Source organism: Crocinitomix catalasitica ATCC 23190, assembly GCF_000621625.1.
Lineage (GTDB): Bacteria > Bacteroidota > Bacteroidia > Flavobacteriales_D > Crocinitomicaceae > Crocinitomix > Crocinitomix catalasitica.
The window spans coordinates 230,686-288,356 of record NZ_JHXV01000005.1 but is presented as its reverse complement, the minus strand read 5'-3'; the positions used below and the strand labels follow the sequence as shown (position 1 = coordinate 288,356).

The 57,671-nt window shown below is 32.2% G+C and carries 57 protein-coding genes, 1 other RNA gene and 1 pseudogene (2 of these 59 only partly in view); 33 read left to right on the top strand and 26 right to left on the bottom strand.

The features are described from left to right. A protein-coding gene (locus T367_RS0103655; protein WP_084274295.1) for a transglutaminase domain-containing protein crosses the window boundary here: on the top strand, window positions 1–221 show its 3' portion. The gene continues 1,777 nt to the left of window position 1, outside the view; 221 of the gene's 1,998 nt are visible here — the last part of the coding sequence; its start codon lies off the left edge, out of view; its stop codon occupies window positions 219–221. 46 nt (window positions 222–267) lie between these two features. On the opposite strand, the gene T367_RS0103650 is transcribed toward T367_RS0103655, so the two are convergent. The 4 genes from T367_RS0103650 to T367_RS0103635 all read right to left on the bottom strand — a co-directional run bounded on the left by T367_RS0103650 (window position 268) and on the right by T367_RS0103635 (window position 5,242). Continuing rightward, a complete protein-coding gene (locus T367_RS0103650; protein WP_027418633.1) occupies window positions 268–1,170 on the bottom strand; it encodes a DUF4249 family protein in 903 nt (300 codons plus the stop codon). Window positions 1,171–1,173: 3 nt separating this feature from the next. Next, window positions 1,174–3,573 carry a TonB-dependent receptor gene (locus tag T367_RS0103645; RefSeq protein ID WP_035842285.1) on the bottom strand — a complete coding sequence of 800 codons (2,400 nt, stop codon included), beginning with the start codon at window positions 3,571–3,573 and terminating at the stop codon, window positions 1,174–1,176. 364 nt (window positions 3,574–3,937) lie between these two features. Beyond that, window positions 3,938–4,600, bottom strand: coding sequence for a DUF4386 domain-containing protein (locus T367_RS0103640; RefSeq protein ID WP_027418631.1), 663 nt, complete (start codon window positions 4,598–4,600; stop codon window positions 3,938–3,940). A 57-nt stretch (window positions 4,601–4,657) separates the two neighbouring features. Beyond that, entirely contained in the window at window positions 4,658–5,242 is a 585-nt protein-coding gene (locus T367_RS0103635; protein ID WP_027418630.1) for a Crp/Fnr family transcriptional regulator, read from the bottom strand. Window positions 5,243–5,537: 295 nt separating this feature from the next. Between T367_RS0103635 and T367_RS0103630 the strand changes: the two genes are divergently transcribed. Then, complete coding sequence (locus tag T367_RS0103630) at window positions 5,538–6,239, top strand: alpha/beta hydrolase (RefSeq protein WP_084274294.1); 702 nt, start codon at window positions 5,538–5,540, stop codon at window positions 6,237–6,239. Between the two features lie 4 nt (window positions 6,240–6,243). Continuing rightward, window positions 6,244–6,777, top strand: coding sequence for a hypothetical protein (locus tag T367_RS0103625; RefSeq protein WP_027418628.1), 534 nt, complete (start codon window positions 6,244–6,246; stop codon window positions 6,775–6,777). A 191-nt stretch (window positions 6,778–6,968) separates the two neighbouring features. Here the strand turns inward: T367_RS0103625 and T367_RS0103620 are convergent, their stop codons facing one another. The 9 genes from T367_RS0103620 to T367_RS21240 all read right to left on the bottom strand — a co-directional run bounded on the left by T367_RS0103620 (window position 6,969) and on the right by T367_RS21240 (window position 17,075). Next, complete coding sequence (locus T367_RS0103620) at window positions 6,969–7,670, bottom strand: DsbA family oxidoreductase (protein ID WP_027418627.1); 702 nt, start codon at window positions 7,668–7,670, stop codon at window positions 6,969–6,971. Window positions 7,671–7,738: 68 nt separating this feature from the next. After that, window positions 7,739–8,152, bottom strand: coding sequence for an OsmC family protein (locus T367_RS0103615; RefSeq protein ID WP_027418626.1), 414 nt, complete (start codon window positions 8,150–8,152; stop codon window positions 7,739–7,741). A gap of 32 nt (window positions 8,153–8,184) precedes the next feature. After that, on the bottom strand, window positions 8,185–8,721 hold the full coding sequence (locus T367_RS0103610) for an OsmC family protein (protein ID WP_035842281.1): 537 nt from the start codon (window positions 8,719–8,721) through the stop codon (window positions 8,185–8,187). 83 nt (window positions 8,722–8,804) lie between these two features. Continuing rightward, window positions 8,805–9,680: a helix-turn-helix domain-containing protein gene (locus T367_RS0103605; RefSeq protein WP_027418624.1), complete on the bottom strand. Its 876-nt coding sequence runs from the start codon at window positions 9,678–9,680 to the stop codon at window positions 8,805–8,807. 1,229 nt (window positions 9,681–10,909) lie between these two features. Beyond that, the gene (locus tag T367_RS21250; RefSeq protein ID WP_316930846.1) at window positions 10,910–11,668 is read right to left on the bottom strand and encodes a DNA alkylation repair protein; all 759 of its coding nucleotides are present in this window, start codon (window positions 11,666–11,668) and stop codon (window positions 10,910–10,912) included. Window positions 11,669–12,078: 410 nt separating this feature from the next. Beyond that, window positions 12,079–13,965 (bottom strand): CPBP family intramembrane glutamic endopeptidase, encoded by a 1,887-nt coding sequence (locus T367_RS24465; RefSeq protein ID WP_072032152.1) that lies wholly within the window; start codon window positions 13,963–13,965, stop codon window positions 12,079–12,081. A 50-nt stretch (window positions 13,966–14,015) separates the two neighbouring features. After that, complete coding sequence (locus T367_RS0103585; RefSeq protein WP_027418622.1) at window positions 14,016–14,930, bottom strand: CPBP family intramembrane glutamic endopeptidase; 915 nt, start codon at window positions 14,928–14,930, stop codon at window positions 14,016–14,018. A gap of 55 nt (window positions 14,931–14,985) precedes the next feature. Then, entirely contained in the window at window positions 14,986–16,074 is a 1,089-nt protein-coding gene (locus T367_RS0103580; protein WP_084274293.1) for a helix-turn-helix domain-containing protein, read from the bottom strand. A gap of 530 nt (window positions 16,075–16,604) precedes the next feature. Beyond that, entirely contained in the window at window positions 16,605–17,075 is a 471-nt protein-coding gene (locus T367_RS21240) for an Lrp/AsnC family transcriptional regulator (protein ID WP_051568325.1), read from the bottom strand. 145 nt (window positions 17,076–17,220) lie between these two features. On the opposite strand from T367_RS21240, the gene T367_RS21235 reads away from it, so the two are divergent. The 3 genes from T367_RS21235 (at window position 17,221) to T367_RS0103550 (ending at window position 19,239) form a co-directional block, all read left to right on the top strand. Next, complete coding sequence (locus tag T367_RS21235) at window positions 17,221–17,766, top strand: OsmC family protein (protein WP_035842279.1); 546 nt, start codon at window positions 17,221–17,223, stop codon at window positions 17,764–17,766. Between the two features lie 29 nt (window positions 17,767–17,795). After that, window positions 17,796–18,425: a DsbA family oxidoreductase gene (locus tag T367_RS0103555; RefSeq protein WP_027418619.1), complete on the top strand. Its 630-nt coding sequence runs from the start codon at window positions 17,796–17,798 to the stop codon at window positions 18,423–18,425. Between the two features lie 178 nt (window positions 18,426–18,603). After that, entirely contained in the window at window positions 18,604–19,239 is a 636-nt protein-coding gene (locus tag T367_RS0103550; protein WP_027418618.1) for a MarC family protein, read from the top strand. 24 nt (window positions 19,240–19,263) lie between these two features. Here the strand turns inward: T367_RS0103550 and T367_RS24630 are convergent, their stop codons facing one another. Next, window positions 19,264–20,394 carry a helix-turn-helix domain-containing protein gene (locus tag T367_RS24630; RefSeq protein WP_084274291.1) on the bottom strand — a complete coding sequence of 377 codons (1,131 nt, stop codon included), beginning with the start codon at window positions 20,392–20,394 and terminating at the stop codon, window positions 19,264–19,266. A gap of 261 nt (window positions 20,395–20,655) precedes the next feature. On the opposite strand from T367_RS24630, the gene T367_RS21230 reads away from it, so the two are divergent. The 5 genes and pseudogenes from T367_RS21230 to T367_RS21220 all read left to right on the top strand — a co-directional run. Continuing rightward, window positions 20,656–21,735: a serine hydrolase domain-containing protein gene (locus T367_RS21230; RefSeq protein ID WP_051568324.1), complete on the top strand. Its 1,080-nt coding sequence runs from the start codon at window positions 20,656–20,658 to the stop codon at window positions 21,733–21,735. A 2-nt stretch (window positions 21,736–21,737) separates the two neighbouring features. Then, a complete protein-coding gene (locus tag T367_RS0103535) occupies window positions 21,738–22,217 on the top strand; it encodes a hypothetical protein (RefSeq protein ID WP_027418616.1) in 480 nt (159 codons plus the stop codon). A 136-nt stretch (window positions 22,218–22,353) separates the two neighbouring features. Further along, entirely contained in the window at window positions 22,354–23,097 is a 744-nt protein-coding gene (locus T367_RS0103530) for a DUF1207 domain-containing protein (protein WP_027418615.1), read from the top strand. A gap of 111 nt (window positions 23,098–23,208) precedes the next feature. After that, a complete protein-coding gene (locus tag T367_RS0103525) occupies window positions 23,209–23,409 on the top strand; it encodes a hypothetical protein (protein WP_027418614.1) in 201 nt (66 codons plus the stop codon). A 269-nt stretch (window positions 23,410–23,678) separates the two neighbouring features. After that, window positions 23,679–25,155, top strand: a pseudogene (locus T367_RS21220) (IS1182 family transposase); the annotation flags it as partial. A 184-nt stretch (window positions 25,156–25,339) separates the two neighbouring features. Here T367_RS21220 and T367_RS0103515 read toward each other — a convergent pair. From T367_RS0103515 to T367_RS0103505, 3 genes are all read right to left on the bottom strand, one after another. After that, the gene (locus T367_RS0103515) at window positions 25,340–26,791 is read right to left on the bottom strand and encodes a glyceraldehyde-3-phosphate dehydrogenase (RefSeq protein WP_027418613.1); all 1,452 of its coding nucleotides are present in this window, start codon (window positions 26,789–26,791) and stop codon (window positions 25,340–25,342) included. Window positions 26,792–26,917: 126 nt separating this feature from the next. Next, on the bottom strand, window positions 26,918–27,784 hold the full coding sequence (locus tag T367_RS0103510; protein WP_027418612.1) for a sigma-70 family RNA polymerase sigma factor: 867 nt from the start codon (window positions 27,782–27,784) through the stop codon (window positions 26,918–26,920). 224 nt (window positions 27,785–28,008) lie between these two features. Continuing rightward, entirely contained in the window at window positions 28,009–29,229 is a 1,221-nt protein-coding gene (locus T367_RS0103505; protein ID WP_316930845.1) for an NAD(P)-dependent oxidoreductase, read from the bottom strand. A 264-nt stretch (window positions 29,230–29,493) separates the two neighbouring features. Here T367_RS0103505 and ssrA point away from each other — a divergent pair. The 5 genes from ssrA (at window position 29,494) to T367_RS0103485 (ending at window position 32,377) form a co-directional block, all read left to right on the top strand. Then, window positions 29,494–29,897: a transfer-messenger RNA gene (gene ssrA / locus T367_RS24460) on the top strand. A 105-nt stretch (window positions 29,898–30,002) separates the two neighbouring features. Next, window positions 30,003–30,347 (top strand): four helix bundle protein, encoded by a 345-nt coding sequence (locus T367_RS0103500; protein ID WP_027418610.1) that lies wholly within the window; start codon window positions 30,003–30,005, stop codon window positions 30,345–30,347. Window positions 30,348–30,478: 131 nt separating this feature from the next. Further along, on the top strand, window positions 30,479–30,664 hold the full coding sequence (locus T367_RS0103495; protein WP_027418609.1) for a four helix bundle protein: 186 nt from the start codon (window positions 30,479–30,481) through the stop codon (window positions 30,662–30,664). 121 nt (window positions 30,665–30,785) lie between these two features. Continuing rightward, complete coding sequence (locus T367_RS0103490) at window positions 30,786–31,583, top strand: hypothetical protein (protein ID WP_027418608.1); 798 nt, start codon at window positions 30,786–30,788, stop codon at window positions 31,581–31,583. 5 nt (window positions 31,584–31,588) lie between these two features. Further along, on the top strand, window positions 31,589–32,377 hold the full coding sequence (locus T367_RS0103485) for a hypothetical protein (protein ID WP_027418607.1): 789 nt from the start codon (window positions 31,589–31,591) through the stop codon (window positions 32,375–32,377). 45 nt (window positions 32,378–32,422) lie between these two features. Here T367_RS0103485 and T367_RS0103480 read toward each other — a convergent pair whose 3' ends face one another. After that, window positions 32,423–33,127, bottom strand: coding sequence for a Crp/Fnr family transcriptional regulator (locus tag T367_RS0103480; RefSeq protein WP_051568323.1), 705 nt, complete (start codon window positions 33,125–33,127; stop codon window positions 32,423–32,425). A 131-nt stretch (window positions 33,128–33,258) separates the two neighbouring features. Here T367_RS0103480 and pckA point away from each other — a divergent pair, with 131 nt between their 5' ends. The 5 genes from pckA (at window position 33,259) to T367_RS0103455 (ending at window position 37,667) form a co-directional block, all read left to right on the top strand. Continuing rightward, the gene (pckA, locus tag T367_RS0103475; protein ID WP_027418605.1) at window positions 33,259–34,863 is read left to right on the top strand and encodes a phosphoenolpyruvate carboxykinase (ATP); all 1,605 of its coding nucleotides are present in this window, start codon (window positions 33,259–33,261) and stop codon (window positions 34,861–34,863) included. Window position 34,864: 1 nt separating this feature from the next. Beyond that, the gene (gene gcvH / locus T367_RS0103470) at window positions 34,865–35,248 is read left to right on the top strand and encodes a glycine cleavage system protein GcvH (RefSeq protein WP_027418604.1); all 384 of its coding nucleotides are present in this window, start codon (window positions 34,865–34,867) and stop codon (window positions 35,246–35,248) included. Between the two features lie 133 nt (window positions 35,249–35,381). Beyond that, a complete protein-coding gene (locus T367_RS21215) occupies window positions 35,382–35,840 on the top strand; it encodes a class I SAM-dependent methyltransferase (RefSeq protein WP_051568322.1) in 459 nt (152 codons plus the stop codon). A 189-nt stretch (window positions 35,841–36,029) separates the two neighbouring features. After that, window positions 36,030–37,292 (top strand): NADP-dependent isocitrate dehydrogenase, encoded by a 1,263-nt coding sequence (gene icd / locus T367_RS21210; protein WP_051568321.1) that lies wholly within the window; start codon window positions 36,030–36,032, stop codon window positions 37,290–37,292. A gap of 9 nt (window positions 37,293–37,301) precedes the next feature. Continuing rightward, on the top strand, window positions 37,302–37,667 hold the full coding sequence (locus T367_RS0103455; RefSeq protein WP_027418603.1) for a DUF983 domain-containing protein: 366 nt from the start codon (window positions 37,302–37,304) through the stop codon (window positions 37,665–37,667). A gap of 22 nt (window positions 37,668–37,689) precedes the next feature. Here T367_RS0103455 and T367_RS0103450 read toward each other — a convergent pair whose 3' ends face one another. The 3 genes from T367_RS0103450 to T367_RS0103440 all read right to left on the bottom strand — a co-directional run bounded on the left by T367_RS0103450 (window position 37,690) and on the right by T367_RS0103440 (window position 39,541). Beyond that, the gene (locus tag T367_RS0103450; RefSeq protein ID WP_027418602.1) at window positions 37,690–38,343 is read right to left on the bottom strand and encodes a hypothetical protein; all 654 of its coding nucleotides are present in this window, start codon (window positions 38,341–38,343) and stop codon (window positions 37,690–37,692) included. Window positions 38,344–38,410: 67 nt separating this feature from the next. Next, window positions 38,411–38,647, bottom strand: a complete 237-nt coding sequence (locus T367_RS0103445) for a hypothetical protein (protein WP_027418601.1) — start codon at window positions 38,645–38,647, stop codon at window positions 38,411–38,413. Window positions 38,648–38,650: 3 nt separating this feature from the next. Next, on the bottom strand, window positions 38,651–39,541 hold the full coding sequence (locus T367_RS0103440) for a PKD domain-containing protein (RefSeq protein WP_027418600.1): 891 nt from the start codon (window positions 39,539–39,541) through the stop codon (window positions 38,651–38,653). A gap of 247 nt (window positions 39,542–39,788) precedes the next feature. Between T367_RS0103440 and T367_RS0103435 the strand changes: the two genes are divergently transcribed. The 3 genes from T367_RS0103435 to T367_RS0103425 are packed head-to-tail and all read left to right on the top strand — an operon-like array spanning window position 39,789 to window position 43,160. Further along, the gene (locus tag T367_RS0103435; protein ID WP_027418599.1) at window positions 39,789–40,637 is read left to right on the top strand and encodes an alpha/beta fold hydrolase; all 849 of its coding nucleotides are present in this window, start codon (window positions 39,789–39,791) and stop codon (window positions 40,635–40,637) included. Between the two features lie 4 nt (window positions 40,638–40,641). After that, window positions 40,642–42,075, top strand: coding sequence for a hypothetical protein (locus T367_RS0103430; RefSeq protein WP_027418598.1), 1,434 nt, complete (start codon window positions 40,642–40,644; stop codon window positions 42,073–42,075). A gap of 2 nt (window positions 42,076–42,077) precedes the next feature. Continuing rightward, on the top strand, window positions 42,078–43,160 hold the full coding sequence (locus T367_RS0103425) for a sulfotransferase family protein (RefSeq protein ID WP_027418597.1): 1,083 nt from the start codon (window positions 42,078–42,080) through the stop codon (window positions 43,158–43,160). Here T367_RS0103425 and T367_RS0103420 read toward each other — a convergent pair. After that, entirely contained in the window at window positions 43,157–44,860 is a 1,704-nt protein-coding gene (locus tag T367_RS0103420; protein ID WP_027418596.1) for an HAD-IIIC family phosphatase, read from the bottom strand. The genes T367_RS0103425 and T367_RS0103420 overlap by 4 nt on opposite strands. 143 nt (window positions 44,861–45,003) lie before the next feature. Here T367_RS0103420 and T367_RS0103415 point away from each other — a divergent pair, with 143 nt between their 5' ends. From T367_RS0103415 to T367_RS0103390, 6 genes are all read left to right on the top strand, one after another. After that, window positions 45,004–45,993 (top strand): NAD-dependent epimerase/dehydratase family protein, encoded by a 990-nt coding sequence (locus T367_RS0103415; protein WP_035842270.1) that lies wholly within the window; start codon window positions 45,004–45,006, stop codon window positions 45,991–45,993. Beyond that, window positions 45,980–46,828, top strand: coding sequence for an MBL fold metallo-hydrolase (locus T367_RS21205; protein ID WP_051568319.1), 849 nt, complete (start codon window positions 45,980–45,982; stop codon window positions 46,826–46,828). The genes T367_RS0103415 and T367_RS21205 overlap by 14 nt, the downstream gene beginning before the upstream one ends. Further along, a complete protein-coding gene (locus tag T367_RS0103405) occupies window positions 46,818–48,107 on the top strand; it encodes a F390 synthetase-related protein (protein WP_027418594.1) in 1,290 nt (429 codons plus the stop codon). Before T367_RS21205 ends, T367_RS0103405 begins: the two co-directional genes overlap by 11 nt. Further along, a complete protein-coding gene (locus T367_RS0103400) occupies window positions 48,085–49,080 on the top strand; it encodes a 3-oxoacyl-ACP synthase (RefSeq protein WP_027418593.1) in 996 nt (331 codons plus the stop codon). Before T367_RS0103405 ends, T367_RS0103400 begins: the two co-directional genes overlap by 23 nt. Window positions 49,081–49,094: 14 nt before the next feature. Then, window positions 49,095–50,102, top strand: a complete 1,008-nt coding sequence (locus tag T367_RS0103395; RefSeq protein ID WP_027418592.1) for a fatty acid desaturase — start codon at window positions 49,095–49,097, stop codon at window positions 50,100–50,102. Window positions 50,103–50,305: 203 nt separating this feature from the next. Beyond that, window positions 50,306–51,772: a porin family protein gene (locus T367_RS0103390; RefSeq protein WP_027418591.1), complete on the top strand. Its 1,467-nt coding sequence runs from the start codon at window positions 50,306–50,308 to the stop codon at window positions 51,770–51,772. A 130-nt stretch (window positions 51,773–51,902) separates the two neighbouring features. Here the strand turns inward: T367_RS0103390 and T367_RS0103385 are convergent, their stop codons facing one another. Further along, window positions 51,903–52,793, bottom strand: a complete 891-nt coding sequence (locus T367_RS0103385; protein ID WP_027418590.1) for a SprB repeat-containing protein — start codon at window positions 52,791–52,793, stop codon at window positions 51,903–51,905. A 417-nt stretch (window positions 52,794–53,210) separates the two neighbouring features. On the opposite strand from T367_RS0103385, the gene T367_RS0103380 reads away from it, so the two are divergent. Next, window positions 53,211–53,993 carry an arylamine N-acetyltransferase family protein gene (locus T367_RS0103380; protein ID WP_072032156.1) on the top strand — a complete coding sequence of 261 codons (783 nt, stop codon included), beginning with the start codon at window positions 53,211–53,213 and terminating at the stop codon, window positions 53,991–53,993. A gap of 11 nt (window positions 53,994–54,004) precedes the next feature. Here T367_RS0103380 and T367_RS0103375 read toward each other — a convergent pair whose 3' ends face one another. Beyond that, a complete protein-coding gene (locus tag T367_RS0103375) occupies window positions 54,005–54,253 on the bottom strand; it encodes a hypothetical protein (protein WP_027418588.1) in 249 nt (82 codons plus the stop codon). A gap of 259 nt (window positions 54,254–54,512) precedes the next feature. Between T367_RS0103375 and T367_RS0103370 the strand changes: the two genes are divergently transcribed. Then, window positions 54,513–55,205: a hypothetical protein gene (locus T367_RS0103370; RefSeq protein WP_157454112.1), complete on the top strand. Its 693-nt coding sequence runs from the start codon at window positions 54,513–54,515 to the stop codon at window positions 55,203–55,205. On the opposite strand, the gene T367_RS0103365 is transcribed toward T367_RS0103370, so the two are convergent. Beyond that, a complete protein-coding gene (locus T367_RS0103365) occupies window positions 55,189–56,538 on the bottom strand; it encodes a 1-acyl-sn-glycerol-3-phosphate acyltransferase (protein ID WP_157454111.1) in 1,350 nt (449 codons plus the stop codon). The genes T367_RS0103370 and T367_RS0103365 overlap by 17 nt on opposite strands. A 101-nt stretch (window positions 56,539–56,639) precedes the next feature. Between T367_RS0103365 and T367_RS0103360 the strand changes: the two genes are divergently transcribed. Further along, window positions 56,640–57,518 carry a cation diffusion facilitator family transporter gene (locus T367_RS0103360; protein ID WP_051568330.1) on the top strand — a complete coding sequence of 293 codons (879 nt, stop codon included), beginning with the start codon at window positions 56,640–56,642 and terminating at the stop codon, window positions 57,516–57,518. Here T367_RS0103360 and T367_RS0103355 read toward each other — a convergent pair. Beyond that, window positions 57,515–57,671: the end of a universal stress protein gene (locus T367_RS0103355; RefSeq protein ID WP_027418584.1), read on the bottom strand. It continues 683 nt past the right edge of the window; only the last 157 of its 840 coding nucleotides appear in the window; the start codon falls outside the window, past its right edge; it ends in the stop codon at window positions 57,515–57,517. The genes T367_RS0103360 and T367_RS0103355 overlap by 4 nt on opposite strands.

Here is a 57,671-nt window from a genome sequence, read left to right as displayed (position 1 = left end):
GTGGATTTTTTAATGAAGAAGTAGATGGTATTTTAAAAAATCATTCTGTACTGAATAGTTTTGAAAAACAAATGGAGGATCAAACTAAATTAAAAGAAGATAAAAATGCATATGTCATTGAGCGAACAGAGACGGAGCACAGGAGGAGTGAAAAATTGATTGAGCGCATTCAAACCGACGCGGGTAAATGGAAAGAAACTTATAAAAAACCGAAGGGTTAATATTAAAGTAAATCGATCTACTAAAGCGTTCAAATGTAATTTAATTTCATTCTGGGACTGGAATTGCAATATTATAATTTGCATAACCTGCAAAAATACCCAAACCATTTTTTATATTCGAATGAACTAAAACAGGCTCTGCGAAATAATTCCCTTTAGTTAGCTCATATTTTAAAACTGATAATTTATATTTCATCATATCTTCGCTAAAAGATTTAAAATTAATGAATAAGGTGTCAGAAAAACTTTCATTAAGATTTGATTTCAACTGAATATCTATCCGCCTCCCATCTTTATTTTTATCATTAAAAAGTAGTTCTGGGTCACAGTAGTTTCCATCAGAATTTATTGTGTTTAAGAAAAAGGATTCGTTGCTACAAAAAAGGTTTTTGTTCAAGCTGGTTAGAATTGTAGTGTCAGCTGTCAGAGGATCTATGAAAATGTTTTTAACAATTGAGTAAGCTCCTAATCCATAAAAGTTTGCTTCATCTGAATTATCAGTGAAAGACATGTTTGCTACATATCGCTCACCAGTTTTAAGGAGATTAATATCAACGGGGTTTAAAATTGAAGGCATGATAAAACTACCTTCGACGGTTTCGTATTTTGGATGTGAGACAATTATTTTATAAGTTCTCCTAGCTTTTACAACTAATCCAGTTATATAATAAGTTCCAGGTTTATAAATGGAGTTTAAATATTCAAAATTCCCTATTTCTACATCGTTCTCAAATAGTGTTATTGTGGCGTCATTGACATAAGGTTCATTGAAGTTACCATCTAATACACTTAAACTGCTACTAATAATGCAATAATTGGTGTCTTTAGTTGTAATTTCAGACTGAACAACCAATCTGTATTTTTCTTGATCTTCGTTAAAAGGTAATTCTTTTTCACAAGATTGTAAGACTATAATCGCGATAAATAGATTGAAAATAATTCGTAACATAAATTAAAATTTGAATGAATAACTGATGGAAGGTAGAATAGGGAATAGACTATATTGAATTAATGCCTTTTTTGTAAACCCAAAACCTTCATTGTTTTTTTTATAACCGATATCTAAATAGAATGGATTTTTACGGTTGTATGCATTGTACAAACCAAAACTCCATTTTGCTTGACCCCATTTTTTTTCTTTAACGATATTTAGACTTAAATCTAATCGATGATAAGCCCTCATCCTATAATTATTCTTCTTTTCGTAGTGGTTTATTGTCTGTGAATCGTAATCTAGATTATCTTCTCCGTCTTGAAATTTTTGATACTTTTGAAAAGCCATAGTAACGGCATTTCCAGTGCCATAAACCCAAACTGCCCCTATGCTAATTTTTTCATTGAACTTATGTGTTAGCACAAAACTAATATCATGTCTTCTATCGTATCGATAAGGAAATTCTTTACCGTCATTAATGTTTTCAAAAAATCTATTCGCCCAAGATAATGTATAACCTATCCATCCCGTTGTTTTACCGAATCTTTTTTCAAAAAGTAGTTCAACCCCATAACTATCTCCTTTTCCAATTTCGACTTTATTTTCCCAGTTCTGATTGGCGTTAAAAAAACTGGCACCCTCTTTATATTCAATCAAATTAGACATTTTCTTATAGTATCCTTCAATGTTAAATCGGTATGATCTATTCAATTGATGAGCATATCCTAAAGCAAATTGATGACCGATTTGGGGAGGTATTTTGTCAGTAACTGGTACCCATAAATCAGTTGGTAACCCGATTGTCGTATTCGTTAGAAGATGTAAAAATTGTGATGTCTTAGCATAAGAGAGTTTTATCGATGATTTTTCTTGTAACCTTATATTTAAATTAATTCGTGGTTCAAGAATACCATAATGATTATTTCTTACAAAAAAGTTGGCATAATTTAAACCTAGATTAGCTTGAAATCTTCTCCCTATTTTGAAATCATTTTGAATGAAGGCATTCAACTCATGCGCATAAACATTTTTTGTACTATACATTGTGTCAATTTTGCTGATAGAATTAAAAGAATATATTTCATTGATGCCTGGATTAAAAGTGTGATATGTTTCTCCCAACCCAAACTTTATTTCATTTCGAGGATTTAAGAAATATGTAAAGTTTAATTTTCCTCCAAAATCTGTAATACCAGAATTATATTGAAAAGAGACTTCTTCAATTTTTTTATCGGGTTTAGATTGATGGTATGAATTATTTCCAAATCTAGTTTCGAATTTATAACTGCTATAGTTTAATACACTATTCATAAATAGTTTTGGATTAAATTGATGATTCCAATTCAATGCAATAATTTTATTCCCCCAATCCATTCCAGAACTCGATTCTTTAGTGCTTTGAATACTGTCTGTATCCGTATAATTAGCTGAATTATTTAATTTAAATCGATCATTGCCTAAATAAAAACTTAGGTATATTCTGTTCTTGGTGTTGATAATATGATTGATTTTAGCATTAATATCATAGAAATAATACCCTAAATTCGTCTTTTGTTCATCAGTCTTATTTTTATTTATACTTTTCAAGATAGGTTTTGATAAAATATCTAAATAAGTTCTTCTTGCCGAAATCATGAAGGAGGTTTTGTCTTTCACGATTGGTCCATTTAACATGAGTTTAGAAGATATAATACCAACTGAACCTTCACCGTGAATTTTCTTCATGTCACCGTCATTCATTCTAATATCAACAACAGATGATATTCTTCCGCTATACTCGGCAGGGAATCCTCCTTTAATTATTTTTACTTGTTTGATAGCGTCCGCGTTGAAAACTGAAAAGAAACCAAATAGGTGATTAGCATTGTAGATAGGTACACCATCCAAAAGAATTAAGTTTTGATCGGGTCCACCTCCTCTAACGTATACTCCACTTGAACCTTCACTTCCCGATTGAATGCCAGGTAATAATTGAGCGGTTTTAATGATGTCTTGTTCTCCTAAAAGTACGGGAAGTGTTTTGACTTTTTCCATGGACAATTCAACAGTCCCCATCTCCGTACTTTCGAACTGTTCTTTTTCATGAGACACTAAAACTGTCTTTAAATGACCTACTGGTTTAAGGTGCATATCAAAGTTTTTGTCCTCGTCTAATTTAATCAGTGATTTTATGGGCGTTTTTCCTACGAAACTGAATGTAACCGTATGAATTCCTTTTTCAAGTGTTAAGCTGTAAAAACCAAATGAATTGCTAACTGTTCCTACCTTTAATGAATCTATATAAACACGAGCATTTATCAAAGTTTCACCATTTTCTGCATCTTTGATAAACCCACTTAAGGTATACCTCTGTGCATAACTTCCAAAAGAAAATGTGAAGAGCCCAATACAGATTAATCCTAATATTTTTTTTAACATTGGTTAAATTTTGACATTTATATGGTAAAATTGTTATTAATAATTTAATTTTAGATAGACTAAAAACTTAAATTATCCTAATTTTAATAAAACTAAATCGATAGTAACATATCGTTTTTAACGGGTAAATGTATGTGTGTTTAAACCCAGGGTTACAAACAACATGTAGATGGATATTTGAGTTAATAAAAAATAGTTGCCATTAGATAATATCCATATTTTTTTTTGAATTATAATTAAAAGAGCAAAACGCTATTGTTTACGCTATTAATTGTTTTTTCTTTTGATTAAAAGAAATTTAAATATGTTTTAACAACAGCAAAAAGTTCGATTTAGTTTTATTATGATTTGTTTGTTCCTAAGGTTAACCTTTTTTTCTGAGTAACCAAACTGCAAGAATTATTTCCTGTAAAACAAGTGGGCTTGACAGCAAACCATATTCAATAGAAACTACCTCTAATAATTCAAAAAGTAAAAAAAAGCTAGCTATCATTAATAAACCATTTCCAACAAAACCCCATATTGAAAGCCATTTTGGAATTAGTCTTGCTTTAAATAAAATAGAATAGAAAAGAACATTTCCCAAACCTGTCGCCAGAATAACTCCCAAATGATTTGTTAAGTCGCGGACCAAACATAATGATTCACCTATAAATTCATAGAATCCTAAATCCAAAGGATTAGCCGTTACATATCTTTGACTTAAAAGGATGAAAAGAGGTAGTATCATTATACCAAAAAGCTGGAAAGTACCCGCCATGATCCGAAAGCCAACAAATCCAATTGACAAGGACTTGTTATATTGTTTTAATAAAGGATATAGTACCAATGAAAAACCGATATAAACGGGTACAAGAAAAAATTGAAGTGTTGCTCCAAATAATACTTGATTTTTATTTCTACTAACTTCAGTAATGAAATTGTGGTCCTCTAACGAGGGAATTATACTTAAAACACCTATTATAATTCCCATAAGGATTAAGATTCCTGATGCCTTATACTTCCGTGAAATTATAGTATTATTCATTTTTGTACTTTTTTGTACAAAAATAGAACAGGGTTATTTCTTTTTCATTGACTTTAGTTAAGATAAATCATTTTTTTTAAGTATCCTCTTGCGAATTCGACTAAGTGACTCTGGTTTCACACCTAGGTAACTAGCTAATTGGTAATGTGCTACTCTGTTTATTAAGTCTGGTCTTGTTTTTAGCATATTCATATATCTTTCCTCTGGATTGGATGATTTAAATTCTGCAAAAGTTTCTTGATGCTTTGCAATCATTGCTTCAGCAATAACTCTCGATAATGATTCAAGCTCAGGGTATTTTTGAAATGTTTCCTTTTCTAGAACTGGATTACCTATACTTGCTATTACTTCTTCCGTACATTCTAAGTAAAAAGTGGAAGGGGTTCCTTTCCCGTAATTTGTAGGTGCAACTACTTGCTCTTCAGTATAAAATTCATTCGTAATTTCTTCACCATCTTTATAAAAGTAACTTCGAATGCAACCATTTAAAATAAAGTAACATTCATTCGAATGATCACCTTCCTTAAGTAAAACAGTTCCTTTTTCAAACACTTTAAAAAAAGTGTTTTCCCTGATTGCTTTCTCTAAATGTTTAGAAAATACAGTATATTTTGAAAGAAATTTTATAATTCTAGTCTCCAATTACTTCGTATTAAATTGCTACTTATTTTCAATAAACGCACAATTATAAAGATAATTGCATGTGAGAAATATACAAAAGAATCAACTCTAAATTCATCGTAATATTTCCTTATTCAAAAAGAAAATTTCATTAATTCAACTTAAATATGTTTTTGTTTACCTTTAAATTGTTGTGATTTGTACTCAAATTAAATAATCGAAATAAACATGAAATTAATCACAATCTTTTTGTTAATTTTCTTTTTCATAAGCTGTAAAAAGGAGAAAGTTACCTAAAAAAAAAAACAATTTTAATATTTTATCCGTTCATACTGGATTTGATTATGATATTACGGTTTTATATCCTGAAAATTTTGATGATACTAAGAAATATCAAACTGTATATTTCTTAGATGGAAAAAATTATCAAAATGAATTTTTTTCCATCATCAATTCTAAATATCGTAAGAACGTTGTGTTAGTGAGTGTATCGTACAAAAATCGAGATGAAAGAGATACAGACTTTACTTTTCCAGAACATAAGAAAGACTTTCCTATGGGAGGTTCTGTTGGCTATGGTGGAGCTAATAAATTCATTCTTTTTTTTAAAGATGAACTTGTGCCTCATATAGAGGTTGATTTGAAAATAAAACCCATAGAACGTTCTATTTATGGACATTCTTTAGGCGGATACTTTTGTTTATACGCAATGCTTCAAGACCAAATAGAATCTCCTTTCGACAACTATATAGCTGTTAGTACATCCCTTTTTTATGGAGATAGTTACTTGTTTGATTTAGAGCAAGAGTATTTTTTAAAGAATGATTCTTTATCTACTAAACTTTATTTTGGAACTGGAGACCTTGAGGCTACCGCACAGTTTATAGCATTTAGGGATATTTTGGAAAATAGGGGATATGGTGATTTTAAAATAAAAACTGAATTAATAAATAAAAGTGGACATAATAATACACAATCTACTGGTTTCATCAATGGTTTAAATTTCATCTTAAAATAATATCATGAAAAAATTTATATTATTTACATTTTGTCTAATAGAACAATTTTCATTTGGACAACAAATTAATAAAACGTCGTTTATATCAAAAACTAAATTTGAATTTACCACACAATCTCTCCTCTTTTTTAAACCAACTGGGTTTATGATCAGAGCAAAAAAGGAAATATTTAAAACGAATCACTTCGAAGCTCATGCTGGAATTGGTTTACGAACTTTTAATCTGAAGTTTAAAAAAGATGCGACATCCCTAGGTGACGAACAGCTTTATCGTTCGAGTGGATTCTCTATATTGACAGACTTTCAGTATTACCCCTTTAAATCAAAAGGTTTTTTTATTGGGATTGAACCATTTATTGGTGTCTCACGTTTAAAAACTAAGAGTAGTTTCAAAAAAACAGGATTAAATGTTGATGTAAAGCATGAATTTAGCACTAGTTTTTTTGATTATGGAACAAATCATTCTTTTGGCTATTCACTTAATAAATGGAGTTTAAGTGCAAACATAATGTTATCACACAGGGGACTGTATGTCTAGGTAATGGACAGAAAGCTCGTTTTTAATGTAGATTAGTAAAAAAAGCTAAAAATACTCCGTATAATAAACCTGTACAGAACTCAAAAAATCTTATCAAACTTTTGAACTTATCAGGTGAAATATAAAAAAGCTGTCTGAAATTACTTTCTGGACAGCCTCTTTTTTTTATTGGTAAATATAGAAGTTTAATTCTACAGTAAACACTCATCAGTTGTACAAGAACCATTATTTTCACCAGAGTTTTCTAAAGGCTTCTTAGTTTCACGGTAATTCTGTGTTAAAGCGGAGAAAAACGCTTCAACAGGTTGAGCACCTGATATAGCGTATTTATTATCTAAAACAAAATATGGGACTCCTGATATCCCAATATTTTTTGCTTCCTCAAAATCTTGCTTTACGGCATAGTCTAACTTATTTGAAAGAAGAACTTCTTGCGCTTCATCTTTGTCTATACAAAGTTGCTCTGCAAAAGATATTAAGAGCTGGTTATCAGCAATGTTTTTCCCTGTTTCAAATAAGGCCTGAAACAATAATTCTTCCATTTTATTATCCATTCCATATTTTTTTGCAAGATGCAATAGTTTATGGGCTTGAAAGGTATTAGCAACAAATGTTTTATCAAAATCAAAATTCACACCTGAATTTCTTCCCATATCTGTTAATTGTTGAAGAAATTCATCTTTTTTTTGGACTGAAAAACCCTTACTATGCATTAAATACTGTCCAAAAGTCATATTTTCAGAAGTATCTTTTAGTTCTGGATCCAACTGAAAACTTTTCCATTCGACCTCAACTTCTTTGGCAAAAGGTAGCTGCAATAATGCCTTTTCAAAATTATTCTTTGCTATATAGCAAAAGGGACACATAACGTCCGACCATATTTGTACTTTCATTGTCAATTTATTTTATTGTTACTTTACATTAAGGTTTTTCTTCCCTATACTTAATTTTGCATCATATTTTATTTGTGGAAGCAAGCCTTAGACATAGTCTTATAAAAAAAACGAAAAGACTTTTTTATATCAGAAGAGAGGTTTTTCCCAACTGGACATTTTGTTTTGGATGCTGTTTCTAAAATATTTTCCTTTTTTACATCAAAATCTTCTTCAAAAAATAAGAAGATTGAACAAGAATTTATTCTAGAATCATCATCACTCATTTCATAAGAAATTTCGCATTTTGTCACTGTGCTTTCAAAACCTTGCTTTCTTGCTTCGCAATCCACTGTCTCCATTAAACTTGAAGCATAAGAACTGATTAATAAATCTATAGGTGAATGGTCTATATTATATATTTTAAGAGTAGCTTCGTTTAAAGAGGTGTGTATTGAGGAAGAGTCTTTCCCAACATATTTTACATTTATTGTTTTACCCATTACTTTAGTTATTATGTTCTTTTAAGTAAATACTAAACCTCTTTATTTGTTAAAATTTTTACAGGATTTAGTATAGTTTGATAGCCTGGAGAGAATTTTCTGACATGTTCTATAATTTCATCATACTGGTCTTGTGTTCCGCTTCCTTCAACTTTAAAGTTGAATTGTAACTTTTCAAAACCAACGTTTACATCAGGGTCTAGATTTAAAAATCCTCTAAGATCTAATTCCCCAATAATATCTAATTGTACATTTCTTAATTCTATACCTTTTCCTGATGCTCCAGCTACAAATCCAACCATCATACAGCCAGCCATGCCGCCAAGAATATAATCCTGAGGATTAGGATTCTTGTCATTGCCAAGTAATTCTAAAGGTTCATCTATCAAATACTTAAATTGTGTAATTATTTTTTTTGACCCAACCTTTTTACTATGGGGTGTTATTTCGGTAGCAACACCATCTTGCCAATTGGCAGTAACGCCAAAAGTAGCTACTGCCTCAGAACTATTGCTTTTTACAAGGTCAATATAGTCTTGTAATGCTTTTAAATTTAGATTGTTTATCATAACTGTTAACTTTAATTTTATACTGGCAAAGTTAACTCGTATTAAAAAATAAATAAATGGACAAAACTGAAAATAGACTGTACTTATCGAATAGATTTTCGGAAATTGATAGGTGAAATTTCAGCGTGCTTTTTGAAATATCGGAAAAAATATGCGGGGTCTTTAAAGCCTATTCTATACGCTATCTCTTTAACAGATATATCCGAGTGGATAAGCAATCTTTTTGATTCTAAAATTTTACGTTCTTGTAAAATTTGTTTGGGCCGTTTTTGTAAGAGCTGTAATGTTAAGTTAGAAAGCGTTCGGGTTGAAACATTTAGTAAGGCTGAATATTGGCTGACTGTGAGGTTTTTATTAAAATTATCCTCTACTGCATTTATAAACTTTATTAACAAATTTCTCTTTTCATTATCAGGAAAAGGATTTCGACCGCTATCTAACTTTTCAAGCTGGTGTTTTCTTCGCTGTACCTGAATAAGAAATGCTTTTAAATATAACCGAAGTAATTCTTCTCTTCCGTAAGATTTTTTTTCAGCAAGTTCTAATCTCATTTGAGAAATATACTCGTCTAGCTTGTATTCCCAACCACTACCAATACAACAAGATGGAGTTTGATAAGGATTGTTGAATAAATTACATTTTAAGAAAAAATCGACATCATTATCTTTTTGGACTAAAAATGACTCTTCGAAATTAATAACAATACCATCACATTTGTTTAAAGATTTAAAAGAATGAACTTGATTTTTTGCAATAAAGAATAAAGCATTTTCAAAGACTTTGTATTCATTAAAATCTACCGTATATAAACCCATACCAGACTTAAACCAAATTATTTGATAAAAGTTCTGCGTATGTGAAACCCTTATGTCTTCTCCTCGTTGTTCAATGTAATCTGGCAAAGTATATATCTCAAACGGGAAGTTTTCCTGTATAATACTTAATTGATATTGTTGCATTTTTAATTGCTCCTTTAAAAAATTACATTAGTAAAAAAATGAATAATCATTGACTTGCAAAGGTGAAAAGAATTTAATAAAAAATCCAAATCATAAGAGTTGGAGGACTCAGTTTAAAGCTTTAAACTTTGGTTTAAGTACCAAATCCCATATCAATTATAGCCATTGTTGAACAAATCCCCTCTTACGTACAGAGACATTCCATGCTAAAATAATACAATTCTTACTTTTAATAGAACTAAAAATTAAGATAATGTATAAAAAAAAGTAAAACCAAACTTGAAGTTGCTTTAAGGGAGGCGCAAGGATTTGATAGTGTTTTAAAAACTGAGTAAACAGCGATCAACAATGTTGTGAAACTTTACAATTAACGACTAACTTTTTCATTGTCAACATTTACATAAAACTCCTTCTGTGAGGTTTTTTAAGCATATCATTTTTGGACTTCGCGAACTTTATAAAGTTTTAAACATGGCTGGTCACAAAGTGATGCTACCATAGATAAAATGAGATACAAAATTACCTATCATTCTCAGTAAATTGAAGGTAAAAGCTTACAGCTATATGCCCCAACATATTTAAACACTGCTTAACACTTTCAACGTAACACTGCGATAAAACAGTAGGTTAAGAAATACTTGACATACGTTTATGTGAAGCTAACTTTGATCGGAAAACAGTACTCATTCGACAGAAAAAAGGATTGAGTGATCGATATGTGCCCATTAGCGATCACTTGGCAAGAGGATTATAAAAGTACATTGAAAGTGAGCATCCACAAATGCATGTTTTTAACAGTTAACTCCAATAAAGGGGCTTTTAGACCACTTACTACATGAGCTATTAAGTGGTTAATAAAGGAATGTAAAAGTAAATACGAATGAACCAATGATTATTAAACACTTAAAAATCTTCCAAATGCGAGCTGGAAAAACAATTGCCGAAAAATTAGTAAAATCTCAATAAATCAACAGTTTTGAACCGAAATTGAATTAAAGCCAAAGAAAAACGTGTTAAATAGTCAAAATATCGAACCGTTTTCAATACATCAATCAAACCCAAATAAGCACTAAAGTTCTCGTTTTATCCATAGTGACTAAAAATGACTCTACCTATTCTAAGTTGCACTGAGGTATTCGAAGTCGAAGCAAACGGATCCGTCAACACAACATTCAGCGGTCTCCATTGATTACCGGCCTATCGGCGCGTCGAATCTTAGTTATTCGCAGTTATTTTTTATCGATTGTTCTTCTCGCTCTTTTTATTATTTTTTCAGTTTCTTTTGTTGTTGATTCCTTTTTCCAATTTTCACATAATTCAATCACAGAACTTGGTTCAGATTTACTCGCATCATTCAACCAATTTCCAACGCTATCTTGAACATATTTTGATTTATCAGACTTTAAATTTTCCAAAATAGGTAATGCGATTTTTGGATTTTCCTTTAATTGTTCAATGTGTTTATACCAAACACCTCTCGGTCTTGTACTTTCAGTTGTAAAGCGTCTTATATTTTCATTTTCGCTTTTTGTCCAACTACTTAAAATTTCGATAGATTTTTCTAAATATTCACCAATTTTCGGTCGTAAAGCCATCCACAGCACCTCTCGAACTCCAAAATGGTTATCTGCAATAAGCTTTTCAGATTGATTTAGCTTTTCAGATATATTTAAATTTTGATTTAAAGATTTAAGATACGGTGCGTAACAGCGAATAGAGTCAGACAAGTGAGAACTCAATTTGTCAAATATTGAATCAAATAATTTATCATCAGAATATAATTCGTAAAGCACTGAGCCAACTAATTTGATTGTATTCAATGTCGAAGGCTTTTTTTGATATTTTACTTTTTCTGAAATGAGTTTTATATTTTCTTGCGAAATTCCAATTTCTGTAAAATTTGCTTCAATAAGTTTTAAATGGTCTATCGCCAACCATTCCGTTAAATTAACCGTCTCAATTTTTCCGATATTAAGCAACTCTAACACTTCTAGTGGAATATCTTGGGCTTTTCTTGCTCCTTATCGATTAATTATTTCTTTATCCATTCTTTTTGGGTCAATTCTGAGTAACGTTTCCACAAATCACTTTTTTTAAACACTTTTAGATTAGTTTTATTTTACTCATTCTAGCATTTAAATTAGCGATTTGTTTTTGAAGCCCACTAATGTTTCGTTTTCTTTTTTGATTTAGGTATTCGTAAATAGTTAGAGGATTACAATGTTGATTTTTGAAAAGCATACTCCAAAGTATTGTTACAACTTTTTTGGTAGTAGCAAATAACGTAACAGATAGCCCTTTCATGTAAGCAATTCGATTAAAGAAGTTTGATAGATGTGTGTTTTTCTTTTCCGAATTTCAATTTATTAATATTTCTGAAATTTTCGATTCATTTTCTTTAATTAATGCCAAAGTTGCAGTGTGAAGTATTTTCTTTTTTTCTGTACAAAATACTAAAAAGAATAATCGTTAAAATATAAATTATACTAAAAACCATAGCATGAGTAAATTCATCATAGACATCTGTAACATATAAGAATGTGCCTCCAAAATGATTATTACTTGTATGCAGTATTAAACCTATAAAAATTGATTTACTGTTTAACCCATAGTAACCAATCATTAGTGCAAGAGCAATACACATTAGTGGAGTTGTAACAAAGGCTTCAAGAATAGGACTATCGGGTAGATTATAACCTTGCAAAGAAAGCGGGAGGTGCCAAATTCCCCATATCAAGCCAAGAAATATCAAGCCTTTCAATCCTCCAAACGTTTTAATTAATTTTTTTTGCAAATACCCCCTCCAGGCAATTTCTTCTCCCATTATGAGAAAAAGCATAAGTGGATACCCTAGAATAAGACCTAAAACCATTTCATTAACAGAACCTAATTTACCCCAATTTGGAACACTCCTGATTTCAAGCGCATATTGGATAGATAGAACAATTCCGAAATAGATGAATGGCGTTATAAATGCCCCTATAGAAGGCTTCAATTTTGGTTTAACAAATTGTAATTCTTTCCAACGACCACTTTCTAATTTGTTCAAAATTATGACAATAATAGCAGGTAGCATTGAAAAAATAAGTGTTGATATACCAAAAGCGAGTTCATTATCACTATTGAATAAAGAAAAAGCAGTGAATCCGAATAGCCATGATACCCCTAAAATCCAACCAGTAGCCCTGATGGCTTTTTGCCTGTCCGAAAGTAAGCCACCCAAGGGCTTGGAGATTTCATCGACCTCTTTTACAGGTGTTTTAAATAGCTCTGTATTTTCAATAGCAGCTTTTACAGAATTAACAAAATCAGCTTTGCTGTCGACATGAAGTAATAGTGTTATAAACCTTTTTTTCAAACCATACAATCCTATCAATGTGTTTTCATATTTTAATCGGATAATCACATTGTGACTTTCCAATGCGCCTAAAAATGACAATTTTCTAGTTTCTTTATTTAATTCAATGTCTTTTGAGGAGACTTCAATGTCATCAATATCTTTTAAGTCAATAGTTGTTTCGTTCATAATCCCATATCGAAGAAAAAGCTTATTACTTTCAATAGATATCGGTCTTTTAGAAAGTGCTTTTGCAAATCCCAAAACTTGAATCGCTGTGTATAAACTTAGTACTGTAAGAATCCAAGCAAAAATCAGACTCCATTTTGCAAGTAAAAAATGAAGGGCAATTGTTTCAATTCCTATAACCATAATAAATCCTCCGAGTAATGCAGGCGTAGAACTTTCCTTATGATAGGTGAATTCGTTGCTATTAATCACCCTTTTTTTCCAATTAATAAACCCGTAATAAAACACAGCGACTTCTGTAACAAAGGGGAGTACAAGCTTTTTAGGGAGAATTTCACTGCATACACTTTTTAGCGTATCATAAAAGTCAGGTGTAACACTTTTTAGTTTTTTGTATGTCTTAAGCGCTTTTCGCACTTTAATTATTACAAAGGTCAAAATGGAAAATTCAATTACTGGTAAAGCCCAATTTTTAAATAAGTCTAAATAGGTCTGACTTTCTTTTTCCAAAAAATATGACCCAAGTATGAGTCCTACTAACATAACCGGTATTACTGTTGTATTTGGGATTTTGGATTTTCGAATGAGTAGAAAATAAATAAGCGGAACAACGAACAATAGGTCAGCCGTAATTGCTAAATTCAAAGTATCATTCCCATTTATAAGTAGAGATTTTATCAAAAAAACTAAAATTCCATACAGTGATAATGAAACCCCGAGAATGACAATATTTCTCTTGATATTTAGTGTTGTATTCATTTAAATCGTTTTTATAATTTCAGAAATTTATTTTGACTAATTGTGTTTCACTATATTTTCAGTTTCCATTTATATTTTAGTTTTAATAAAGCAAAACTGAATACAGACAGCAATACAAGTAAAGCTGGCAGGATATCGACTAAATTGTGAATATCTGTTTTAAATAATGATGGTGTAGTAACAGAAGCCCCTGAAGCGCTTAAAATGATAGCAACGAATAGATTATTTCCTGTATGGATTCCTATAGGTATCTCTAATCCATTATCGACTATGGCAATATAACCCATCACAAAGCTAAAGATTAAATAAGCGGGGATAATTGTTAAAAAGCCATTTTTGAATTCAGGGTTGAAAGCATGACTTATTGCGAATAAGATGGTAATGATTAATAATGTTATCCATTTCTTATTCGTCAAACGGTAAATTCCTTGCATCAGAAAACCTCTATAGAATATTTCTTCTACAGCTGTTTGTATTGGCACCAATATGATTGCTATAATAGCTAGAGGAATGAATTTATCAACTTCAAAATTGTAGATATACTTATCTGAATCTAATAGCAGAAAGATAAGCATAAATGCCACGACAAACCAGATTACCAGACCAAATAAAAATCGATTAAAATCAAATTTATTTCGAGTCGTTATAAAGCTTAAAGTAGTTCTTTTATGAATAATTGGCAGTAACCATATAATCACAAAAAAAGCAAAGATAAACATGGTTAAAAGGAGCAGAAAAAAAGTATTTTCTGATATTCCTAATGCTGAAAAATTTGTATTTTCCATATATTCCAAAAATTTTTCATCACTAATTCCTAAATCTTTCTTTTTGTAATATGAGAAAAGTGTGAGCGGAATTTGACCAAACGAAAATGCTGCGAGAATACTAATAATTGCTAATAGGTATTTCCACCATCTATTATCTCCATGATTTGCTTGTGCAATAAATTTATTCGTATTTTTCATAGTACAAAACTATGCAGAACTCAAGTCTTGATCGTCTCATGGCAAGCCGTGAGACCTATTTATTCAAATTTTTTACGTATTCATTTGGAGAAACACCTTCTTTTTGTTTGAAAATTCTATTAAACGATGCTTTAGAATTGAACCCAGATTCAAAAGCAAGAGCAAGAATGGTTTTCTCTTTTATTTCTCCCTTTTCTACCTTAGTTTTAAATGCTTCAAGGCGGTACATATTCATTAAATCATAAAATGAAGTATTCATACACTGATTTAATAGATAAGACACTTTTTTAGACGAAACATTTATGTGCTGAGAAAGAATATTAAGGTTTATGTCTTCCATTTTAAATAATTCTTTTTCGTTTAAAATGGTTATTAATTGCCGTTTTAATTCTTGATATTCCTCAGTTTGACAAAGAATTATTTTAGCATCTGGTTCAATGGAAGTTTTTAGTTCATCAAGGTCTTCACTTAATCTTTTTTGAGTAAGACCATAGTATCCTAAAAACCAAATGAGTACTAATAAGAACAATGTATTAACCACGGGAACTTCTTTAAAACCAATAGTTAAGGTGATTAGTCCTGAGATAGAATCTAAGATTAAAACAACAAACAATCCTATGATGAGAATGTTAATCCAAAAAAGATCTTTATTTGCAAGATTGGAGTAAAATTGTTTTAATTTTTTTGTTGATTTCAATTGATACTTGATCAAAACAACGAGATAATAAAATAAATGAATAAAACTAAAGCCTAATGAAACAATAAGAATAATGGCATAAGCTTCTTCGTTAAGAATAAAATAGGATAAAATTATTAAAAATAAAATCACAAGAAATGGAATATATTTTTTCCGTTTTTCAAATAGTTTTTGACGACCAGAATTAAAAAAATGAAATGCATATTCATACAATAATGGACCAAAAAGAATTAAGGCGAAGCATGTAAATGGTATAATGGTCAAAATCCATTTTTCATTGTTAATCAAGGATAAGTTATATGACAGAAAGAGTGGAACAAAGGCCAATAATATTATGATGAGTAAGATATTTGATTTATTCTTTAAAAAATTACCTAAAAATAAAGTAATCAAGAAAGCAGTTATACTGATGCCTGCGACTGTAAGAATACTGCTAATCAATTCCATAATTATTTATGACTTATAATAATTATTAATACCACATAGAATGTAAAACACCTTCATTTCTTTTTAACAAATGTAAAATTTTGTGTCATATATTTTTATTTTTTATCCAAAAAACTGGCACCACTAGGGTAACTTAAATAGAATTAATTTCAATGTATCAATTAAGAAAAAAGGTATGTTTTTCAAATAATATGATTCAAATATATAGTAACTTCGAAAAAGTACCGTTTAAAACAGCAAGTTGGATTTCGAACTATTTATTTAAATTATTGAACCCTCATTAAATTTACCAGTTGGTACAAAAGAATTCAATCTTAAGCGGAACAACACTGTTTGAGAGTTCAATAATCATTAGATAAAGGTTTATATAAAGACCTTTGCACTAATAATCGGGAGGATAATTTGTTCGAGTTGCTTCACTGAAACCGCTTGTAATAATTTAAAATCCCCAAAAAAGAGTTCAAAAACTCTATTTTTTACACAAATAAACTTTATTAAGTGTACTGTAATATATACTATTAAAAGTTGGATCATTCAATCACATTGGTATAAGACAAATTATGCAAACACTTGTTATGATAAATAATAGATGATTCAATATTATCAATATATTTAAAATCCGATAGTTCATCCAAGATAAAAGACCTAAGCGTATTAGGATTCTCCACTGCGACATGGAGCATAAAATTAGTTTCGCCAGCTAAATGATAAAATCTAACAATACCTTTTAAAGTGTGTAATTTTTGAATAAAAGAGTTTACAACCTCTCTTTCATGCTTTTTTAAACGAACTCTAATTAACACCTCAATATTAAACCCTAGCTTTTCCAAATTTAAACTCGCATTGAATGCCTTAAAAAAATTACTTTTTGTCAATTTTTTTAACCTTTCGTGGCAAGTAGAAGGAGCTATATCCAATTCTACTGCTAACTCTTTGTTTGATAGTCGTGCATTATTCTGTAATAACTTTAAAATTTGAATATCCTTTTGATCTAATCTCATACTTTGTCTTTTTACCGAATATATTTCGCTAAAATAAACATTTAGCGGTGTATAATTTGAAGTTTTGTTTAAAAAAAAGAAATTTGTACAGGGTTTAGTATAGAATAATACAAATTATGTATTAAAAACTTTTCAAAAGAAAAATATGATTAATGGTTTAAATTTAGAGGCATTAGCAGCCTACAAAGAAACTGTCAAAAAAAATGCTAAAAATGGATTATACAAAAGTAGTGTGAATGCTACATGGGTAAAAGGAACATTAGTAGAGGTTAAAACAAATAACCTTATGTTGGGGGATGAGCAAATTTCCCATGATTATTCTTTTACCATTGATGAGCCAGAACAGTTATTAGGACGACATTCAATGCCAACACCACAAGATTATTTATTAGGTGGATTATCTGGTTATATGATAGTCACATTTGTTGCTATGTACTCTACAAAGAGTATTGATTTAAAATCTGTGAAATTAGATATCAAATCAGGACTAGATTTACAAGGTTTTTTAGGAATCAATGAAAACTCATCAGTTGGTTTCGAAGCTATTGAATATGCTTTTACAGTAAAAGGAAATGGAACAGAGAGTCAATTCCAAGAAGCTGCAGAAGAAGTTATGAAATACTCTCCTAATTATGCAACCATGGCGAACAAAGTAAAAATGGTGGCTATTTTAAACATTTTACCAGAATAAAGATTCAAAATACTCCTAAGCGCTTTAGCGTGAAAATTACTATTTGGTCGGATATTAGATGCCCTTTTTGTTACGTAGCAAAAAGGAGATTAGAAAATGCAATCTCCGAATTTGAACATAAAGAAAAAGTTACGCTCGAATGGAAAAGTTTTGAACTAGACCCAAGCCTAGAAACAAATTTAAATATAGACACCCTTGATCATTATATAAGTAGAGGTGCTATAAGACAAAAGATTACAGGTTTGTTTAATAATACCGCCAATATGGGGAAGGAAATTGGAATAGATTTTAACTTCAATGACATTGTTGTTGCAAATTCTTTCATGGCTCATAAGCTAGTTCACGCTTCAAAAAAAATCAATAAACAAAATGAAGCCAAAGAACTCCTATTAAAAGCCTACTTTACAGATGGGAAAAATATAGATGATCTTAATGTTTTACTAAAAATCGGAGATGAATTAGGCTTTGTGCAAGAGGAGCTAAGAACCAGTTTAAAAGAAAATACATTCGACAATCGAGTTCGAGAGGATCAAAAAATGGCGGCTGAACTAGGTATTTCAGGTGTGCCTTTCTTTGTATTCAATGATCAACATGCATTTTCAGGAGCTCAATCGGAACAAGTATTTTTGGACACCTTAAAAAAAGCATTTATTAATTAGTCTCCTATCTTTTACAAAAGAACATTAATTGTTCTATTACACATGACTGTATTCCTAAACGCAAATAAAATCTTTATGAAAACTTCTAAATCAATCTTTTTTAAAGTCTTATTTACGTTAATATTATCCATTTACTCTAGTAGTATTTTCAAAATATTACATTAAAAAAAAGCCTATAATGAATGAATTATTTGTATTCGGTCTTTTGGTCTTCACCTCGTTTTTTACCCTAATTAATCCATTAGGTACAATGCCTATTTTTTTGACTATGACGAAAGACATAGATCTACAAAACCGTAATAAAACGGCTAAAAAAGCATCTGCAGTCTCTTTTGTAACAATTGTAATGTTTGCATTTTCAGGGCAACTCTTGTTTAATTTTTTTGGGATATCTGTTAATAGCTTTCGTATTGTAGGCGGTGTGATTTTCTTTCTGATGGGAATGGATATGCTCCAAGCAAGATTAGGTAAAGTAAAAATAAAAGAGTCTGAGGTTAAAACCTATGTAAATGATATATCCATAACTCCATTAGCTATCCCTATGATTTATGGGCCTGGAGCTTTAACAAATGCAATTGTAATGATGGAGGACGCAAACACTTTCAACAAAAAAAATGTTTTAGTATTAGCCTTATTTATGGTAATTGTTTTGACTTATATTATTCTATATAGCTCTTCAAAAATAATTAAAATACTAGGAGAAACAGGTAATAATGTAATGATGAGATTAATGGGGCTGATTGTGATGGTAATTGCAGTGGAATTTTTTTTTGCAGGTTTAAAACCAATACTATTGGATATTCTAACATCTTAATAATTAGAAGTATACTTCCCGTTCTTATCCAATACTATTCTTAAACTCAGAGGGAGACATATTCGTTTTTAATTTAAAAATACGGTAAAACGTTGCTCTAGATTTAAAGCCACACTCAAACGCTATGGCTTCAATGGTGAAATTTTTATACTTCCCAAGCTTTACGGCTTCCTTAAAAGCTTCTATTCTGCAATTGTTAATATAATCATAAAAGGTAACATTCATATAATCGTTAAGAAGCATTGATAGTTTTTTATCCGAAATCATTAAGAAATCAGCCAGTTTACTTAAGGTCAATTCAGTATCTAAATAGGGTTTTCTATCCAATAAAACCCTTTGAAGCTTAAGCTCTAATAGTCGAAATTGTTCTTCATTATCTTCACTTACTGATTGTATTATTCCTTTAGGTTGAGAATTCACAGTATCTTCCAATAAGAATTGTGGTACCAAAACTTTTGATTGATTTAAACCAAAATAGGCCGCATAAACAATTGAAATGACCAATAAAGCCATAACAATATTTTGAGTTCTTCCATTAATATCAAATATTCCAAGAGATAAAGCAAAAACAAAGTCAATAAAAATTACCCCCATTGCGGCAACCAATAAGTATCTCACCCAAATAAAATTATTGTGTGTAATTTCTGAATTACTACATTTTAAAACCTTTTTTAAGCGGAGAAAAGTGCGAAAGCAGAGAATTAAATAAGAAAATAAGATGATGTCGGAGATTATCCGTACGATAAAGTTAAAGTTGTACAGAATATTTAGATGACCCAGAAAAAATTTTTTTGATTGTAAAGCAATCAGTGTTGGAATGGAATATAATATTAAAAAGAGGATCATTGGAATAAAAACAATCCAATACTTTTTCAAAACTACTTTATCGTCATAGAATAAGGATTTAATATATAAAAATAATAATCCTCCCAAAAGAAATTTTGAAATGCTAGCTGGTATAAAAGTAATCAGACTTAATAAATCTATTTTATGAAGTATCGCATAAGCGTCTAAAAGAACTATTATTATAACGCTGAAAAACAACATCAACAATCTATGCGGCATAGATTTAATACTTAATCTATATAGCATGATTATATAGATCCCAGATATTATTATACCCAGGATAAACAAAAAGTCATACAATAAGTTCATGGATTTTTAGATTGCTACTCATTAAATAAAATTACACTCTGCGTGCCGATTACAAATAAATACTCGCCACTAAATTTACACTATTTTTTAAGCCCTTCTTCCTCTAGAGGTCTAATACTTCCGATTTTAATTCTTTTGTCCGTTTTTCTTTCTCTATTGACATTATTTTCTGTCTCATTACATCCAATAAGACATTCCAATATCAATTACATTCGATTTTAACATTGCCGCATAGTATTTTTGTCAAAAAAAACAGAAACCATGAAAAAAGTACTACTACTATTTATCATTGCAATTTTTTGTCTCAACTGTAAAAAAAAACCTATTTTTAAGGGAGAGGCTATAGAGTATACCGAAGACTTAACTGGATCAGGTTTTAAATCATCTCAATTAGATGAACTCACCTATACTTTAGATAAAGATTATAATACAACCTCAATGATGATACTATATAATGGTAAATCTATTTACGAATATGGAGACACTAAGGCAATTAGCTATATGGCATCTTGCAGAAAGAGCATTTGCAGTATGCTCTATGGAAAATATATTGATAATGGTACTATTGATTTGAACGAAACTATTGGAGATTTAGGAATTGATGAAGCTGATGGTTTATTACCCATTGAAAAACAAGCGACAGTACGAGATGTTTTGATGGCTAAATCAGGTGTTTTTTATGAGCCAGCAAATGGTGGTTATGATTCAAAAAATGCGAAACCTCGCGGTAGTGTTGAACCAGGAGATTATTTTCTGTATAACAACTGGGATTTTAATGTAGCAGGACATATTTTAGAATTAAAAAGTGGGAATGATATTTACCAAGAAATAGAAGATCAATTAGCTAGACCACTTGGGTTTCAGGACTGGAATATTAAAAATCAAAGCAAATCAAGTACAAAAAAAGGGAAATCACAATATCCAGCCTATCATATCTATATATCAACTCGAGATATGGCTAAAATTGGTCAATTAATGTTGAATAAGGGAGTTTGGAAAGGACAGCAATTAATTTCTAATTCGTGGATTGATGAGAGTACTGCTATCCATACACCATCAGATACTCTGCTCGCTCGTTATAATAATCCAGATGATCAACAATTTGCTTATGGTTATTACTGGTGGCTCTTTGCAAATAATGACTATTCCGACCTTGATGGAGCTTATCAGGCTGATGGCTACGGTGGGCAATATATTACAATTATTCCGAAAAGAGAATTAGTTGTTGTACATAAGGTAAAGTTCCCACTACTTGTTTCTGCTGGTATAAAAAAAGGTGGAAGTGCAGATGTAAGCGGAAGACAGTACAATGATCTAATTCACAACTTAATGAAATACTAATTATGAAACAATTTACAAGTTCCTTATTTATTCTATTTTTTACATTGTCCGTTAATGCGCAGAAACAATGGAGCGTTTATTCAGAATTGCTAGGTTCTGGAGAAATATACTCATTAAATGGAACCTATCAATTTACAAAGTGTCCCAGCATAGGTATTCGGCTTGGGGCAATGTATATTAAAGATTTTGATCCTACGATTCGTACAATTCATCACTTAAATTATATTTTTGGCTCTCGTCATGCTGTTGAATTTGGCATTGGTGTTACTACTAATATTAGATTTCGCCCTAGCTTGGTAAAGGGAAGTATACTTCCTTCAGCCACTATTATGTACAGATACCAAGGTAACGGGGGGTGGTTTTTTCGTGGCGGAATTACTCCTACCTTGACAGGCTACAATCACAAAAGTAATACGTTTAATATAAAACCTCTCCATTATCTATATCCTGGAATTGGGTTTGGATACAGTTTTGGCAAATAAGTATTAATCTAATTGTAACTGTGTATACAATCCTTAAATTAAACTTAAAGGATTGTTATAATTTTTCATTCATCATTTCACCCTGCTAATTTTGAACAAAAAAATTATCAATAAAATTGGATCAAAACACGTTTAAATGATTCCTCCTTTTAAGTCATTAATATTAATGATATTATTAATATATTTAATACCTCCGAATACGGTTTTTTCACAAGGCACTAATGAAAAATCATTTTTTAAATCAAGAAATTTTGGAAGCTATTTTCTTGCAGAAAAATATGCCTCTATTACAAAAATTGGTTTGGGTTTTATGATCGTCTTTCCAGATTATGATATTGATGCAGCTCAACGTAAAATAGTTTCAGTGGAAGAACCTGTTTTAGGTAGTCAAATTCCAATTTGCTTACATTCTGCTCCTAAACATAAAATAGCATTATCATTACCTTTATCTTTCGCTGTATGGTTCGATTATACCCAGGTTAGTACTGCTCCGATTCTTAATACTGACTATAGATTTGCCCTGCTTGAATTAAATTACTCCTATAAATTCAACTGTTCAGTAATTAATAATATCGGATTTCGATTTATTCCTTTTTTTCATGAAAGTACGCATGTAGGGGATGAGTTGGTAGTTTCAAAACTCAAAGATACTCTTCCTGTAGCTCGAATAAACGTCTCTTACGAAATATACAAATTTGCTATTTTAGTAAATGATCCATATGGTGAAATAATTAAAAATCATTCTTTCCGAGTTGGCGCAAAATTATTATGGAATAAAAACAAAGGATACTATACAGTAGATCCTTTAGAAAAATCAATAAATGTCAAAATTAGACCTTCTAAAAGATGGATAGAACCGTATTTCCAATATCAGTATTAAAATCCCAAGGGAAAATTTTCAACTGATAAAAGAATTTTTCTTTTATCTACGGATCTAAATTTAAGAGTACGCTATGACTATCCTTATTCGGTTCTTACATCAGGAGGAAAAATGCAATTTAAGCACAAAAAAGAAGCTTATAAACTTTCTGTAAACTGCCTTGCAGGATGGAAATTTGTAACAAATAAAAATCAACTCTCCAATATTGGTCTCTTTTTTAATTTTTATTATGGTATAAATCCAAATGGTCAATTCAGTAATATTCCTATTTATCCTTGGGCTGGGATTAAGTTGATTTATGACTTTAAATAAAAAAGTACAATTTTTAGATAAAAAAACCGGTTTCAAAAACATTTCATGTAATTTCATAGATTACTCTTTTGTACCTCCCGAAACCTGCAATAATGGGGCCTATAACAGGTTCCATCTATCCGCCACGTAAAAAGGCTGTCAGAAAAGGTGGTCTCTTTTTGTTAATAACTGTTTAGAATTACTTGCTGACTGACTTTTCAATTTTTGTATCTTGAAGTATGATTCGAAAAGTAGTTTATAGAGATTATGATCAAGATAAATTGAGTTGACTTCCAACTAGTTATGATGATCTGGTTCCTACTAATCATCCCGCTCGAGTAGTGAATACAATTATTGATCATATTGATATTGGTTCTTTGGAGAAAACCTATAAAGGCGGTGGTACTTCGAGTTATCATCCACATATGTTATTCAAGGTTTTGATTTACTCTTGTTTTTGTAACGTATATTCTTCAAGAATGATTGAGCAGGCCTTGCAAGAGAACGTTCATTTTAAGTGGTTAAATGGACAAAGTAAACCGGACCACAATACCAAAATGATTTTAGAAGAAAATGATTAAAAGGTCGACTAAAGAGAATTTTTAATCAGGTGGTTGTACTCTTAGCTCAACGGGGCTACTTGTCGTTAAAGGATTTATATGTGATGGCACCAAGTAAGAAGCTAATGCCAATCGGTATAGATTTGTTTGGGGTAAGAGTATTAAAACCGACAAAGCGAAGATGCAGAAACAATAATTAGATTTGTGGGCTTATTTTGAAAAGGTTTACCAAGACGTAGAGCAACAGCCTAATGCACCTAACTTTGATGGGATAAATTCAACAGATGTTGAGCGAACAATAGAGAAGATTAATACAGCAATAAAAGATAAACCTGTCGATAAAAAAGTAAAATAAAAATTGAACCATGTTAAACGGAATTGGCCAAAAACCTTCTCAGGTATGAGCGTCAAGAAGCGCTAATGGGAGAACGAAATAGCATGAATAAGACTGACCTAGACGCAAGTTTTATGCGGATGAAAGATGACCACATGCAAAATGGGCAGCTCAAACCAGGTTATAATTTTCAAATCTCTACCAAAAAACAGGTTATTGCTAATTACACTCTTGCTCAAACCACTGCTGACACCACCACTTTTATAGATCGTTTGGAAGAACACATTGCAAGTTTTAATGAAAAACCCAATACCCTTACCATAGATGCTGGTTATGGCTCTGAGGAAAACTACACAACACTTGAGTCTCACGGAATAGAAACCTTTGTCGAGTACAATTATTTTCACAAAGAACTACTCGACAAAAAGAGAGGCAAGTTTCATCCCTATAACTTATACTATAATGTTCAAACAGATACTTATTACTGTCCAATGGGACAACCTATGAAAAATATAGGTTTACACCATAAAAAAACCAAAACAGGATTTGTACAAACGATTACAAGTTATCAAGCCTTTAGGTGCACATGGTACCCACATAAAGCCCAGTGTCATAGAGCTAAAACCAATCGAATTATACAAAGGAACCATAATTTACAAAGGCTTAAACAACAAGCTAAAGAAAAGCTGTTATCCGAAAAAGGAATCGCTCATAGGAAAAAAACGTTGCTGGAATGTTGAAGCTGTTTTTAGTAATATTAAGCAGGATATGAACTTCAAAAGGTTTATGCTAAGGGGACTTGAGAAAGTTGAAATTGAAACAGGACTTATTGCAATGGCTGACAATCTGAAAAAGGCTGCATTAGTAGTCTAGGTAATGGACAGAAAGCTCGTTTTTAATGTAGATTAGTAAAAAAAGCTAAAAATACTCCGTATAATAAACCTGTACAGAACTCAAAAAATCTTATCAAACTTTTGAACTTATCAGGTGAAATATAAAAAAGCTGTCTGAAATTACTTTCTGGACAGCTCCCTTTTTTTATATAATGTTGAATTGATTAATAGTAAATTAATCTTCTCACTTTAGCAATATATTTAGCTAAACGAATTACTTGTTTCGTATATCCAAACTCGTTGTCATACCAAGTGTATAATACAATATTCTTTTTGTCTGGAGATACAATTGTAGCAGGTGCATCATAAACAGAGCAACAAGTATTACCAATAATATCATTTGAAACTAATTCTTCGTCAATTGAATAAAATATTTGATTGACTAAGTTTCCGTTTAACGCAGCATCTTTTATTACACTGTTAACTTCTTCTAATGAAGTCTCTCTTCCGATAGTTAAGTTTAAGATCGCTAACGAACCATTTGGAGTAGGTACACGAACAGCATTTGCTGTTAACTTATCCGCTAAATCTGGAATTACTTTTGTAACAGCTTTTCCAGCTCCAGTAGAAGTAATTACCATATTAATTGCTGCAGAACGTCCTCTTCTTGGTTTCTTGTGAAAGTTATCCAATAAGTTTTGATCGTTAGTATAAGCGTGAACCGTTTCAATATGTCCTTTTTCAACACCAAATTTATCGTTAATCACTTTTAAAATTGGTGAAATAGCATTTGTTGTACAAGATGCAGCAGAATAAATTTTTGTACCATCTAAATCCAAATCGAAATGGTTAATACCATAAACAATATTTGGAATTTCTTTACCTGGAGCAGTTAACAAAACTTTGTCGGCACCTTTTGCTTTTAAATGTCTTGATAATGCTTCTTTATCTGTATAAACTCCCGTATTATCAATGATTAATGCATTGTTAATTCCGTAAGCTGTATAATCAATATCTTCAGGATTACTTGCTTCAATCATTGTAATGATTTGACCATTTACAATTAAAGCTTTGTTTTCATAATCACAAGATACTGTTCCTTTAAAATCATTGTGAACAGAATCGTTTCTTAATAATGCAGCTCTTTTAGTGATTTGCTCGTCAGAATTATTTCTAGTTACGATTGCTCTTAATCTTAATTGTTGACCTTTACCAGCTTGTTTAATTAATTCACGCGCTGCTAAACGACCAATTCTACCAAATCCGTAAAGAACTACATCTCTTGGTGCGAATTTATGACCATCAGTTTCAATTAAGTCACCTAATTTGTTTTCTAAAAAAGAACGCTTGTTTTCAAAGTTACTTCCTTCTTGAACCCATTCATAAGCTAATTTACCTATGTCAATTTTAGCTGGAGCAAGATCTAACTCTAACAATTCTTCTGCTAAAGCAGTAGTAGTAGAGATAAAAATCTTTTTTCCAACAACTTTTTCAGCATAATCATGTAGATTAATAATTTCTGAATTCGTTGTGTCCAATAAGTGGTTTCTGAACAAAACTAATTCAACGCCTTTATCATACAATAATTCGCCCACATAGTTTGCTAGTTTTACGGCTGATTTTTCGTTGTCGATATAGTTTTGCAACTCTTTTTCGTAACCTAAAGATGATTCCATTCTAAAAAATTAATTAATTAAAAATTTATGCAAATTTAATGTCTAATTCTCTAATTAAAAAGAAAAAAGAGATTTAAAAAAAAAGCGTCCTACCAATAATTTGATAGGACGCTTTGTTAATTCTTATTAACCCAAATAAGCTTTGAGTAATTTGTTTCGAGACGTATGCCTTAGTCTACGAATTGCTTTTTCTTTAATTTGTCTAACACGCTCACGTGTTAAGCTAAATTTCGCTCCGATTTCTTCCAATGTTAAACCGTGATTCATTCCAATACCAAAAAATAGACGTATAATTTCTCTTTCCTTATCAGTTAAAGTAGACAATGAACGTTCAATTTCTTTTTGTAATGATTCAGCCATTAACAATTTATCCGCTTTTGGCGAATCACCATTCGCCATAACATCCATCAATGTTCCGCCATCTTCCGAAGAAGATAGGGGAGCGTCCATAGATACGTGACGACCAGCAACTTTCATAGACTCTTTAATCTTATCTTCCGGAACCTCTAATACTTCTGCTAATTCTTCAGCTGAAGGTGGCCTTTCGTATTCTTGTTCGAGTTTAGAAAATGCTTTGTTAATTTTGTTTAACGAACCAACTTGGTTCAAAGGCAAACGGACGATTCTAGCTTGTTCGGCTAAAGCTTGCAAAATTGATTGACGAATCCACCATACGGCATAGGAAATAAACTTAAATCCTCTTGTTTCATCAAATTTCTGTGCAGCTTTAATCAAACCTAAATTACCTTCGTTAATCAAATCTGGTAAAGTTAAACCTTGGTTTTGGTATTGCTTAGCTACTGAAACAACGAATCTTAAATTAGCTTTTGTTAGTTTTTCAAGTGCCTCTTGGTCACCTTGCTTGATTCTTTTAGCTAATTCAACTTCAATTTCAGCAGTAATTAACTCCTCTTTACCAATGTCTTGTAGATACTTATCTAAAGATTGACTTTCACGATTAGTAATAGATTTTGTAATTTTTAACTGCCTCATCCTTTTTCTTGTTTTGTTTTTTAATAGACTGCAAACTTAAACTATTATAGAATGCAAGTCAAGCGTTATTTTAAGTTTCCCTAAAATAATTTCATTATATTTTAACTTCTATTTGATTTCAAAAGTTACATTTTTGTATGAAAATCATTAAAAAAACTTTAAATGCTCTAAAGTGTATAACGCACTTGTATGATATTCATTACAGTAATAAATGTTAATAAACGCTAATTTTTTTCTTGGAGATATTCTTCAAGATACGAATAATTTGGCATTAATGCACCATTTAGATCGGTTTCACTAGCTCTTTTAATGATATTATCAGGATCTGAACCGAACAATGCAGGGAAAACTTCCTTGATTAATTCACTTCCAAAATCATCTGACGCATCCATTGGTAATTCGCAAGGTAGATTGTCTACAGCTTGAACACCTATCGCTTGGGGAGCCATAAAATCGACTTCCTTCTCTGATTGAGGATCGTAACCGTAAAGGGGATCTGCAATAGTAGATGGGCGAAGTGTTGAAGCTACCGGTCCATCAATATCACATGAGATATCTGAAATTACCGAAACCCTTACATCGGGAGATTTTAAATCTTCTCGTGTAATGATAAAAGGTGAACTTGAATGCCAATAATGACATGCAACATACATATCTGCAACAGCTAAATACTTATTGAAAATTGAAATATGACCAGCTCCACTCTTAAAGAATTCTTTACGACTAAATGCTGCGCCATCTTCTCGTGCAAAATAATCACAGACTTCTAATTGAGAATAAACAGGTTCGTCAAATGATTTGTTTAAGAAGTCTTCAGGTTCTACTTCCTTTAGTCCTATAGTGCTGAAAATTTCTCTAGCACCATTGCCGACTCTACCGAATCCAGTTGCAACTATCTTTGTATGCTTAGGTAATTTAATTTTCTTTAACTCTTGCTCTAATTCAACCCTGTCAGCACATTGATTAGCAGGTTTTAAGTCGTATAAATTGTGCTTTTTTCCAAAAGCTAAAAAACCATTATAGCACCCAACAATTCCTGCGTATCTACCAAATCCTATAATTCGATTCCCCTTGGCATTTTTCAATATCTCGTAATCGATCAATTGAATTTTTTTGTCAAGTATCGCCTGTAATAAACTCCTGTTATAGGGCTGTTTTTTATAGGTATGAGAAAAGAATAAGTATTTTTTATTTGGAATTAAATCTGCTATTTTGACTTCTTTAACCCCAATTAAAATATCGCAATCTGACAAGTCCTCTTGCATTTTAATTCCTTGTGACAAATATTCGGCATCTGGAATTGACCTTATTGGACTAGGTTGAACTATAACTTCAACATTTGTAAACTTTCGCATCACTTCAACACATTGGGGCGGGGTAAGTGGTACACGTTTGTCTGGTGGAGTTTTTCCTTCTCTAAGAACTCCTAATTTAATCTTGTTCATTCAATGTGTATTTCTTCTGTAAAAGTAGTATTTATTTAAATTTATTCAATCTAAATAACGGTTATTTCTGTGATTGTTTATTTGTATTAGGAATGAAACGTATTCTCTCCTTTCTTAGTTGTTTGGCTTTTGATATTTTGTTGTTGACGAAGGTTTGTTTTAACCATTATAAACCAGCGTAATATATTCTCTTGATAAATTATTTAGTTGAACAGAACTTATTGGAGAACTAATATTGTATATTTGCAATTCGTTCTTTTTTTCGGGGCCGACTTGGATTTGACTGCAACTGCGGTAGATGTACAAGCATGTCGAGAAATGCAATATACCTCGTTAAAAGTATTTGTATCAAGAATAATTGACAACAATAATTCTTACGCGTTAGCTGCGTAATCTAGACTAAGTCTATATTACCTTAATTCCACCCGAATAATAGTAAGGGGAACTAACTGTCTGCCAACCTTTTGATCATCGAGGTAGGGTCACAGGCATCAAAAGTTTGATCTGGCTAGTGTAGTGCTATGATGCGCTAGTGAGATAAAGTAGCTTAGGTTTGTTGTGGGGTGTTTGTGCCCAGCTGCTTACTGAAGTTCAATCACAAAATAAACATGTAGAAACTATATAGACTCATTGTTAGGACGAGGGTTCGATCCCCTCCGGCTCCACAAAACAGTATTGAGCAAGAGTAAAGAGCATACAGCGATTTACTCTTGCGATAAGCTGTTTTGTCCCTCAAGACGCTTGCTCAAACACTTGCTTAAAACAAATAATCTATGTTTGATTTCGAAAAACTAACAGTCTATGCTAAAGCTAAAGATTTTAATAAAAAAGTAAACAACTTTTTAAAATCGAATAATCTAGACAGAACCACAAATGATCAATTGAGAAGGGCCTCTTTCAGTATCATGCTTAATATAGCAGAAGGTTCTGGAAGATTTACAAAACCTGATAAACGTAATTTTTATGTTATTTCGAGAGGATCGACCTTTGAATGTGTTGCGATATTTGATTATTTAAAAGACATAGAGACATTAAACGAGCAGGAATTTAAGGATTTCTATAATGATCTCGATGAATTGTCGAGGATGCTATTTGCAATGATTAAAACATTATCGTGAATACCAGTATTGAGCAAGAGTAAAGAGCATACAGCGATTTACTCTTGCGATAAGCTGTTTTGTCCCTCATTTCTTGGTCCCTGAGCATTTGTCGAAGGGCTTGCTTAAACACTTGCTTAAAAAAATAATCTATGTTTGATTTCGAAAAACTAACAGTTTACGCTAAAGCTAAAGATTTTAATAAAAAAGTAAATAACTTTTTAAAATCGAATAATCTAGACAGAACCTCAAATGATCAATTGAGAAGGGCCTCTTTCATTGTCATGCTTAATATAGCAGAAGGTTCCGGAAGATTTACAAAATTTTGTTCAGCTTGATAAAAGGATTGAGTTAAAAACATAATTAGTGCATTCACTTCAAAAAAACTCAACAGTGTACTAACCTATATTATTGATTTAATTAATTTTAATTATTACTTTTAGCCCCCTAACTAAACTAATGAAATTGAAGTCATTCCAGAAAATCACCTTTCTAATAATATTGCTATTCTCCATTAATTCTTGTAGAAAAGATAATAATGAATTTGCTATAGATAACGTAGGCGATCTTAATGAATATTCAGTAACAACACATGATGTAACGCTTGATCCTGACATTACAGCAGGGACAGGAATGCTAAAACATAGTATCGATCTAGATTTAGATGGTATTGGCGATGTTGAATTTACAAGTCTTGAATTCAATAGCGGATATAATACGGGCAGGGTTATTGAGGTGAGTTTTGAAGTGTTTAATTTGGAATCCATAAATCGAAAAATTTCATTTTATGAACATGAAAAATCAGGTGTGCAATATGAAAAATATACTCACACCTATAGTGTTGCAGATAATGGACATACACCGATTAGAACAACGGTCCGAAAAATGACTTGTGATAAAATTGAAGGTTCGAGATTGAACAAGAATGCGAATGGTGCAGTGAATTGCGTAAGAAAAGGAGGCTTTGTTAAGGAGATATCATTGAATAAACAGCGCAAAAAAATTGATTTAATTCGAAATGATTTAAGTTGGAAAAATGGTCCTTCTCCTATTCCAGGAGAGCCTGATTCGTTAATTACATTCATTTTGGACAGTCAAGGTCTGTGCGAAGGAAGAGCTCCTTACAATCAAGATTTTTATTTAGCATTCATGATTACCAATGAAGTAGGACTAAATCCCCGCTATGGATGGATTCAGCTCTATTTGACGGGGCAAAATACACTAACTATTGTTGCCTCTGGAATTAAAGAAAAATAAACAAGATGATGAAAAAGATTATACTCCCCATTTTTATAGCACTAACTGTTATTGCTTGTAAAAAAGATGAGATTTCCACACCTACGCCAATTTTAACTGCCGGAAATACTACAGGACTTATTGTGGCGAACCACAATATTAAGCTTGAAACAGATACAGCAAATAATATAGTTACTGATAGTCATAGTATCGATTTAGATAAGGATGGTAATCCCGAAATTACTTTTGATATAATTGAAAGTACTTCAAGTTATTTTATTGGAGAGCGTCCTTATTATAATGTTGGTTTTACAGTTGCTAACTATTACGAAAATCGAAAATTAATCTTACCCGAGATTCTGAATTCAGCGGACTGGTATGTGAAAAGTGAAAAAATTGGTGGATACTATGGTTCGTATTATAGAGTAACCTATCAAGAAATATTTACTTGTAATCCAGCAAGTGGAGCAATACTAAGGGATGATGAACCTGGCGCTGTTTTGCTACTTGAGGCCAATACGCGTGTGTTTTCATTACCCGAATTACCATCCGAAAACATCAGTTATGAATTGTATAGTGAGGCATTTCAATATGAATACTGGAATGTTGATGGGACAGGAGATTCCCTGATTGGTCATCGGACGATAAGAGAAGCACAATGTCAAGGTCTTGCTCCTTTTAATGAACTTTTTTACATTCCTTTTAAATTGATCTATACGGATAGTAATTTAATTGATCGAATTGGTTGGATTGAACTCCGCTTAACAGGGAATAATACACTTGAAATTTTAAGAAGTGCCATTTCTAGTAATTAATGATTTGGATAAAGATGTTAAGTCAATTTCATTAGTTAAAATATCCTACGCATAATTACTCACCTTAATCAATGCTAAAGGTTCAATAATTTTAATTGATCGTCCTTTACTCGTTATGATACCTTCTTCTTTAAAGTCGTGTAAAACACGAACCAAAGACTCTTTTGTGGTGCCAGCAAGATTGGCCATGTCGTCTCTGCTCAAGTTGATTGATGTAGGTGTATCTTTTGCGTCTAAAAACAAAACATATTTCTCCCAAAGAATTAATAAAAATATCGCTACCCGCTCTCTAACGGTTAGTTGTGCTAAAATTTTTGTTCGGTGAATACAGGCTCCGAATTCGTGACCTAAATTCTTTAACATGCGGTCAGATAATGTTTTTGATTGTTGCAAAGCTTCTAAAAATGCCTGTTCTGGAATAAATGCTATGCGACTGTCTTCAATTGCCGCAGCTGAGTCGGGGAATGTTTCTTGGCTTAATAGGGCGTGATGTCCTAATAAATCTTGATTACTACAGATATAAAAAATATGCTCCTTGCCTTCTTGACCTAAGGAGTATTTTTTTACAATACCAGACTCTATAAAATATACGCCTGTTGGATATGTGTTTTCATGAAAGATAATCTGTCCCTTCTTATATTCGATGACCTTTTTTTTGTCATTTAATATTTGCCAAGTTTCTTCAGATAAGCCTTCAAAAAAAGGTTCTCTTTGCAATAAATAGCGTTCGTATGGGAAGATTTGTTTCATGATCAGTCAAATAATTTCTTATAAGCGCAAACAAAGATAAAAGGAATTGATTTAAATCAATTTTTTGGTAATCATTTCTCAATGTAATCGAATATTGTTGGCCGTAAATTTGCCCTCATAAATATATCATTATGTTAGAACCAGCAGAACAATTATCAGCATTAGGAATGATTAATTTAGGTAAGATTCATTGGAATCTATTGCCGTCTGAACTCATTCAAATCACAATCAATAAGAATCAAGGACAGTTTACGGATACGGGAAGTTTAGCTTGCTCGACAGGAACTTTTACTGGACGATCTCCGAAAGATAAATATGTCGTAAAAGATGAAAATACCAAAGATGTAGTTTGGTGGGGAGATGTTAATCACCCGTTCGAATCGAATCAATTTTCTAAACTTTATAACCGTATTTTGGCTTATTTAGAAAATAAAGAAGTATTTGTGAAAGATGTTTACGCCTGTGCTGAAAAAGAACATCGTTTAAATGTAAGGGTTGTTACTGAATCTGCTTGGCAGAGTTTGTTTTCTCATAATTTATTTAGAAATCCTACACAAGAAGAAGCGAATAGCTTTAATCCAGAATGGTCAATTATTGCTGTTCCAAATTTTAAAGCCATTCCAGAAATTGATGGTACGAGACAAGAGAATTTCACGATTATTGATTTTACTAAAAAACGAGTAATTATTGGAGGTTCTGCCTATACAGGAGAGATTAAGAAAAGTATCTTCACTGTATTAAATTATTTATTGCCACACAAAAAGGATGTGCTCTCAATGCACTGTTCTGCCAATGTTGGCAAGAATGATGAATCTGCTTTGTTTTTTTGGTTGTCAGGAACAGGAAAAACTACACTTTCTGCCGATCCAGAAAGAAGATTAATTGGAGACGACGAACACGGTTGGGGCGATAAAGGTGTATTTAATTTCGAAGGTGGTTGTTACGCTAAATGTGTGAACCTTTCTAAAGAAAAAGAGCCTCAAATTTACGATGCAATTCGTTTTGGTTCACTATTAGAGAATACTAAATTTTATGAAGGAACAAGAACCGTAGATTTCGAAGATGTTACCGTCACAGAAAATACGCGTGTTGCTTATTCTTTAGAATTTATAGACAATATTGTACCAAGTTCAACAGGGAGTCATCCGAAGAATATATTCTTTTTAACATGCGATGCTTTTGGTGTTTTACCGCCGATATCTAAATTATCAAAAGAGCAGGCGATGTACCATTTCATATCTGGATATACAGCAAAAGTGGCTGGAACAGAAGAGGGAATTACAGAACCTCAAGTTACATTCTCCGCGTGTTTTGGAGAACCGTTCTTACCCTTAGCACCTAAATATTATGCTGAAATGTTGGGTAAGAAAATGGAAGAACATGATGTAAATATCTGGTTAATCAATACAGGCTGGACAGGCGGCGGATATGGAGTAGGAGAGCGTATAAATCTTAAGTATACCCGTGCAATGATTACCGCAGTGCTCAATAATTCGTTCGAAGATGTTACTTTTCAAACAGAACCATTCTTTGGTTTAACGATTCCTACATCATGTCCTGAAGTGCCAAGTGAAATTTTAGATCCTGCTAGCGTATGGGATAATGCAGATGACTATGAAAAAGTAGCAACGAATTTGTCAGATCAATTTGTGAAGAATTATGAGCAGTATGAGAATGAAGAGAATGGAAATATAATTGCAGGAGCACCAGTAAAACAAGTTTCAAATTTAATTTAAGATGAATATACCAGAAAATTTATTGTATACGCAAGAACATGAGTGGATTGCTTATGATAGTGAAAAGAATATTGCAACCATAGGGATCACAGATTTTGCTAAGAAAGAATTAGGTGACATTGTATTCGTAGACATTGAAACAGTCGATGAAGAATTGTCAAAAGATGATGTTTTTGGATCTGTTGAAGCGGTTAAAACGGTCTCTGATTTATTCATGCCTATGTCTGGGACTGTTATTCAATTAAATGACGAAATTATCGATCAACCAGAATTGGTCAATAATGATCCGTATATTGGAGGTTGGATGATAAAAGTGACACCGAATGATCCTAATTTTATTGAAGGATTATTAAACAGTGAAGCATATAAAAACATGATCTCGTAATATTGACTATTCAGGATGATACAAAAGTGAAGGAATAAACAATATATTTGATTTACTCTATCAGCCAAAGTATCGTGATCTTTCGTCACTTCATTGGACTGCTTATGAAATTATTCTTGAGGCTATTGATTGGTTGGTTAAATCTCCAAATACGAAGGTTTTAGATATTGGATCAGGAGTTGGAAAGTTTTGTGTGCTAGGTTCTCTTTATTCGAATGGGCAATTCACAGGTGTTGAAAAAAGAAAAGAGTTAATTGACGAAGCGAATGCAGTGAAGGAATTCGTGCAAGCCGAAAACGCAACCTTTATCCATAGTAATATTAATCAGGTGGACTTTACTGCCTACGAAGCCTTTTATTATTACAATCCTTTTTATGAACATGTTGTAGATTTTGGTCGAATTGATAAGCTTATTGATTTTTCAAAAGAAAAGTTTGAAGCTTATGAGCAATATGTTTTTAAAGAACTAGATGCATGTCCAAAAGGAACGAGAGTGGTGACGTATTGTTCAAGTGATTTCTTTTTACCGAAAGAATACTTTTTGAAAGAGATGAAACATAACGGAAGATTGCTTTTCTGGGAGAAGAAATAAACAAAATTACAGAAATCTGATTTTTACGGGGATCTGCCTTAGAAATGTCCTAACATAAATATATCTTTGAGAACGGGACTTAAATACATGATTGAAATATGACGCGTATAAAAGATGAAATATTTCATTTTTCATTCAAGAATAAAATATAGATTTTACATTAAGGCCAGTCACAAATAAACAAAACTGATGAGTGAAGATGCAAAAACTTTAAAAATTCCTTTTATTGAAGGAGATGGAATAGGACCTGAAATATGGAGTGTTACAAAAAGTATCATTGATACAGCTGTTAAAATCGCATACGATAACGATAGGTCAATATCTTGGATTAACGTGCCAGCTGGAAATTCTTCCTTTATTGAATCTGGAGATCCTTTACCAAAATCGTCTCTAGATACATTAAAAAAATACAAAGTTTCGATAAAAGGACCGCTTACAACCCCTGTTGGTGGAGGTTTTAGATCAATTAATGTTCAAATTCGACAAAAATTAGATTTGTATGCTTGCGTTCGACCAATGAAATATGCAGAAGGTGTTGCTTCTCCAATAAAAAATCCAGCGGATATTGATATGGTAATTTTCCGGGAAAATACGGAGGATTTATATGCCGGAATAGAATTCGATGTAAACTCTCCTGAAGCCAAATCACTGATTGATACTATTGAGAACACTTTTAAACAAACCAATATTCGATTCCCGAATTCTAGTGCTATAGGTATTAAATTAATTTCACAAGAAGGCTCAGAAAGATTGGTGAAATCAGCAATTCAATACGCTGTTGAAAATAAATTACCATCCGTAACAATAGTTCATAAAGGGAATATTATGAAGTTTACAGAGGGCGGATTTAAAAATTGGGGCTATGAAACAGCCAAAACATTTTTCCCTGAAGTGACTTATACTTGGGCCGATTTTAATGAAGTTAAAAAACTAAAAGGAGAAGCAGCTGCTAAAGAATTTTTACAAAATAATGCGGCAAAAGGAAAAGTATTAATGCAAGATAGAATTGCAGATGCTTTTTTTCAAGATATATTATTACATCCTAAGAATCATTCTGTAATTGCTGCAACTAATCTGAATGGTGATTATATATCAGATTCAGTCGCTGGTTGTATCGGAGGAATAGGAATCTCGCCTGGAGCGAATATTAATTATGAGACTGGTTGTGCTGTATTTGAAGCTACGCACGGAAGTGCTCCTGATATTGCAGGAAAAGATATTGCAAATCCACTATCACTTATTTTTTCGGGTGTGATGATGCTGCGTTATGTGAATTGGAATGAAGCAGCCGATTTAATTGAAAATGTAGCTCTCAATTTAATATTGAAAGGGAAAGTAACGGCAGATTTACTTGAAGATAAATCAAAAGGTTTAGCATGTTCTGAATTCGGTAACACATTCGTTAAAGAAATGAATTCATTTCAATTAAGTGGATTAGCAACTAAAAATTAAGTTCTCAAAATGCAAGAAAAATCTGCTTTTCGATCAATAATAGGGCTGAAATGCCCGCATTGCCGAAAGGGAGATATGTTCGTTCGTCCTGGATTATTTGTGTACAAGGATATCTTTTTGATGCACGAAAATTGCAAAGTCTGTGACCAAAAATTTGAGATTGAACCAGGTTTTTGGATAGGTGCATTGTGGACTTCCTATCCCTTTATTGTACTCATTATTTCTCCATTTATACTTATGGCGATTTCTGGAGAGGATATCAATATCTGGTTTTTGGTCGGTTTAATGGTTGTTTCTTTACTGATGTTGATTCCTTTAACCATTCGTTTAGGAAGGTCTATTTGGATTCATATTTTTGTGCGGTATAAAAAATAGAATTCAAGGCAATTTTCAAGAACTAATAATCAATTCGAATCTCATTAAATTTATAATATTCCAGATTAATGGTATGTGTCAATGTATCGAGAATATTATTCTTTTTTGAAATAGTCTGGTAAGTTAAGGTTGTACCTTCATAAGGAGCCGCCCAATAATGTATTGTGTCATTTTCTATACACCCCGTATAATCATAAAAATTATAATGTTTTGAATATGAACTTTTAAGCCATAATGAATCGGTTTCATCGTAACAATCCGTATTATTCAATACAATCTTACCATAAGGTATCGGATCTAACGCAAATGTTATTTTATTCCTCGAATTTTCGCTTAAGGGAATACTTTCTTTATACTGAAATTGATAGGGGATTAGATAGCCTCCAATTCTCGGTAAAATAATGAGCTTAAAATCAGTCTGATTTAGCCCAACACGTTCCTTAAATTCAAAATACCCGAAATCGTCAGATTTTCCCATGTCCTTATTACTATGTTCGTGACCAAAAGGACCTTTTGACAGATACTCAAGTTTAAAGTTAGCAGGTACAGGATTACCCGTTCTACTGTCGATCAATTGAATTTTAGCCACAAGCCAAAGTGGACTTATGGCTTTTTTACATCCAAAAAATAGGCCCATTGTTAAAGCACTACAGACAATTATTAGTTTCAGCTTCATAAGTTAGGATTTAACCTTATAACGCAAAACTATTCAGAAAGGTTTGTAATTGAGTAGTTTAAAACTACTATAGTTCACAATCCGTGACTATTGTTTCGGTCATAATTGTTTGTGCTGGAATATCACCTTCATCGCAAAGTACTTTAGCGTCGTCCTTTTTCATTCCTTCTATAATAGAATCAGTTTTAGTTTCGTAATTTTTTTCAAGGCCAGTATATTTTTCAGTACAAGTGCATGTATGATTTTTTTTACAAGCAGTAACAATGAATAAAATGCCAAATAAAATAAAAGTTAGTTTTTTCATATCTTAATAATTAAATTTTCCGGACCCAATTAATTGCATAGAGTCGTTTTCATAGAATTCAAAAATGTAAATACCTCTTGTTCCTGTAAAAGGAAGTAGTGCTGTATTTGAGTAAATTTCTTCTTGTAATATCAATTGTCCTGTTAATCTGTATATTTTCACCAAATTGCCATTTTTGACATCTGCTTGTTTGATACTGATTTGATTCGAATTGGGTTGGCTTGTGATTGTAATAAGATTAGACGAACTTTCTTCACCAATGGTTAATGGACCGAATAAACCAATTGTTTTACAAATAGTGTCAGTACATCCGTTGTCAGTAAGAGCTACCATGCAAGCGTCAAATTCTCCTCCGTAATTGTAAGTGTAAGTTTCTAAAAGCGGATAAGATTCGTAAAATGTCCCACCTTCAGTTGCTTCTGGTTGGAAATAGAAAATCGTATCAGCAATTGGTACCAATGGGTTTGCAAAATATAACGAAGTATTCACAAAAGTTACGGTAGCAGGAGCAGTGCCAATATATCCCCATTCAATTGGATCAAGATCATCTGAAATGACATCAAAATTGGCAATTGGATTTAAGGAATCAACAGTAATTGTTTCGGATAAGGTATTCCCATCATTATCTGTAACAGTGATTCTATAATCTCCAGGATTTAAACCGCCCCAAGTTGAACTCATTGATGTTTCACCTGTTGAAAGATTTTCCCATTGATAACTATAGTCCGGAACACCGCCACTTGCAGAAGCATATACAGATCCATTTCCGTTTTGATAATCATAAATCCTGCAATAAGCAGATTCCGAGCCCAATTCAACAAACCTCAATTCTTCTTGTGAGAAAGTCGTCAACCCTGTAAATAAATAGAAAAAAGATAATAATAATTGTTTCATAGATATTAAGTTAAGTATTGACAAATCTAATAATTAAATTATTATATCAGTAGCCATCCTTAGAATTCATTAAATCAGGACGCTTAACTTTAAATATTTAGAAATTATCTAATGATTTACTTTAACAATTTTGATGATTTCCGCTCAATCCGCAAAACATAAATGCTTATTGCGGGATTCAATAATCTTCCGAATCTAAAATCGTTAACTTTATCTGCAAATTAATACGTGTAGTTTAAGATAAAGTATGATAAAAGAAGAATGTATTGTATTGGCCAATCTTTCAGTTAATGTTGTTGAAGCAGGTGAAGGTTACCCAATACTTTTTCTTCATAACGGTGGTGGTTTTTGGCAAAGTTGGCAATATCAAATGGAGTATTTCTCTTCGAATTACAAAGTTTATGGAATTGATTGGCCGGGTTGTGGTGAATCCGAATATCCAGGTCAACCTTTGACTTTAGAAATTATAAATAACGTATTGACTGCTTTTGTTGAAAAAAAGGGAATTGAGTCCATGCATCTAATCGGGAATTGTATTGGTGCTTCATTGGCGCTCGATTTTACGATTCGAAACCCAAAAATCATCAATAAACTCATTTTATTTAATATCTGCCCAGGTGATTTAATGTTGCCACGCATCGTGAATAAATCTTGGGTTGCAAAACTAGATCCTTTCTCTAAAGTGAAGAAACGAACGATGATTGCCTTGAAAATTATTTCCCCAGGATTTATTGTTAGGCGTGTTTTTCCGAAGATACTTTTTGGTAATTCTATAAAATCGAATGATCCACTTTTTAAAAAGTATCGTTTAAAACAAAAGCAAAAAAATCAGCAACAATCAAGAGTTGATTTGTTTTTTAGTGCGCATTCATTTAATTTAGAACCTATAATTAAAGGACATATTATTCCAAATCATCTGCTTTTATGGGGAGAGGAAAATAGTGTTGCAAAATTAGATACCTATGGTTACGAGAATTATAAGACCTTAAAGTCAGATGGTTTTCATATTATCCCAAACGCTGGTCATCTGTGTTCATATGAAAAGCCAGATGAAGTAAACGCTTTGATTGAGGCTTATTTAATATCTAAAAGCTAAACTTATGCATGCGAATTGGCAAAGAGCTTTAACACTCAATGAAAAACTTTACGGTATTGGTGAGGAATTGAATCCTCCATTCGCAATGCAGTTTATTATTAAAGGTGATAATATAATTGATCCCCGACTATTTAATCTTGCAATTGATCAATTAGTGGATGCTTATCCCATGCTTTCATTAAAACTTGAACATAAAAAATGGAGTTATAAAGGCGGAAAACCGTTAGTACTCATACATAACAAACAATGTCCTGAAGATTTTTCAAGTCCTCTTTATAGAAAAAAAATGAATTCAAATAATGGAGAATGTTTTGAATTCCATCTCTTTCAAACAGAAGTTACCACTATTGTAATTAGAATATTACATAGTGCAATGGATGGTATAGGTGCAATGAAAATGATTACAACAATGTTTGCGATATTAAAAGGAGAAACTGCAGAAAAAATATCAATTCATCCAACTGAAAAAGAACTACGGAATCAGATTAAAGTAAGGCCAGCAACAAATGGGGGAGGTTTCACCAATAAATGGTCAGGATTAAGACCAACGGAGACAGGTATTTTAAATGATTTTTCAACACTTTTAATGCGTTTTCCATCCAAAATTGACAATGGTATTGCAAAGCTGGTAAAATGGTATGCGAGAGAAACCAATTCAACAGCGCAGTTTTTAATTCCTGTAAATTGCAGAAGACATGGTGCTTACACCGAGGTATTGTCAAATCTTAGTTTGCCGATTTATTTAAAAACAGAGCCAAATCAATCAATCAATGAAATTCAAGCTGAATTATTAAAACAATTGGCAGCAAATAGGGAATTAGGAGTAGACCCACTCGAAAAAATAGCCAATTTATTACCACTGTTTGTTTTAAAAAGAATGTTTGCTAAAAAAGCAGGACGTTCTTTTAAATCGAATAAATATGCAATGAGTGGCTATATTTCAGACTTAGGATTTATTGATTTAGATACTTTGTCCTTTGGAGGTTTTAATGCCTTAGATTTTTATTCTATTCCAGTTTACACTTCAACAATTCCAATCTGTTTTTCTGTCGTTCATCATAAATTTGGAACGCGGATCTGTTATAGCCTATCTTCTAAATACAATGCTGATAATATTAAATCAAGCCTGGAGTCGATGCTAAAACCTGAGAAGTCAACAGAATCACACTCCGATGTAGGAATTCTTATATCACCATTAGAATTGGAGATCGCAGAAATTTGGTCAAAGTATTTACAAGAACTAGTCACAGAGAATGACTTTAATGTTTCGTTTACATCCTTAGGAGGAGAGTCTCTGAATTTACTTTTTATAGTCGAAGAAATAGGAGGGAAGTATTGTAACAATAAACAAGGGTTGTTTTTGTCGGAAGTATTGAAACAAGCAGGATCAATTTCCATCCGACAAATGGCCGAAGCTCTTCTAAAATTTAAATCCTAAATATGAAATTATCTTTTCTTTTTGGAGCATCTGCTCAAACGATGGTTCGGCTAGCCATTCAAAATAAAGCAAAAATTTCAATTCGTTATATTCCACGATTTTTCGGGCATTTATTAATGGGGATTTTTAATTCAATATTGGCTATTCCAGATCTTTTTTACCGAGATAAAGGGTTTCCTGAAAATATTGTATTTATTATGGGGCATTATCGTTGTGGGACCACTCATTTACTTAATTTAATGTCTGCAGATAAATCTTTTATTCCACCTTCGACTTATCAAACCATATTTCCAAATTCATTTTTAGCAACTGAAAAGTTGTTGACTCCTTTATTGGATAAAGTGGGGCCAGGAGTAAGGGCAATGGATAATATGGCGATGCGTATGGATAGTCCGCAAGAGGAAGAAATTGCAATGGCTGCTCTTGGTGCACCAACACCTTATTTAATCGCGCATTTTCCTGAGACAGGCTTAAAATATTCGTCTTGTTTGACGTTTAAGGATTCTGATGAGAAGACGATTATAGAATGGAAGAGAAAACATCTGAAATTTGTTCGGAAATTGGTAAAAAAGAACGGGAAGTCAGCAGTGATTCTGCTAAAGTCACCAGCGAACACAGCTCGAATTCCATTGTTACTGGAAATGTATCCGGATGCAAAGTTTGTTCATATTCATCGGGAACCTTATAAAACGATTCAATCCTCAATCCATTTATACAATACTTGGTATAATATGGCGAATTTTCAGTCAATAGATGGGCTAAGATTGAGAAGGAATGAGACTGTTTTGGAAACTTACGAAGAAATTAATAAACGTTGGATAGAAGATAAAGTATTGATTCGTTCTGATCGACAAATTTCAGTTTCATTTAAAGAGGTTCAACAAAATCCAATTGATACAATTCAGAAAATATATAATCAATTGGGTTATCATTTAAATCAAGAATTACTTAAGGATTATCTCGGAACAATTAAAACATATAAAAAGAATGATTACGAGCCTTTGAGTGATGATTTAATTAATCAAATAAATAATCGATTAGGGTTTGTTTTTGAAGAATTCAACTATGAACAAAAATCAATTTAAACGAGTTCAATAACTGTTGGCTTTAGTATGAAATTGTCAATTTTCAACTCCCAACAATTGTCGTCTATAGCACAGAACCCTAGCCTTGAGAAGTGTTCCGAAACAATAGTGTTTTTTTCACTGTGCAAGTATTCACCAATTAAGGAATCAATTCCTATACTTTTACAAAAAGTAACCAATTCGTTTAGCATCATTTCTTCAACACCACGTTGAATGGCTCTGCAACTCATGAACCAATTTTCAATAAAGATTGATTTATGATCCATTTGTTTTAATACGACAACTGCAATAAGGCCATAAGAACCAAATTTATCTTCCAGTGTTACCGTTTGCACAGCGTAGTTCGAATCCTTTAAAATTCGTTCCAGGTCTGTTACATTATAACGTTGAGTGCGCAAATTAAATTGATTCGAGCGCATGCTTAATTCTGAAATACGACCGATATTCACGGAAGTTAGTGGAGCTATTTTCGCCTTTAGATTAAGACTTTTTAAATAATCATCAATTGAAATTGTTTCAGAATTTAAAGCGTTTCGCGCTTTATTTTGAACGAAGAAATTAGTTCTATCAAATTCATTAGGACTTGGTGTATATATCGGGAAAAAATTCATTGCTCTCAGATAATCTGGCACATCGGCTAAGTCTTCAGGAATTTCTGGAACAGTTACATCTGGAAAACTCTGTTGTACAATTTCCCTTTCAACCGGATTATCATCAATGAAAACCATAGAATTATAATCGATATTTAAGGTCTCCTTTATATATTTAATATTCTCTGCTTTATTCGACCAATTCGCAACAAAAACAGCAATGTCAGATAAAGAAAGTACCATATTCGGATGTTTTATAAATGGTTCTTCCGCCATTTTTTTCGTGTTTTTACTACAAATTGCGAGCAAAATGCCATTTTCTTTAAGTCCTAAAGCCCAATGTTGAATGGCTGAATAAATTAAGCCGTTCCCGTCTCCACCAATTTGAATTCCTTCTAAACCATCGTCACCTATAATACCACCCCATAACGTATTGTCCAAATCCAAAATCAAACATTTTTTAAAACGTCCAAAACAGGAGCCTATAATCCTAGATAATTCCCATGAAATTATTGCCTCAGTATTACTAGTATAAGGCAAGTCTACAGAATTCAACATACCGTTATTTCGACATTTTTTTAAACCTAAGTAGGAGAGGTAGGTAGCTTTGTCGAATAGAATTTGATTCGGTTTAAATTCTGCTAATTTATCGTTGATTTTGCGTATTTGATAGACGAACCCTTTTTCATTCGAGGCATTAAAGATGCCGTCATAATCCAATTCGTAATTTTCATGAATCAGAATAGCTTCAGGAAGGTGTGAGGATATTGCTTCTTGGACTTTGTTAAAATGACTTATTGTGTTCTCTGAAAGTTTTGTACCATCAATAAACCATTGTTTACGTAAAGCTTCTAGTGAATTTAAAAGTACAATAGCATCCGGTTGAAAGGCGATTAAAGCAGAATCTGGATTAAACAATTCATGTTCAACCTGGTTATATTGTCCTTGATAGAGCGAAGCACTAATCCCATTCGTATGTAATGATTTTTCCAAAAAAGGAGCAAGCATATTCGTACTGCGGTATCCAATAATAGCTAACTTTATTTTACTGTTGTGTTTACCATCAGCATTAATAGCTCTTAACGAATCGGGTGTGACATCAAAATTCATACATCTAAGCTAAAAAAATCTTATTACAATCAGTTGTATTTTTTGATTTTTGCGGAATCCACAAATACTAAAAAGTGATTTGCAAAATTCAATTATTGCAAAGATTATGAATTAGATATCTTTACTTTATTATCTTGGGAAAAATGAAAATATTATTAACAGGAGCGACCGGGTTTTTAGGCTATCGTTCTTTAGAGAAGTTAGTTGAATTAATTGACATTGAGCAAGTGATTGCGAGTGGACGAACTTTAAAAGCTTCACATACAGTAGGTCACGAAAAAGTAACCTATCGTTTAGGGGATTTAGAAGAAGTTGCTTTCGTAGAAAGTATTACTGAAGATATAGATATTATAATTCACGCGGCGGCATTGTCATCACCTTGGGGAAAGCGTGAAGAATTTGAGCGTGCGAATGTTTTGACCATGCAAAATTTATTAAAAGCTGCAAAAAAATACGACGTTCAGAAAATAGTTTTTATTTCTACACCGAGTATGTATTTTGAAATGAGGGATAAGTTTGATATTAAAGAGTCTGATCCATTACCTTCCAAATTCATTAATGCTTATGCAGAAACAAAGAGGTTAGCAGAAATTGAATTAGAAAATTCAGGAATTCCATATGTAATTTTAAGACCAAGAGCATTGACAGGAAGAGGTGATACTGTTATTATGCCGCGATTAATTCGCGCTTATAAAGAAGGTCGACTGAAGATAATTGGTGATGGTAAAAATTTAGCTGATCTTACAGCCGTTTCAAACGTTGCAGATGCCATATGTTTAGCTTTAAAAGCGAATGGCGACGCAATGAATAATACTTATAATATATCGGACGGAAATCCTGTTGTTTTATGGGAGTCCATTGCTAAGGTTCTTCTCCTTTTAGGTCATGAACCACCGTCAAAAAATGTACCATTCTGGTTAGTAAAGACGATTGCCGGTGGAATGGAGAATTGGACGAGATTAACGACAATGAAAGAACCAACCTTGACTAAATATGGTGTTGGAACATTGGCGAAATCTCTTACAATGGATATTTCTAAAGCAAAAACACTATTAGGATATTCACCCAAAATGAGTACAGATGAAGCGATTCATGAATTTGTAAATTGGTTTAAGAAGAATGAAGAAAGTTAAATTACATCTAAATTATGCTGGGCATTGCCTTTCGAACGAACATCACGCAATTCGTGGTGGAAGAAGACGAGAGATTGAATTCCAAGCACTATGGGGCTTAATTGAGCATCCTGAATTTGGAAATGTTTTATATGATACAGGTTATACTTCTCGTTTTTTTGAGGCGACTAAAAACTATCCCAATAAAATATATGCGAAAATAACAAAGGTCATTATTAATAAGTCTGATGAAGTTGCGTCGCAATTAAAATCCAATAATATCGACCCAAAATCTATTAATCATGTGATTATAACTCATTTTCATGCTGATCATGTAGGAGGAATGAAGGATTTTCCAAACGCCTTGTTTTATTGCTCCAAAGTTGCACTAAAGCATGTTATGAATATATCCAAAAGCATCGCTTTTTCAAGAGGGGTATTGAAAAGTTTATTACCTGATAATTTAAAGGATAGGGTACATATCATTGAAGATCATTGTACTGCCCAAAAGGATGAAATTCTAGGTAAAACTTTCGATTTATTCGGAGATGATTCAATTAGGATAGTGGAATTACCTGGACATGGAGCTGGACAAATTGGTGTTTTATTAGAAACACAAAAAAGGCCATATTTTTTAATTGCAGATGCATGTTGGCTCAAAAAATCCTATCAAGAAATGATTTTACCTAATCCTATTGTGAGGCTGTTTTTTGATTCGTGGAAGGATTTTAAAAATAGTTTAGCAAAAGTTAATAGGTATTATAAGGACAATCCTGAAGTAGTTATTGTTCCTACACATTGTTCAGAATCAACAAATCCATTAGTTTCATCTAAAATAGATTTTGATGTCCTTTAAAAGCAAACTCTTAGGTGATTTTATAGCACTACGTTTCTTACGATGGCGGCATAAAAAATCGTTAAAAAAATTACAAGATAGAGGCTGGAATAAAATGCAGGCAGTTTTAGAAAAATCTGAATATTATCAGGGGTATACAGCTCAAAATCTACCATTAACAGAATATCCTATTATCAATAAAGCTATTTTCATGGATAACTTCGATGCGATTAATACGCGAGGTGTAAAATTGAAAAATGCTTTTGAAGTTGCGAGAGAAGCAGAAGAGTCGAGAAATTTTGCACCGATGATTGAAGATATTACTATTGGTCTATCAACAGGAACAAGCGGTAATAGAGGCGTCTTTTTAGCGACTGAATCAGAACGAGCACAATGGGTCGGTTGTATTTTAGACCGTGTCATTGGTTTTTCACTGAAGCAACGAAAAGTAGCCTTTTTCCTAAGAGCGAATAGTAATTTATACAGTTCCGTAAAATCAAAATTATTATCATTCGAGTTTTTTGATTTGATGCTACCAATGACTGAACATATTAATCGAATTAATACGCTGCAGCCTACGATACTCGTTGCACAGCCTAGTCTTTTAATCGAATTGGCAAGAGAAGTAGAGATGGGTAACGTCAATATTTTTCCTCAAAAAATTATATCAGTGGCGGAAGTACTCTATCCAGAGGATGCTGTATATTTAAGTCGTGTTTTTAACCAGAAAATCCATCAAGTTTATCAGTGTACTGAGGGACTTTTAGCAACAACTTGTAGTGAAGGAACCTTGCATTTTAATGAAGACTTCTTAATTATAGAAAAACGTTATTTAGATGAGAAAAAGGAACGTTTTTTTCCGATCATAACAGATTTAAAAAGAAGCACACAGCCAATAGTTCGGTACGAATTGAATGATATCATTCATGAAAAGGAAAATTGCCCATGTGGCAGCCCTTTTACAGGTATAGCTCAAATTGAGGGAAGGGCTGATGATGTATTGAGATTTAAAACACTCGAAAATATTGAAAAAACAATATTTCCTGATTTTTTCAGAAGAGCGATAGTTCAGTCTCACGATTCAATAATTGATTATACATTAGTACAAACAGAAGAAAATAGATTAGAATTATTTATTGATAGTGCGGAGGTGATTCGTAATATGGCAAAGTCTTCAATACAAAAATTATTGACTGATAATGGAATTAATGCAGTTGATATTATAACAGTGAATGAAAGGCACCACGAAAAAGGTAACAAATTAAGAAGGATAAGAAATGATTACTGGAAAACCAATTAAAATAGTTGCCATGGGAACATATCTCCCTAAAAAGGTGTCTTCTTCAGAAATAGAGGATCGTTATGGCATTCCTTCCGGTTGGTCAGAAAAGTACTCAGGTGTTTCCAATCGTCATATGGTTACGACAGAGTCGAATGGTTTTATGGGAGCACGTGCAGCTGAAGAAGTATTGTCGAAAGCTAATATGGGTTTAGATCAAATAGATATGTTGCTTTCAGCAGGCGGAACTTTTGATTATCCTTTACCGAATCAAGCATCTATAATTAAACACGAATTAAAGGATGGAGCCTTGTATGATTTTCCAGCGATTGATATAGATAGTACTTGCTTGAGTTTTGTTGCTAGTTTAGATTTCGCATCAAGACTATTAGACGGTAAAAGTTTGAAAACAATATTAATCGTCTCAGCTGAAATATCATCTAAAGGATTGAATACTAAAAACTGGGAAACAACTACATTGTTTGGCGATGGTGCGGCAGCTGCAATTGTTCAATATGACGAGGAATCAAAATCACTATTTATTAGAGGAATCCAAAAAACATATTCAGTCGGGACTTATCATACCTGGATTCAGGGTGGGGGGAATCAGTATTTTTTTAAGGACAATCCTTATGATGAGAAATTACATTCGTTTAAAATGGATGGAAAAAAATTATTACGATTGGCAAAAGAGAAAATTCCTCTTTTTGTTGAAGACCTTTTTCGCGACTTAGACATCAACATTGAAGAAGTAGATGTTATTGTACCGCATCAGGCATCAAAGTTTGGAATGAAAATTTTTGATTCACTATATTCATTTAAGAAGGGGCAAGTAAAAACCAGTTTAGCTCTTTATGGTAATTGTATCGCAGCCTCAATACCACTTACACTTTCAGACTGTATTGATTCTGGTGAAGTAAAACGTGGTGATTTATGTTTGTTAATTGGAACATCTGCTGGTTTTTCAATTGGAGGCATACTTTTTAAATATTAAAACCTATTTGGCTTATGGATGCACAATCTAAAATAATAACTGTACTACGTTCATTTGAAGTGTCTGACAATCAAAAGTCACTCTTCCTTTCTGTTTTTACAATTTTAGCTTTATTATTTTCTGTTGCATTGGCATGTGTTGCGTATAGCTACAATCCTTTATTCGCTTTAGTTTTAAGTTTGCCTACAGCTATTTTATTGTGTCGTTTTTTCGTTCTACAGCATGATGCGGGGCATTTAAGCTTGTTTACTAAGCGATCGTATAATAAGACTGCAGGACTTATATTTGGGTTCATGACTATGATACCAAGTCGCCTTTGGAATCATATACACAATACGCATCACGGTATTCTTGGTAATTTAGAAAAGAGAAAAATTAATCCTGAACTTTGGACTTTAACTATTACGGAGTATGAAAATACGAGTAGGTCAAAACGGATATTGTATCATTTCGTTCGGTCTATTTTTATGCGTTTATTTATAACACCGGCAATTTGGGTTTTGGCACCACGCATTCCTCTTCCTCATTTGGGGCAACAAATTTTTATCGCCACAATTGTACATAATTTGATTTATGGAATCGTATTCTATTTTTTGTGGATTAATAATTTGATGTTCGCATTCCTTATTATTTATCTCATACCATTGTACTTATTCAATTTTATTGCAGCAATATTTTTCTATTTACAGCATCAGTATGAAGGTACATTTTGGGAAAATGAAGCTGAATGGGATTTGTACAATGCATCTATTCACGGTTCGTCTCATTTAGTTACAGGCAGGTTCTGGTCGTGGGTTTCTGGTAATGTTGGCTGCCATCACATTCATCACCTAAATACACGTATTCCTTCTTATAAATTATATTCTGCAACAAATGAAGCGAATAAACATCTTGACATAGAGCCAATTTATTTGAATCAATTGTTTCATCATTTGCGCTGTGTCTTATGGGATGAAGATCGTAAAAAACTTATTTCATTTCGTGAATATCGAAAGCTGAAGAAGGCAAGTGTACCGGTTTGATTTTCATAAAGTAAATGGAAATAGGTTTTAATAAACTTAGTTGTTAAATTGTGATTTATTAGTGTGGAATTAATAAATCACATGATCATATCTATTTCTATTAGAGGTGAGCATTCTATCAGGTTTTACTACCCTAAGATTGTTAAAAGTAATAACGGATTTAATTATTTTAGATATATTTATCGAATTGAATAAACCTATATATGCGCTTACTTTTTACTGTTTTTTTATTAGGAATTTTCACTCATACTTTTGCACAAGATTATCATCAATGGTCTGAACATTTTGGCGCTCGTGCTTCCTTGTTAGGTGGCGCAGCAACTGCTGGTTTAGGTGATAATGCGACTGCGTATTACAATTCGGCTGCTATGGCATTTGTAGAAGATCCTTCCTTATCAATTAGTGTAAACGCATATAGAATTAGACATTTAAAAACGACGAATGCACTGGGTGCAGGTATCAATTTAAAAGGAACGCAACTTTCAACTGCTCCAAATTTAATTGCAGGAATCATTCCTTTTGGGAAAAGCGATAAATTACGATTGGGTTATGCTTTAATTTCTCGCAGGAATTATACGGCTAAATACGATTATCTGCATGAAGCGGATTATGAAATAATAGCTGAGACTGAAGGGGAAGAGCGATTTATTGGGTCATATAATTTATTCCATTCTATAATAGAATATTGGGGTGGTTTTGGTGTCTCGTATAAGGTTAATGATGAATTATCATTTGGTATAGCGCACTATGGCATATATAGGGAAGTGAAATATGCCAATAATTATGAAATGTCTGTACTTCCTTCAGATAGATCACTTGGAACAGCAAGTTCCGTTCGATCAAATATTAGTTTCAATTATTGGAATGTTAAGGGTGTATTTAAACCTTCAGCGGCATATCGAAGGGAAAACATAAAGTTGGGTGTAACGCTTACAACTCCTACATTTAATATACTTGGAGAAGCAGATGTATCACGTAATTATTCAATTAGGGGACTAGATCAATTACTAGGAACAGATATAACTATTATTGATAGAGCAGAAAATGTTAAAACAATACATAAAGAGCATGGATCTTTAGCTATTGGAGCTAGTTATAAAATTCTAGAGAACTCTTGGATACATTTTACAAACGAAATGTTTTTTTCCGGTAAATCCTATTTCGTTTTTGATCCGGATAAAAGTCCTAATACTTATCCAGCTGAAATAGACCCAGCAATCACTTATCGTTTTTTTGGTGAGCAAAATTTCTTAGCTTATAGTGAACAAACAAGGGCTGTATCAAATTTTGGAATCGGATTTGAGTCAGAACTATCAAGTGTTTGGGATATTTATTTTGGTTTTAGAACGGACTTCCTATACAATGATAAGCCATATTATACTTTCAATACGATTCGAATAGAGTCAAGTAAATGGAATCTTTATCACGCATCGTTAGGAATGGTTCATCAGACTAAAAGTCACAAAACTTATACGATAGGAGTAGAGTGTGGCTTTACACCATCAAAAGAATACTATAATGTGGCTGATTTTAGAACACCTTCAATTGAAAATGGATTGTTAGGAAACGGTGGTTCAGGTGCTTTTGCTAGACAAATTTCGTTCAAAATATTGTTAGAAATTGAAGTCGGAAAAGGGCGTGATGTTACCATTGAAGATATAATTGAATAATTCAAATGATCCTTTCTAATTGTTTGACAATTAAAATTTTAAAACATGCGGTTTTAGCGATAAGTATTTAGAGTGAAAAGTTTTGCTAGGATATTCAAATGAATAATCAAAGCTTTAATATACTTTCTATTTAGTAGTTAAATTTTCCTGAACCAATTAACTGCATTGAATTCTTCTCATAGAATTCAAAAATATAAATACCTCTTGTTTCGTTGAATGGAATTTGAGAAGTATTTGTATATATTTCTTCTTGTGTGATCAATTGACCATTTAAACTATATATTTTAACCAAAGAACCATTTTTAATTTCCGTTTGTTGAATTGATATCTGGTTGGTACTAGATTGACTTGTAATTGAAATAATATTTGATGAATTACTTCCTTCAATTGATAATGGACCGAATAAACCAATTGTTGTACACATGGTATCACGGCAACCGTTTTTATTTATAGATACGAGACAGGGCGTGAAAATACCGCCATAATTGTAGGTATATGAGGCAAATTCATAATAGTCCTCATAGAGTGCCCATTCTTCATACCCTTGCGGTCTAAAAAAGAAAGTTGTATCAGAAAATGGGTTGAGCGGGTTTGCGAAATATTGAGAAGTATTTACAAAAGTTACTTCAGCAGGAGCTGCTCCAATATATCCCCAATCTATTGGTTCGACATCATCTGAAACGACATCAAAACTCGCTATTGGATTTAACGAATCGACGGTGACTGTTTGTGATATTGATGTACCATCATTATCTGTAATTGTAATTAAATAATCACCTGGATTTAAACCTCCCCATGTTGCGCGGTCAATTAATTCACCTGAGGTTAAATTTACCCATAAATATGAATAGTTTGGTGTGCCGCCGGTAGCGGTTGCCGTAACTTGACCGTTACCGTTTTGATAACTGTACAAACGGCAATAAGCAGCCTCCGAACTAACATCTGTAAACCTTAGTTCATCTTGTGAAAATGAAATGAATCCGGTAAGAACAAGTAAAATTGAAATAACTATTTTTTTCATGGTTAAATTTAATAAATTATTATTATAAATAAACTTTGTGAGTAATAACGCAGAGGACTTATATATTGATGTAAAGGATGAAAGAAGTTAGGAAAACCAGTTTTAGTCACTAACTAGAACATAATTATCGCTGTGTTTTTTTTGTAGTTTTGAAAAAAATACAAAAAAAATGTTTATTACATAACATATGGTTTTAAAGATGAATAAAATGTGTAAATTTCATTCTTTCAACCTGTTAAAATTAAGTTTTCGACAGGGGTGTAAATATAAAATATTTGCTGTTGAACGTATTGAAGAGTGTGTTCACCAGTGAAAATATCTTGTTAATCGAAAAAACGATGTCTACATATTACAGTTAGCAAACCATGGCGCTTTTAAAAACGTATAGATATTCAAGATAACCTAACTAAGATGATAATGGACGTTACAAAATATTTAAAACGCATTCAATATGTTGGCGATATTGTACCAACCTACGATGCGTTGCGTCGATTACAAAAGTCTCATTTATTAACTGTTCCATTTGAGAATATAGACATTCATAATAAAGTCCCAATCAATTTAAATATCGATTCGCTTTTTGATAAAATAGTTAAAAATAAAAAAGGGGGCTTTTGTTATGAGTTAAATGGATTATTTTGTGTCTTATTAAAAAAGATCGGTTTTAATGCTCATTTAATATCTGCTCGTGTCTATTCTAAAGACAAAGGGTTTGGGCCTGCTTTTGACCATGCTACCATTTGTGTGACGATTGATGAAATAAAATACTTAGTTGATGTAGGGTTTGGTGAATTTTCATTCGAACCTTTACGGATGGATTTTGAAGGTGTGCAACAAGATGAACGTGGACGATTTTGTATCGCATTAAAAGAAGATGGTTCTTATCATGTTAGTAAAGCCGAATATGGTAAAAAACTAACGCAATATTCGTTTGAAGAAAATCCGTTTGAATTGGTTGATTTTACTGAAATGTGTCATTATCATCAAACCAGTCCAGATTCAAAATTTACACAACGTAAGTTGATTACAATTCCTATTCTGAATGGAAGATATACGTTAACATCAGATAAGTTCATTCACAAAATAGCTAACCGAATGAAAATTGATTCTATTGATACCATATCAGATTACCATAAAAAACTTGAATCCATTTTTGGTTATTATGAAGATGGTGTTTTAATTCAGAAACGAACGGATTGATTTTATTACTATTAATCGAACTTAATTAAATTTTTGATTTGATATTTGTTTGATTCGCTAAAGTTTATTTTTAAAGAATCTTGCTCTTCATCTTGAATTAATAAATATCCTTTGATTGTTTCGATTCCCAGGACAGATTTGCCTTTGTATTTTTTCCAATAAGTTTTAATAATTTTCTGATCAGTTTTTAATATCGCGATCAAACAATTTAATTGCTTATTTTCGTAAATAAAATACTCTTCACCAATATTTAAGTCCATAGATTTAAAGATATAATTTTTTTAAGATATAAATTGAGGCTATCCAAGAAACTTCAAGAATAGCTAAAATAGATTTTTTCTATTAAAACACCACTCCTGTTTGGATATCTAAAGGCAATAAGCCCAAGTATATATATGCATGATTAACGTCTTTGGCTTAGATTTTGCTTGATTTATTTTAACGGAGAAGTAACCTTTTCTTAAAACATAGAGTATGAATAGGTTAAAACCCAAGGAATGTTAAATAAAATTAGAATAAATGAAAATCATTTTTGCGTTTTGCTTGTCTTTACTGACTTTGACTCTTTCGGCTCAAAAGCTTAAAGTAAAAGGAATTAACAAGGGTTTTACTAAAGTATTGGACGAAGTAGAGTCGTTTGATTACTTAGCCGACAATTTAGATTCAACTAAATATGAATGGGTAGCTAATATTGAGGTTAAATTTTCTAGAATAGAACAGCATACTATTCCTATAGCTTTCAAAGAAATTAAAGAAAGAAGTAATAGTTTAGGAGGAAACGCCTTTAGAGTCCTTAATTCTGACGTTTATAGCAAAGACGGGAATAATTTTATTGAAGTTGCTGTTTTTTGGTTGAATAGAGAGGATAGACAAGAGAATTTCGACTTATTTAATAAAGATGAAATATACTTATTTGGTTTTCTTGGTCATCACAAAGATATTGATGGGTATCATGTTGCTGTGAATGAAGAGAAGTTGTTGATTCAAGAGTTGACTTATAAGAAGATGGCGGTGAGTGTTAATGATACTGTTAATATAGATTTGAAAAAAGGAATGAAGACGAATTCGTTAACCTTTATTCAAAAACCTCGTCCAGAATGGCAATATTTAAGTTTTCACCTGTACAAAGGAGCTTTTAATGTTGGTGAAATTCGTTCGTACAATATGGAAATAGGCGAGTTTCTAAAACGGATTCTTAAAGAAGTTGATTAGTATTAGCTTGCTCAAATTCTTCTTTAGATGCTTTCAATAATTCAATTAATTCTTTCCTTTCGAATATTAAGTTTTTAACAGAAGTAGAGTTCTTACTGAATAACTTGCGTAAGTTATTTCGGCTTGCACTATGTCGAATTGCTGCTAAGTACATCAAGCTATAAATACCTGTAGCATAGAATAGGACAGGACAGATAATAGCAAACCAACTGAAGTAGAGATAGCCAATTATTATTGTCAGCGCAATATACCATCCAAGAAATGTGAATAAACCTATAGCAAGGGTAATGGATCCTTTGAATGTTGTATTCATTTTTATCTTTCTAGATAAGAATATCACTGTATTATAAGGGATAAAATTGAAAATGGCACCCAAAAGAAAAAATGGTAATCCCAATGCAAATGAAAGTATTTTTTTGTAATTCATTTCTCGGTTGAATTCTGCAATGTTTTTGTCATTAAGACCAGCTCTATCAAGATTTAATAGGTAAGATTCAAGTTTCGCAGATGCATCATTGTATTTGGATAAATTATTATCTCTGAAATATTGAATTGCAGAAACAAAAAATTGTTTGAGTTCGAATTCTTTTAACTGATCATAAAATTTGATGTCTTGTTCTTGCTTTAAATCGCGAAGAAAAGTGAGATCCAATTTTTTCCACATCGCATCAACTTCATCGTTCACGGTATGAATTAAGGTGTCTTGCATTAACTTTTCTAGCTCGTTAGTAGCTTGAACCACCTTTTCTTTTTCCGTAATGTCTTCTCGTTTAAAAACTTTATTTATAAAATAAGGTTCCCCAATTTTCATTAATAAATCACTTCTAAATTCATGTGGGTTACTATAATTTAAGCCGATAGGTACAATTGGAATAGGTTGACTCCCGAGATTTTTTAATTCAGCACCTCTAGCTATTCTGATCACACCAGTTTTTAATGGTTTTAAGATTCGATCGGTGACACTAACTCCTTCAGGGAAGATCAATAAGGCGCCTTGCTTGTTTAAATGTGTATAACAATGCTCAAACATTTCATTGTTCTTAAATGTTTCTCCTGGTCGTGTATCTGGTCTATAAACAGGAATCATATGTAGCATTTTCTTAAAAATCCAGCCTTTAAGACCTTTGCCAACATATTCACCAGCCGCTATAAAGTATAGTGCAGGTTTAATTGCGCCAGCGATAACAACTGGGTCCATAAAAGCACTGGGGTGGTTAGCGACAAATATATAAGGACCTTTTTGTGGGATATTCTCAATGCCGTCAATTTTTATCCGTTTGAAATACGCATAAGTAGTTAGCTTGACCAATACTTTAAGTGAATTGTAAATCATTAGACTAAATATAATCAGAGAAATCGATTCGTTCAATTGAATTAACTTTAATTTTGAATAATGAATTAAAACAATCTGAAATTTCGAATAGAAGTCAAAATATAACAAAGAATAAAGCGCTAGTTAAACGCTTAAAAATAACGGGCTTATTTAGTTTAATAACGAATCTAGTTTTGTCCGTTATTAAATTTGTTGCTGGTCATTTTGGGAATTCTTATGCGCTTATTGCAGATGCAATTGAATCGTTTTTAGATGCTTTAGGCTCACTTATGTTCATGTTCGGGATTCGATATGCAACAAAGCCTGCAGACGAGAATCATCCATACGGTCATGGTAAAGCAGAGCCACTAATTACATTTGTAGTTGTTGGGTTTTTAATTCTCTCGGCAATTGTAATTGTCTATAATAGTGTCCAGAATATAATGACACCTCACGGCTTGCCTAAGCCATATACAGTCTACGTTTTATTAGGTGTTATCCTAATTAAAGAAGTGATTTATCGTATAATTAAACGCCAAGCACGCATAACGAAGAGTAATGCTTTAAAGGCAGAAGCTTGGCATCATAGAGGCGATGCAATAACCTCTGTGGCAGCCCTAATAGGTGTTAGTTTTGCACTCTGCTTTGGAGAAGAATATGAAGCTGCAGATGATTGGGCGGCAATTTTCGCTTCTATTTTGATTCTTTATAATGCTTACAGAATTTTTAGGCCTGCCTTAGGAGAAGTGATGGACGAGCATTTTTACGATGAAATGATAATTGATATTAGAAAAATTTCTACAACTGTTCCGGGTGTCATAGAAACGGAGAAATGTTTTGTCAGAAAGACCGGACTTGTTTATCATGTGGATTTACATCTGATTGTTGATGGGGAAATAACAGTTAAAGCAGGGCACAAAATTGCGCACGATTTGAAATCAAAATTAATTCAAGAAATTCCACAAATCGCAGATGTGCTAATTCATGTCGAACCGAATTAGTCCACGTATATTGCCATGATTGGTATGCTGAAATGACTCAATAATTCTTGTGTTAAGCTGTAGGAAAAAAATCTTTGATAAAAATTCCTTCGGTGGTTAATCAAACAAACCATATCAATTTTATTGTTCAAGCAATATGATTGTAACGTTTCT

Bases quoted from the DNA above. Each gene is read 5' to 3' on its own strand.
- T367_RS0103365 (WP_157454111.1), bottom strand. From the start codon at position 56,538: ATGATTTACAATTCACTTAAAGTATTGGTCAAGCTAACTACTTATGCG.
- T367_RS21240 (WP_051568325.1), bottom strand. From the start codon at position 17,075: ATGAGATTAGATCAAAAGGATATTCAAATTTTAAAGTTATTACAGAAT.
- gcvH (WP_027418604.1), top strand. From the start codon at position 34,865: ATGAATATACCAGAAAATTTATTGTATACGCAAGAACATGAGTGGATT.
- T367_RS0103620 (WP_027418627.1), bottom strand. From the start codon at position 7,670: ATGAAAGTACAAATATGGTCGGACGTTATGTGTCCCTTTTGCTATATA.
- icd (WP_051568321.1), top strand. From the start codon at position 36,030: ATGAGTGAAGATGCAAAAACTTTAAAAATTCCTTTTATTGAAGGAGAT.
- T367_RS0103370 (WP_157454112.1), top strand. From the start codon at position 54,513: ATGAAAATCATTTTTGCGTTTTGCTTGTCTTTACTGACTTTGACTCTT.
- T367_RS0103450 (WP_027418602.1), bottom strand. From the start codon at position 38,343: ATGAAGCTGAAACTAATAATTGTCTGTAGTGCTTTAACAATGGGCCTA.
- T367_RS0103420 (WP_027418596.1), bottom strand. From the start codon at position 44,860: ATGAATTTTGATGTCACACCCGATTCGTTAAGAGCTATTAATGCTGAT.
- T367_RS0103530 (WP_027418615.1), top strand. From the start codon at position 22,354: ATGATTCCTCCTTTTAAGTCATTAATATTAATGATATTATTAATATAT.
- T367_RS0103375 (WP_027418588.1), bottom strand. From the start codon at position 54,253: ATGGACTTAAATATTGGTGAAGAGTATTTTATTTACGAAAATAAGCAA.
- T367_RS0103445 (WP_027418601.1), bottom strand. From the start codon at position 38,647: ATGAAAAAACTAACTTTTATTTTATTTGGCATTTTATTCATTGTTACT.
- T367_RS0103425 (WP_027418597.1), top strand. From the start codon at position 42,078: ATGAAATTATCTTTTCTTTTTGGAGCATCTGCTCAAACGATGGTTCGG.
- T367_RS0103500 (WP_027418610.1), top strand. From the start codon at position 30,003: ATGTTTGATTTCGAAAAACTAACAGTCTATGCTAAAGCTAAAGATTTT.
- T367_RS0103610 (WP_035842281.1), bottom strand. From the start codon at position 8,721: ATGATAAACAATCTAAATTTAAAAGCATTACAAGACTATATTGACCTT.
- T367_RS0103510 (WP_027418612.1), bottom strand. From the start codon at position 27,784: ATGAGGCAGTTAAAAATTACAAAATCTATTACTAATCGTGAAAGTCAA.
- T367_RS0103430 (WP_027418598.1), top strand. From the start codon at position 40,642: ATGCATGCGAATTGGCAAAGAGCTTTAACACTCAATGAAAAACTTTAC.
- T367_RS0103385 (WP_027418590.1), bottom strand. From the start codon at position 52,793: ATGAAAAAAATAGTTATTTCAATTTTACTTGTTCTTACCGGATTCATT.
- T367_RS0103525 (WP_027418614.1), top strand. From the start codon at position 23,209: ATGCAATTTAAGCACAAAAAAGAAGCTTATAAACTTTCTGTAAACTGC.
- T367_RS21205 (WP_051568319.1), top strand. From the start codon at position 45,980: ATGAAGAAAGTTAAATTACATCTAAATTATGCTGGGCATTGCCTTTCG.
- T367_RS0103415 (WP_035842270.1), top strand. From the start codon at position 45,004: ATGAAAATATTATTAACAGGAGCGACCGGGTTTTTAGGCTATCGTTCT.
- T367_RS0103485 (WP_027418607.1), top strand. From the start codon at position 31,589: ATGATGAAAAAGATTATACTCCCCATTTTTATAGCACTAACTGTTATT.
- T367_RS0103435 (WP_027418599.1), top strand. From the start codon at position 39,789: ATGATAAAAGAAGAATGTATTGTATTGGCCAATCTTTCAGTTAATGTT.
- T367_RS0103505 (WP_316930845.1), bottom strand. From the start codon at position 29,229: ATGAACAAGATTAAATTAGGAGTTCTTAGAGAAGGAAAAACTCCACCA.
- T367_RS0103455 (WP_027418603.1), top strand. From the start codon at position 37,302: ATGCAAGAAAAATCTGCTTTTCGATCAATAATAGGGCTGAAATGCCCG.
- T367_RS21235 (WP_035842279.1), top strand. From the start codon at position 17,221: ATGATTAATGGTTTAAATTTAGAGGCATTAGCAGCCTACAAAGAAACT.
- T367_RS0103405 (WP_027418594.1), top strand. From the start codon at position 46,818: ATGTCCTTTAAAAGCAAACTCTTAGGTGATTTTATAGCACTACGTTTC.
- T367_RS0103580 (WP_084274293.1), bottom strand. From the start codon at position 16,074: ATGGAATTGATTAGCAGTATTCTTACAGTCGCAGGCATCAGTATAACT.
- T367_RS0103585 (WP_027418622.1), bottom strand. From the start codon at position 14,930: ATGAAAAATACGAATAAATTTATTGCACAAGCAAATCATGGAGATAAT.
- T367_RS0103625 (WP_027418628.1), top strand. From the start codon at position 6,244: ATGAAAAAATTTATATTATTTACATTTTGTCTAATAGAACAATTTTCA.
- T367_RS24465 (WP_072032152.1), bottom strand. From the start codon at position 13,965: ATGAATACAACACTAAATATCAAGAGAAATATTGTCATTCTCGGGGTT.
- T367_RS0103615 (WP_027418626.1), bottom strand. From the start codon at position 8,152: ATGGGTAAAACAATAAATGTAAAATATGTTGGGAAAGACTCTTCCTCA.
- T367_RS0103535 (WP_027418616.1), top strand. From the start codon at position 21,738: ATGAAACAATTTACAAGTTCCTTATTTATTCTATTTTTTACATTGTCC.
- T367_RS0103650 (WP_027418633.1), bottom strand. From the start codon at position 1,170: ATGTTACGAATTATTTTCAATCTATTTATCGCGATTATAGTCTTACAA.
- T367_RS0103605 (WP_027418624.1), bottom strand. From the start codon at position 9,680: ATGCAACAATATCAATTAAGTATTATACAGGAAAACTTCCCGTTTGAG.
- T367_RS0103440 (WP_027418600.1), bottom strand. From the start codon at position 39,541: ATGAAACAATTATTATTATCTTTTTTCTATTTATTTACAGGGTTGACG.
- T367_RS21230 (WP_051568324.1), top strand. From the start codon at position 20,656: ATGAAAAAAGTACTACTACTATTTATCATTGCAATTTTTTGTCTCAAC.
- T367_RS0103645 (WP_035842285.1), bottom strand. From the start codon at position 3,573: ATGTTAAAAAAAATATTAGGATTAATCTGTATTGGGCTCTTCACATTT.
- T367_RS0103550 (WP_027418618.1), top strand. From the start codon at position 18,604: ATGAATGAATTATTTGTATTCGGTCTTTTGGTCTTCACCTCGTTTTTT.
- T367_RS0103380 (WP_072032156.1), top strand. From the start codon at position 53,211: ATGGACGTTACAAAATATTTAAAACGCATTCAATATGTTGGCGATATT.
- T367_RS0103480 (WP_051568323.1), bottom strand. From the start codon at position 33,127: ATGAAACAAATCTTCCCATACGAACGCTATTTATTGCAAAGAGAACCT.
- T367_RS0103515 (WP_027418613.1), bottom strand. From the start codon at position 26,791: ATGGAATCATCTTTAGGTTACGAAAAAGAGTTGCAAAACTATATCGAC.
- T367_RS0103400 (WP_027418593.1), top strand. From the start codon at position 48,085: ATGATTACTGGAAAACCAATTAAAATAGTTGCCATGGGAACATATCTC.
- T367_RS0103640 (WP_027418631.1), bottom strand. From the start codon at position 4,600: ATGAATAATACTATAATTTCACGGAAGTATAAGGCATCAGGAATCTTA.
- T367_RS24630 (WP_084274291.1), bottom strand. From the start codon at position 20,394: ATGAACTTATTGTATGACTTTTTGTTTATCCTGGGTATAATAATATCT.
- pckA (WP_027418605.1), top strand. From the start codon at position 33,259: ATGTTAGAACCAGCAGAACAATTATCAGCATTAGGAATGATTAATTTA.
- T367_RS0103490 (WP_027418608.1), top strand. From the start codon at position 30,786: ATGAAATTGAAGTCATTCCAGAAAATCACCTTTCTAATAATATTGCTA.
- T367_RS0103495 (WP_027418609.1), top strand. From the start codon at position 30,479: ATGTTTGATTTCGAAAAACTAACAGTTTACGCTAAAGCTAAAGATTTT.
- T367_RS0103395 (WP_027418592.1), top strand. From the start codon at position 49,095: ATGGATGCACAATCTAAAATAATAACTGTACTACGTTCATTTGAAGTG.
- T367_RS0103390 (WP_027418591.1), top strand. From the start codon at position 50,306: ATGCGCTTACTTTTTACTGTTTTTTTATTAGGAATTTTCACTCATACT.